This window comes from Modicisalibacter sp. MOD 31.J, assembly GCF_020147985.1.
GTDB lineage: Bacteria > Pseudomonadota > Gammaproteobacteria > Pseudomonadales > Halomonadaceae > Modicisalibacter > Modicisalibacter coralii.
Window position 1 is genome coordinate 278,558 of sequence record NZ_JAGXFF010000002.1, and the last position, 55,727, is coordinate 334,284.

Below are 55,727 nucleotides of genomic sequence, written 5' to 3' on the forward strand. Positions count from 1 at the left end.
CGACCAGGTCAGCGACGTCGTGAAGGGACGCTATGACGACGCCATGCGCTTCCTGCGGGCGATCGCCCGGGGCGACGTCAAGCTCGGCGAGGGCGGCGACCCGTCCCCGGCCGAGGCGACCGTCGAGTTCCAGTCGACGCCGGGCGTCTTTCCCGGCGGCGGCTTCTAGGAGAGAGCCATGACCACCAAGAGCAAGACCCGGGCGACCCAGCAGGCCGCCCAGACCGACGACACGGCCTCCCAGGCGCCCGCGCCGCGTGCCGATATCGTGGTCCGCGTGAAGACCCGCCAGCTCGGCCAGCGCCGTGGCTGCTGCGGGGTGATCTTCACCGGCGAATGGAAACGCCTGGTGCTGGACGACAAGGGCAGCGCCTGGAAAGCGATTCAGGCCCATCCCGACCTGGTCGTCGAGCGGTTGGCCGAGACGCCGCCTGCCGACGGCGAGGGCCCGGCCACCGCCGCAAGTGCCGGTGATGCTGAGTCTTGATCCCTGGCTGGAGCGCCTCGAGGCCGCGACCCTGCCGGCGCCGGTGGAACTGGCCGCCAACCTCAAGGCCGCCCAGGAGACCCGGCGCGTCCCCGGTGTGCAGCTGGTGCCGGGCCGCGATCGGGTGACGCATCAGAAGCGCATCCCCAATCCGCGCCACAAGGTCACCACCGAAGTGATTCTGGTGACCGCCGTCGCTCGTTACGGCAGCGCCCGGATGGGGCATGGCAAGGATGCCCTCGCCGAGCTGCGAGAGCCGGTGCTGCGCTCCCTGATCCACTGGATGCCGCCGGGCGCCGAGATCGCCATCCGCTGGAACGGCGGGAACCTGCTGACCCTGAATGACCACGCCCTGTTCTATGCCGACGTACTGGCCACCGACTACTGGTGGAAGGAGATGACACCGTGAGCGATATGCGCACCAACCGCCGGGCCATGCTGTTCGCCCTTGAGAGCGCCTACAACGACGGCACCACAACCCCGGATGCCGCCACCGATGCCTTGTTGATGACATCGATCGACGTCACGCCGCTGGCTGGCTCCGACATCGAACGCAGCTACATCCGGCCCTACTACGGCAACGCCAGCCGGGCCCCCGGCGAGAAGCACGTCCAGGTGGACGTCGAGATGGAGCTGGCCCTCTCGGGCACGCCGGGTACCCCACCCAAGTGGGGCAAGCCCCTGCGCTGCTGCGGCTGGTCGGAAGTGATCGAGGATGGCGTCAGCACCACCTATGCGCCGGTCTCCTCCGACGAAGATTCGGGCGTGTTCTTCTGCCACGTCGACGGGGTGCTCCACAAGGGGCGTGGGGCTCGCGGCACTCCGCGTTTCACCCTCAACTCCGAGTCGATGCCGGTGGTTCGAATGACATTCCACGCCCTGATCAGCCCGGTGACCCAGGCCGAGCTGCCCACCGTGGACCTCAGCGGGTGGCGGGAAGCCCTGGCCATCAACTCGCTCAACACCGAGAAGCTGTCGATCTTCGGGCTCGACGCGCCGTTTAGCCAGTTCAGCCTCGACATGTCGGCCAACGTGCGTCACCGCACCGTGGTCGGCGCCAACGACGTGGCGATCACCGGCCGCGCGCCCTCCGGCTCGGTGACCATCGACGACATGGGCATCGGCACCGTCAACCTCTTCGACAAGCACAAGAAGGCCGAGACCGGGCTGATCAAGCTCACTCACGGCCAGACCGCCGGCGAGATCCTCGAGATCAGCATGCCCCGCTGCGGTATCGAGTCGCCGACCTACGCCGATGACAGCGGCGTGCAGATGCTCTCGATGAACTATCGCCCCGAGCCGATCGCCGGCAACGACGAAGTCACCATCGTCTGCAAGTGACCGGCCGTCTGGCCGGTCGTTACCACCCTTTTAACCCGTTCTGAATCGAGGTATCCAACGTGTTCACACTCAACACCCAGCGCACCTACCGCCAGCCCGTCAACTTGACCGTCTACGACGAGCGCGGCAAGGAGAAGACCGGCTCGTTCACCGCCACTTTCAAGGTGATGCCCCACGATCAGCTGCGCGAGCAGCCGGACGGCGTGACGTTGCTCGACGCCGTGCTGGTCAGTGTCAGCGACATCGAGGTCCCCGGGCCGGACGGCAAGGCGCTCGAAGGCGAGGAGCTGCTCGAGGCCGTCAAGAACGACCCGGCCGCCTCGGTCGCCCTGGTCACCGCTTACCAGAACAGCATCGCAAAAAAGAACCGGCCCAGGAGCTGATGGAGATCGGGCGCTTCTGGGCCAGTGACGGAAAAGACACCTTGAGCGACGACCTGGAAGCCCTGGGCATCCAGGTCCCCAACTCGCTGAGGCGTCCCGTCACGTTCCCTGTCTTGCCCGAAAACTGGGAAGCGCTGCAGATCTTCCTGGCCTGCCAGAGCCAGTGGCGCGTTTCCCCGATGGGGGTTCTCACCGGGATCGATTACGGCTCGGTGAGCGCAGTCATGCAGATGCGCCAAGTGCCGCCCACGGAGCAGGCCAAGCGCCTCGACGAAGTCCAGCGTATCGAGCGCGGGGCGCTGCTCGAGAAGCGCGGGGAATTCGACGCTGAGATGCGTCGGCAAGAGAGACGCCATCAACAGATGATGGCCCGGTATGACGAACTCGAGGCCCAGTTGGACGCTTTGAATGGCTGACGATCTCACGCTCAAGGTAACGCTCACCGGTGACGGCCGGCGCCTCTCCGGCACCCTGCGTGACGCTTCCGGTGAGGTGCGTCAGTTCGGTGATACGACCGAGACCCAGGGGGACCGGGCGACCGAATCGCTCGATCGGGTCAACCGTGCCGCCGACGCGGTGCGTGGGACCCTGCTGGCGATCGGCGGCGCGCTGAGCGTCCGCGAGGTAATCGCGTATTCCGATGCCTGGACCAACACCACCAACCAGATTCGCACGGTCTCGGACAGCAACGAGCGTCTGATCGCGAGTCAGCAACGGCTGATGGAGATCGCCAACGACACACGCACCTCTTATGAGTCCACGGCCAATCTCTATGCCCGCCTGAGCCGCGCAACTTCTGGCCTCAATCTCGGCTACGAGCGTACCTATCGCCTCGTCGAGACGATCAACAAATCGTTCGCGGTCAGTGGTGCCACGGCAGAGGAAGCGTCGGCGGCGATCGTGCAGCTTTCCCAGGGCTTGGCCGCTGGCGCCCTTCGTGGCGATGAGTTCAATTCAGTCTCGGAGCAAGCCCCGGCGATCATGTACGCGATCGCCGATTCGCTCGACATGACGCTGGGTGAGCTGCGTGAGTTCGCAGCCTCGGGCGGTATCACGGCGGAGATCGTCGTCAACGCCCTGGAGAAAGCGAGCACCACCATCGATCAAACGTTCGGTGGTGCGATCGCGTCGTTCGGCCAGAAGATGACCGTTGCACGCAACGAGATGATCGAGTGGGTGGGTACCAGCCAGCAGGTCAGCAGCGCTGTGGACCTTACCGGGGACGCGATCCTCGGGCTGACTGGCCACCTGGACGAGCTTGTCACGCTGGGTACTGTCCTTGCCACCCTCTACGCCGGGCGCCTGGCCGGCAGCATCGCCACCGCGACCACCCAGATTGCCGCCCGCACCGCCGCCAGCATCACCGACGCCAAGGCCGAAGCCGCCGCCGCGACGGCCGTCACCCGGCGGACCGCCGCCGAGGCCCAGGCCGCCAAGGCACTTTTGAGCACGGCGCGACTCGAGGCCAATGCGACCCGCGGGACCAGCGCTCATACGTTCGCGCTACAGCAGTTGAGCGTTGCCCGCGTGCGCGCCGCCGAGGCCGCCGGTGCGCATGCCTCGGCGACGGCTGCGGCAACCGCCGCCATGTCGCGGGCCAGCGTCGCGGCTCGTGGGCTGCGAGGGGCGCTAGCGTTGCTGGGTGGCCCAATGGGTGTCGCGCTGATCGCGGTGGGCGCGCTGTATGCTTTCCGCGAGGAGCTGGGTCTGGTGCAGACCTATGCCAAAGATGCCGCTGACGAAGTGGATCTGCTCACGGGGAGCATCGAAGGGCTCAGCCAGGCGCAGCTCGAGAACAAGAAGGTCGGCATCGTCGCCAACCTGGTCCAGGCGCAGATCGAAGCCGCGACCCTGCAGAAACAGATCGACGATCTCCAGGAGAAAGCCCACTCGGAGTCGATCCAGTTCCAGGGTCGGCCCGGGGCTGCGGCGGCCCAGCTCTCCGGCGTCGGCGGCAGCGGCGGGCTCACCGAGGAGCTGAAAAAGCGCCAGGCCGCCATCGACGCCAACGTCGAGGCACTCGACCAGGTCAATCAGGCAATCGCTGCATTCGGTGAAGCCTCCGATGCGGCCACGCCGCCCGCGAACCGGCTCAACACCGAGTTCGACGACGGTGCCAAGGCCGCCGGGGAATACGAAAAACGGCTATCCAGCCTGCTCGATCAGCTGTATCCGCTGCAGAAAAGTCAGCGCGACTACGCCGAGCAAAAAGCCATCCTCACCGAATACTCGCTTCGCGAGAACAAGTCGGTAGCGTGGCTCGAGGACGCCTATGCGCGCCTCGACAAGCAGTATCAGAACACCGGGAGTGCCGCCGAGGAATATGGCCTGACGGCCGAGAAAGCCAACAAAGCCATCGCCGAGTCGATCGACCCCGCCGTCGTCGCCGTCGAGCGCGGCATCCAGCGGCTCGACGATAGCTTCGTCGATTTCTGGGAGAACCTGCTGAGCGGGGCCGAGAACACCTTCGACTCGTTCAAGAACGTCGCGATCAGTACGCTCGCGGAGATCATCCACGCCTATACGACCCGCCAGATCACCGCTTCCCTGGGGCTCGCCATCGGCGGCGATGCCACCGGCTCGGGAACTGGTGGCGGCATGGGTACCGGGTCTTTGTCGGATCTCGGTTCCAAGGCACTGTCGCTCTACAACGGGGGCGGTCAGATCGCCGGCAATGCCTACCGAGCGTTCATGGGTACCGGCTCGACCTATTCCGGGATGTTCGGCAGCGAGCTGGTGGCCACCGGTAATGGGGGCGTGGTGTCCGGTCTCAACTCCGTCGCCAACGCCGGCATGTTCACCAACGCCGCGTTGGGCATCGGTGGAGGCTTGATCGGTGGCTACGCCGGCACCGAGATCGGCTCTGCACTGACCGGTAAACAGGCCAATTCCAACTATGGTGCGACGCTCGGCGCAGCGGCCGGTCAAATGCTCATTCCCATCCCCGGGCTCGGCGCATTCGTCGGCGGTACTGTCGGCGGCATCCTCGACTCGGCATTTGGCTCGAGCCCGCCCGAACTCGACCTCTCCATGCGCCGCCGCCCGGCCGAGGCCTACGACGACCGACCGAATTGGGACGAGGGCGTTAGAGCAGTCGGCGCATTTGGCACCGTCGGGTTGGACGAGGATGGCACGCACGACATGAACTCGCTCTGGGACCCGAAAGAGGCCCAGAAAGTGTTCGACGCCATCGCCCAGATGGACACGCTGCTCGCGTCACTGGCAAAAGACGAGGGCCAGGTATCGGCCATGCGGGATGCGGTGATGGCACCGGACCGTCATGGCATGCAGGGCCACTACGGCGAGACCAGCCATCCGGAAAATCTCATCCCGCGCCTGACCAGCCGCTACAAGGACGCCCTTGCCGTGCTGGAGAGCCCGTTCCAGGACACCATCCAGGCATTCGAAGGGTCGGCCCAGGACCTGGTCGGCCTGGCCTTGAATCTGGATTCCGTCACGACGGCGGTGGGCGATAACGCCTCGGCCATGGCCGAGGCGCAGCAACGTCTGGCCGATTCCGACGACCTCGTCACCACGGCCGCCGAGCTGGCCACTCAGGCCCAGGCGATGGTGGCGATCCAACCGGCTATCGAGCGGCTGCATCTACAGTTCGACGCCACGGGTGACGGCGCCCTGAAAGCCGCCGGCAACCTCGTCGAACTCGCCGGCGGCTTCGACCAACTCGTTTCGATCCAGCAGGGCTACTATCAAGCCGTTTACTCGGATAACGAGATCCTCGGCAACACCGTCAGCGACATGCTCGAGCAGTTCGAGCAACTCGGCGTCAACGCGCCGGCGTCGACCGAGGCGCTGCGTAAGATGGTCGAGGCCCAGGACCTGAACACCCAAGCGGGCCGCGAGCTACAGCTCCAGCTGATGCAGCTCGCACCGAGCTTCGCCAACACCGTCGATTCAATCTCCGACGCGATCAGTCAGCAGTATCGCGACCTCGGCGAGACGCCCGCCAGTGACGATCTCGATCGGTATGTCGAGCAGGTCACCAGCGGCTCGATCACGCTCAACGAGGCACTCGAGCGCATTGCCGATGCCGTTGCCGAGACCGCCTCGGCGACGGAAGAAGCCGCGCGCGAAGCGGCCGAGGCGGCGGCCGCCGCACGGTCGTCATTGCTCGCCCATGTCTCGTTGTACAGCAACGGCGTGGTCGACTCGGTCAATGAGGCGCTGGAGAGCTACAACCGTCAGTCAGACGCCGTCAGCGACCTGCAGCAGAGTCGCGAGGCGCAGCTCGAGGACGAGAAGCGGGCCATCGCGTCGCTCGGCGACATGCTCGACGCGATGCGCCTGTCCGATCAATCGATCCTGAGTCCCGCCGAACGCCTCGCCGAGTCACGCCGTCAGTTCGCCGCGCTGCAGGTGCGCGCGGAAGCCGGCGACACCGGGGCCGTCGATCAGCTCGGCCGGGCCAAGGACGACTATCTCTCCGCCGCCGGCGACTACTACGGCCAGGCCTCCGCGCCCTATGCGGCGATCTACACCGAGGTCGAGTCCGCGCTATCCGGGCTCAAGGATCAGTACGGCGATTCGCTCGAGGCCCAGGGCTCGCTCGAGGACGTCCAGCGCCAGGTGCTCGAGGAGCAACGCCAGGCGCGCAACACGCTGCTCTCGTCGCTCGAGCAGCAGGTCCAGCAGTCAACTCAGCTCGAATCCATCGCCGATCTGCTGTCGCTGCTGCCGCCGTCGCTGGCCGACTCGCTCTCGGCGATCTTCCCGGAGTACGCCACCGACGTCGGGTCGTCGTTCAATGCCGCCGCGTACCTGACCAACAAGACCGCCCAGGTCAACGCCAAGCGACAGGACGGCCGTGACGACTGGACCCTGGGTGAGGTCTATGACCGGATCATCCAAGATTACGGCTCGCTGGAAGCCCACTATCAGCAGATCGGCCGGGACGAGGGCGTGTCGCCCACCTACCAGTCCGGCGAGGACACCGTCGGCCAGCAAACCCAACGCTTCGACGAAGACACCTACGTCGCCAACCAGGTCGCGTATCTCAACGACCGCGATCGCGGGGAACGCACCTGGTCGGGCCTGCAGTTCTACATGGCGCTGGACGACGCCAACCTCAGTGCCTACGAGCACTGGCTGCGCTATGGCCGCGCCGAAGGCGTCGCCGCGTATGCCCAGGGTGGCGCCTTCACTAACGGGGTCGTCCAGGAGCCGACCTATTTCGACACGGGGCTGATGGGCGAGGCCGGCCCCGAAGCGATCATGCCGCTGACGCGTACCGCCGACGGCTCGCTCGGCGTGCGATCGCTGCCGTCACGGCCGATGCCGTTCATCGACGCCGGCCTGTCGACGAACGTCGACCTGGGGCCGGTCGTCGCCGAGCTGAAAGCACTGCGTCAGGACAACGTCGAGCTGCGCGCGCGGCTCGATGCGCTGGTCGAGACAAGCAGCGACACCGCCGTACACACCCGTGCCACGGCCGCTCACAGCAAGCGCACGGCCGAGAACGTCGCCGAGGGTAACCGTCATTCACGGACGCGACAGAGGATGCCGGTATGAACGATCAGCAGTACCGGCAGTGGCTGGATCAGCCCAACGAGCAGCGCGTCATGCTGCTGGAACTGCAGCATGCCGGCGGCGTCGTCCAGGTCGCCGATCAGCCGTACATCGCGCCGATCGCCGACCACCTCGACGATCCGGTTTACGAGGACGTGCTGATCGAGGCCGTGGGCATATCGACCCGCATCGATGGGCTGATCGAATTCGGTGATATCCGCCTGCGCGACGATGGCGGGATCACCCACTGGCTCGGCTATCAGTTCCGGGGCTACCCGGTGCGCGCCTACCTGGGCGGCATGCACTGGTCGCGGGCGGACTTCCGACTGATCGCTGTGGCCACCAACGAAGGCATCCGTTCCTGGGAGCGCGGCGAGCTGGTCTGCTCGATCATGGACGCCAGCAGCAAGCTGGACGAACCGATCGACACCGGCACCCTCGAACTCGGCGGCAACCCGGTCCCGTTCGTGCTCGGTCGCTGCTTCAACGTGCCGGCCTATCGCATCTCGACGCAGGCCGACACCTATCGCGTCAGCTATCTGCCGCTGGCGAGCGTACAGCCCCGGGACAACGGCAACGCCGTGCCCCATGCCAAGGATCTCGCCAACGGCGCGGTCACGCTGGATAACCACCCGGGCAACGCCAGCACCATCACGGCGGCGGCCCACGAGTCCCACGACACTCCGATGGCCATGGTCGCGTGGATCGCCGCCCATTACGGGATCGAGGTCTCGCCGGCCACCGCGCTGCCCGACGTCACCGTGGGCATCCAGTCCTCGAGCGCGATCAGCGGCGCGCAGATCCTCGAGCAGCTCCGCGACACCCTCGGTGCCGGCTGGATGATCGATGCCCTCGACCGGCTCGACGTGCGTGTGCTGACGGCGCCCACCGGCGAGCCCGACATCACCCTGGCGCCCGACGACATCGTCGATGGCACCCTCGAACTCGATACCGTCGAGCCGCCCTGGTCGGCACTGACCCTGCGCTGGGGCCGCAACGACGCCGAGCTGCGTGGGGTCGCCGCCACCATCGACGATACCGACCCGGCACTCGCCGCGCGCTACCAGCGGGCCTGGAGCGAGTCGACCGACTCCCAGGCCCTGGACGGTCACCCGCTGGCGACGCCGGTCACGCGCGACACGCTGCTGCAGGTCGAGAACGACGTCGCCGCCGAGCGGGATCGGCGCCTGGCGTATCACGCCGAGCGCCGCGAACGCTGGCGGGTCACCACCTACGTGCCCACCGTCACCGTCTATCAGTCGATCCGCGTCGGCCTGGCGCCCATTGCCGAGCGCGTCGGCCGGGTGACCGCCGTGCGGCCGCAGGTGGGCGGCAAGGCCGAACTGGAGATTCTGCTATGAGTCGCGCGTTACGCCTGGTGCTCGACAACATCCATGATCGCGCCGCATTGAGCGCAACCAGCGAGGCTCAGGGGCTGTCGATCGGCAACACGCAGCGCAACGAGCGTAACCGCGTCTGGCGCAGTACCGGCACCAGTACCCAGGTCATCACGGGGACGCTCGCCGCCGGTGCCTACGTCGACGACATCGTCATCCTCGGTCACAACCTGACCTCGGCCGGCACCCTGCGCGTCGAGCTGCTCAGCGGCTCGAACGTCATCCGCGACAGCGGCGAGGTTTCAACCGGCGAGATCATCCCGGCGGGGATCTGGCGGGCCGGCATCGACCCGTACATGGCCACCTACAACGACAAGCTCAAGGTGCCCACCAAGCGGCTTACCGTCACCCCGGCGGCGATCACCGGTTACCGCCTCACCCTCAATGATCCGAGCAACCCGGCCGGTGCGCTTGAGATCGCGCGGATCGTGCTCGGCCTGGCCTTCGAGCCCACCACCAACATGAGCTACGGCGTCCAGACGACCTGGGTCGATCCCGCGACCCACGAGCGCAGCGCCGGACAGACCCTGCGCACTATCGGCGGTGGCCATCCGCGCAAGCAGGTCCGCTTCAGCCTCGACTGGCTCGAACCAGGGGACCGCGAGCGCCTGATCGAGGAGATCGCCGAGATCGGCATGATCCGCGACGTCTTCGTCGATCTCTACCCCGACAGCACCGGCCTGGAACGGCTGTCCGGCCAGTTCGTGGGGCGCCTGACCGCGGGCTACGGCGACACCCACGATCACCACCGCAACCACGCCTCGACGATCACTATCACGGAGGTCTGACCGTGCTATTCACACTCTTTAAGCCCGACGAGATCAGTTTCGCTGACCAGCGTATCAAGGCCGGTGACCAGGTCGCGTTCATCGCGAAGTTCGAGTTCACTCAGGACGCTATCGCTCAGTTCGCTGCCGAATGCCGGCAGATGGTCGACTCGATCCAGGCCGGCTACGACGGCATGGTCGCGCAGATGGAAGCAACCCAGGCCGCCGCCGAGCAGGCGGCCGCTGATCGCCAACAGACCGGGCTGGATCGACAGGCCACGGGCGAGGACCGGCAGCAGACGGGACTCGATGCACAGGCCACGGCGGCAGACCGGCAGCAGATCGGCGAGGACCGGGCAGCGGTCGCTGCCGACCGGCAGCAGACCGGCGAGGATCGAGCGGCCACCGCCGCCGATCGGCAGCAGACCGGCGAGGACCGAGCCGCGACGCAGCAGGCCCGCCAGGCCGCCGAGGCGCTGTACAGCGATCTGGATGCGGTCAAAGCCGCGCGCGACCAATCGACCGCCGCCGCGCAGTCCGCGAGCGATGACGCCGACCGGGCCGAAACCGCCGCCGGTCAGGCCACGAACCTGATCGCTAATCACGAGGCCGCGGCGGATCCTCATTCTCAATATGTTCAAAAGAAAGACCAAAACTATGGTGCCCGGATGACTGCCGGACGCCTCATGTTCATGGGAGGGTTTTGAGATGCCAGCAATTACTCAGATTTTTTCTCAGAGAGGAGACTCATACACGGTTCCGGCTGGCATGCGGGCAATAGTAAAGCTGCAAGCATTTGATTTGTCTACAGATAACGGGCGATTGGAGGTGTTGATACAGGGGAAAAGTATTTTTAAAGTCTCAAGCGAGAGCAGTCTAAACGCAGAAATAAGCCTGGTTTTAGCGGCTGGCTCAAATATCAGAATGCAGTTTCTTTTCAACAACTCGATTCTTGAGGGAGTTGTTGTCTTAAGCGGATTCATCGAGGAAGACACATGAAGATCAAAATCACTCAGAAGCTGAGTCCGGCAGAAGCTGCATTACAGCACATCAACGCTGCATCTGAAGCAGCTCTCGCCGACCTGCGCCGTCAGTACCCCCAGTACGAGATCGACACCTGGCCCCAGCAGGAGGCCGAGGCTCGAGCGTGGCAGGCCGACAACAACGCCCCCACGCCGACCCTCGACGGTATCGCCGCACGGCGCGGCATTGCATTCGAGGAGTTGGTGCGGCGCGTGATCGCCAACGCCGAGGCATACCGCCCAATAGTCACCGACGTCATCGGCAAGCGTCAGCGTCTCGAGGACCAGATCAGGGCGGCGGTCGAAGCCGGTGATGCCGAAGCGATCCGAGCAATATCGTGGCCTGAGGAGGTGAGCTGAGTACGTCGTGATGACAGGCTCAGTGTGTCCTCAACCAGGAGAAACCACCATGAGTTACACGACCAGCGACGACATCATCGAGAGCACGATTGCCGCACTCTTCGACTGGGATAACCCCCGTACACAGCAGTCGGCTGAAGCCAGCCTTGATCGTTGGCTGCAACGAGGCGGCCTCACAGGCCAGCAGATCGAGAGCGTCGAAGCCGCCTTGGATAAGTACCGAAACCGATAGAAGAGGAGCGATCACCGGCGGTGGTGCAACACCGGCGGCGATCCCAACCTGCAGCCATAGCCTGCAAGCCGGCAAGGCTCCCCGCCCCTGCAGAGGCGAGGCAAGTCTGGCCGATTTCTAACGCGTTAGAAAGGCTTGTCATGGCATTGAAAGAGATCCGCTGCGGCGGTTGCAACAGGATGCTGGCCCGTGCCAGCCAGTTCGACACCCTAGAGATCAAGTGCCCGCGCTGCGGGCGCCTCAACACTCAGAGAGCCACGAGCTCCATGCCAAACAGGAAGCAAAACCGTGGCTCAACCGATAATCCCGTGGATGGGCGGCAAGCGTCGCCTCGCTGATCGCATCTTCCCGTTGATGCCGGATCACCAATGCTACGTCGAGCCATTTGCCGGCGGCGCGGCGCTCTACTTCCTGCGCCCCGTGCCGGCCGACGTCGAGGTGCTCAACGACGTCAACGGCGACCTGGTCAATCTGTATCGGGTCGTCCAGAACCATCTCGAGGAGTTCGTCAGGCAGTTCAAATGGGCGCTCAGCTCACGCCAGGTGTTCGAGTGGCTCAAGATGACCCGCGTCGAGACGCTCACTGACATCCAGCGCGCCGCCAGGTTCTACTACCTGCAGCAGTCAGCATTTGGTGCCCGTATCGAGGGGCAGACGTTCGGCACTGCCACCACGACGCCACCCGGCCTCAACCTGCTGCGCTTGGAGGAGACGCTGTCAGCCGCCCACCTGCGGCTGGCCAGCACCTACATCGAGCATCTGCCGTGGCAGGAGTGCATCACCCGCTACGACCGCGCCCACACCCTGTTCTACATGGACCCGCCGTACTGGCAGACTGAGGGCTACGGCGTGCCGTTTGGCATCGAAGAGTACGAGCAGATGGCCGAGATCCTCGGTAAGCTCAAGGGCAAGGCGATCATCTCGCTGAACGACCACCCCGACATCCGCCGCGTGTTCACGAGCTACCACATCGAGAGCACCGACATCCGCTACACCGTCGGCGGCGGCAAGGGCCAGGAGGCCCGCGAGGTGCTGATCTTTAGTTGGGACGTCGAAGCCGAGCCGGCGGGGCTTTTTTGATAGGGAGGGAGTCAGTTTGGGCGAGGACACAGTAGCGCAGATACTCGCGCAGCTAGCTGAAATTCAGGCTTCAGTCGATGAGCCGAGCACTGGCTGGTTCACTGTCGGCGCTGCGGTTATCGGCTTCCTGACAGCGATGCTCCCCACAGTCTTGTTGGAATATCTGAGGAGACGCCATGAGACGAGGACCTTGCGTGCCTCACTTTCAGCCGAGATGGCGGGTATTTCAGAGATCATCCGAGCTAGGGACTATGTCACCGAGTTGCGAAAGGGCGCAGAAGATAGACCACCGACGTTCCAGGTGAATATCCCAACCGACTATTTCGTTGTCTACAAAGCGAATACGGCTAAGCTAGGGCTGCTCGAGCCGTCAGAAGCTAAACGCATCATCCGCTTCTACCATCTCGTCGAGAGCGTCATCCAAGATGTAACCCCAGGAGGCATACTCTACGAGGGTAAGGCGAAACCGGATGCCTTCAAGCAGGATGCCGACTTCCTAGAGAGTGCCCTCCGATTGGCTGATGAGATCACATCAGAGCCTGATGCCAATCAGGGCGCGAAATAGTAGCAGCGACGCTGTGTGGCCCTGGTGCCAAATCCTGCGCGCAGCTATGCCAAATGCAGCGCGCGGTTACACAGGCAAGAGGGCGCCGGAGTCATCCCGGCAGGAGATGACGCCCTCTGGAAACAGGTCAACCCCATAGCGTTTTGACAATTTTTTGACAAAATCTTGACGGCAACGAAAAACCGCCGCTTCGGTTGACCCGTAAGCGGCGGTTTTCTTTAATCTTTCTGGTCGGAGCGACTGGATTCGAACCAGCGACCTCTGCAACCCCATTGCAGCGCGCTACCAAGCTGCGCCACGCTCCGACAATGCCGCGACTTCATCAGCATTCGCTGAAGTGTTCGCCGCAGGACGAGGCATATACTAACGATTCCTCGATCAAATGCAAGTGGAAATTACGCTTGGCATTCAATCGCTTGTCGCTGATGGACGTGGCAGTGGGTCGGCCTCGGCTCGAGATGTGCGACTTTCGTAGTATCATGCTGGCCGCAAGCGTTGCCAGAAGGGGAGAGAGATGCCGTTGATCGTCGGTATGAGCGTACTGCTGGGTTGTCAGTTCATCGGTGAGTTGCTGGTCAGGGCATTGTCGCTGCCGGTGCCCGGGCCGGTGATGGGGATGGTCGTGCTGCTGGTGGCCCTGATGGTCAACGGTCGGGTGCCCAGCGCCCTGCGAACGGCCGGTGAGGGCTTGCTGCGTTATCTGACCCTGCTGTTCGTGCCCGCCGGGGTGGGGATCATGTCGCATTTCGGGTTGATCGGCGAGGATCTGGGCATACTCGCCGTGACCCTGGTGGTATCCACCGGGCTGACCCTGGCGGTGACCGCCAAGGTGCTCGACGTGCTGGCGAAGCGCCGTTGGGGCGGGGGTGACTCATGACTCTGACGGGGCTCGATCAGCTCTGGGTCTACCTGTCCGGCAACCCCCTGGTATCGCTGCTGGCGACGCTGGTGGCCTTCTATCTGGCCACGCACCTCCATCGCCTGGCGGGGCATTCCACCTTCGCGCATCCGGTTCTGGTGGCCATCGCCCTGTTGATCGGCTTCCTGTTGCTGACCGGCATCGACTACGCGAGCTATTTCGAGGGCGCGCAGTTCATCCACTTTCTGTTGGGGCCGGCCACGGTGGCGCTGGCGATTCCGCTGTTCGACCATCGCGAGCGGGTGCGCCGCATGCTGGTGCCGATCCTGGTTGCCTGTCTCGCGGGTATCGTCACGGCGGTGAGTTCGACACTGGGCATTGCCCTGCTGATGGGGGCGCAGCCCGAAGTGCTACTGTCGCTGGCGCCTCGCTCGGTCACCTCGCCGATCGCCATGGGCATCGCCGAGCAGATCGGTGGCATCCCCTCGCTGGCGGCGGCGCTGGTCCTGCTCACCGGGTCGATCGGTTGCACGCTGGGTCCGTGGATCTTTCGCTGGCTGCGCATCGAGGACCCCAGCGTCAAGGGGTTCACCATGGGGCTGGCCGCTCACGGCTTCGGCACCGCGTACTGCTTTGCCTCGGTCGGGGCGATGGCGGGCGCCTTCGCGGGGCTGGCCATGGGGCTCACCGGCATGCTCACCGCCTTCGTGCTGCCGGCTATCGTCGCGCTGTTCGGAGTGTGAGCCGGCGTCAGAGGGTGTTTACAAAATGCCTGCGCTCGACAATACGGCGTTAAAATCGGCCTCAAAATACTCATTTACTCCGTGTAAACTCCGTTTTTTCGGCCGATTTTGCCTTGTCTTGCCTTCGCTCGCCGACTTTGTAAACACCCTCTCAGATCTCGTCCCAGATACGCTCGCGAAGGTCGTGGCTGAGTTCGCTGACCTTGCTGAAACGCCGGGCCGCGGCATTGGCCACCTCGGAGGCGGCCTGCTGGTAGCAGGAGGAGAGCGCCGAGGGATCGCGCAGCGCCTCGGGATCCCAGGCGCAGCGGGCGAGCTTTTCACTGGACGTGGCGACAACCTTGAGAAACTCGGCTTCGTGCTGCATGGCCTCGCTCATGGTCTGCAGCCAGGCCAGTTGCATCCGCGTGATCGGCGCCGTGGACTCCAGCCACTGCTGCATCCACCAGGTGGGCAGCGAGTCGCCGTTCAGCAGAGAGGCCAAGGCGTCGTTGCCGGTTCTGGACTTGCGCGTTGCCATACGAACCTCCCGTCGCGTCGAACGTGGGTTGAGTATAGGCGTTGCCGCAGGGTGTGCCTCGGCGTTCTGCCGTCATGTGCCCGAATGCTGATCGAGGTCATGGCTCACCAGAACGTCGTGAGCAGGAAGTAGACCACGCCGGTGACCACCAGGGTGCCGATCAGGTTGAGCACGAAGCCCGCCTGGATCATCGACTGGATTCGCATGTGGCCGGTGGCGAAGACGATGGCATTGGGCGGTGTCGCCACCGGCATCATGAAGGCGCAACTGGCGGCGATGGCGGCGGGCACGGTGATCAGGATCGGCGAGACGTCGAGCGACAGCGCCAGTGCCCCGAGCAGCGGCAGGAAGGCGGCCGAGGTGGCAGTGTTGGAGGTCACTTCGGTGAGGAAGATGATCACCAGCACCACCATGCCCACCAGGCCGATCAGCGGCAGGGCGCCGAACACCGACAGGTGGTTGGCGATCCACTCCGCGAGACCGGAACGCTTGATGACCCCCGCCAGCGCCAGGCCGCCGCCGAACAGCAACAGCACGCCCCAGGGCAGGTCACGCGCCTGTTCCCAGCTCAGCAGCCGGTGGCCTCTCTGGCCGCTGGGCAGAATGAACAGCAGCAGACCGGCGGCGATGGCGATACCGGTATCCGACACCCACCCGAGGCCGGCATCGTTGATCAACGGCCTCGTGACCCAGGCCAGGGCGGCGAGCAGGAAGATCGCCCCGACGCGACGTTCCGCCGTCGACAGGCCGCCCAGCTCGGCCAGCTGGTCGTGCACCAACTGCGCGCTGTCCTCGCCGGAACCCAGCGAGAAGCCGCCGCGGGTCAGCCATAGCCAGGCGGCGACCATCATGATCACGCTGACCGGGATGCCCACGATCATCCATTGCGCAAAGCCGATCTCGATGCCCCGGTCGCTGGCGAGGTAACCGGCGAGCAGCGCGTTGGGCGGTGTGCCGATCAGTGTCGCGATCCCGCCGATGCTGGCGGCATAGGCGATCGCCAGCAGCAGCGACGTGGCGTAGCGGTTGAGTTCCTGCGGGTCACGGTCGTCGAGCAGACTGATCACCGACATGCCGATCGGCAGCATCATGATGCTGGTGGCGGTATTGGAGACCCACATGCTGAGGAAGCCGGTGGCGATCATGAAGCCGGCGATCTGGCGGCGCGGTTGATGACCGACGATCTGCAGGACCTTGAGGGCGATGCGCCGGTGCAGATCCCAGCGCTGCATGCCGAGCCCCAGCAGGAAGCCGCCCAGGAACAGGAAGACGATCGGGTCGGCGTAGCTGGCGGCCGTGGGATCGATGTCGCCAATTCCCAGGGCCGGTACCAGCACCAGGGGGAGCAGGGCGGTGGCCGGGATGGGAATCGCTTCCGTCGACCACCAGGTCGCCATCAGCAGGGCCATGCCCGCACAGTGCCAGGCCGCGGGCGACATCCCCGCCGGTGCCGGAACGAGCAGGACCATGACGACCCAGGCAGGGCCCAGCCAGAAGCCGATACGTGCGGCGAGCGAGGGCGGCGCCGCTTGTTGCCGGGTGTCGTTATCGTTCGCCATGAGGTGCCTCCTTGCATGTTCCGTCATCGCTGGCGGGCGTCGAATCCGCCGCATTCCTGTCCGGCCGGGCCCGCCATCGGGCATGGTCGGGGCCCCGAGGATTTGTCCGAAAAGCCGACGAGCGCAGGCAGTTTTCGTGCCGAGCCTAGAGGATAGCCAATCAACGCGCTACGAGCCGAGTCAAGCGCTTCGCTACGCCACGTTCGTCGCCCGATCGCGACGCTTGGGTCCATGACGGTGCCCGCGTATACTGCGCGCACTCGCAAGTGAACCGCATGAGGCGCGCATGACAGAAACGACGGCCTGGCTGCTGCTGCTGGTCGGCCTGATCCTGATCGCCGGGCTCGCCGGCTATGCCTATTCGCTGTGGCGGGAAGTCGGCCGCCGCAAGCGCTTCCGCGAGGAAGAGGTCCAGCGCGCCAATCACAACTGCCTGGAGAGCCTCGATGGCCTCGCCCGGGCGATGCTGGCCGAACAGGTCGACCTGACCGAAGGCTCCCTGCGTTGCAAGGTGCTTCTCGAGATCATCGACCCCGGGCTGGTCGAACGCGACGCCTTTCGGGTCTTTGCCGAGGTCCATCGGCGCACCTCGCATCTGCATACGCACTCCGCGCGCGCGGCGCTGACCCCGCGCGAGCGGATGGGCGAGGATCGCGAGCGTCTGGCGGTCGAGTCCGACCTGCGTCGCGAGGTACTTGCCGCGGCTCAGGCGGTACTCGATTTCAAGCAGCGCTGGCCGGCCAGCCTCCATTGATCGTCCGTTCGGGAGCCTCGTGATGTCGTTGTCGTTGCTGGACACCCCCCTCGCCGAGATTCGCCATGCGCTGCATGCCGCTCCGGAGCTCTCCGGCGACGAGTCGCGAACCGCCACGCGGGTGGCCGACTGGCTCGAGCAGGCCGGTGCCGACCGTGTCCTGCGGGGGCTGGGGGGGCACGGCGTGGCCGGTGTCTTTCGCGGCGCCGAGCCCGGCCCCCGGGTGATGCTGCGCGCCGAGCTCGACGGCCTGCCGATCCGCGAGGCGGCCGGCACGGCCTGGCGCTCGCGTCACGACGCCGTTGCCCACAGCTGTGGCCACGATGGCCACATGAGCGCCCTGCTGGGCGTTGCTCAGCGTCTGGCGCGGCAGCGTCCCCGGAGCGGCGAAGTGGTGCTGCTGTTCCAGCCGGCCGAGGAAACCGGCGACGGCGCCGGGCGGATCGTCGATGCGGCGGCCTTTGCCGAGATTCGTCCCGATTTCGTCTACGCCATGCACAACCTGCCCGGGCGGCCGCTGGGCGAGGTCTCGGTACGCCCCGGGGCGTTCAGCTGTGCCTCCCGCGGCCTCACCGTGCGCCTCAACGGGCTGTGCGCGCACGCCGCGCATCCCGAGCAGGGACGCAGTCCGGCGATGGCGATGTGCCGCATTCTCCAGGGGCTGAAGCGTCTTCCCCAGCAGTTGCCGGACGACCTGGGGCTGGTGATGATCACCCTGATTCACGCCCGGCTGGGCGAGGTGGCATTCGGTACCTCGCCGGGCCAGGCCGAGGTCATGGCCACCCTGCGCACGGCCAGCGACGACATGATGCGGGCCCTCGCCGAGGCCTCGGTATCGCTGGTGCGTGCCGAGGCCGAGGAGGAGCAACTGGGGGTCGAGATCGACTGGAGCGACGTCTTCTCGGCGACCGTCAACGCCCCGGCGGCCGTCGAGGTCATCGAAAGCGTCGCCGGCTCGCTCGACATGCCCGTGCACCGGCTGGACGAGGCGCATCGCTGGTCCGAGGATTTCGGGGTATTGCTGGCTTGCGGCGAAGGGGCGATGTTCACCCTCGGCAGTGGCGAGCAGTGCCGTCCCTTGCATCATCCGGCCTACGATTTTCCCGACGAACTGCTCGAACGGGCTGTGGACCTGTTTCACGGGCTCGTCGAGCATCATCTGGGACGAGCGAGCGCCTGAAGTGTTGTACAAGACTGGTACAGTAAGCGTCATTTGCATCGTTTCATGCATTGCGTCACGATTGTAACTGCTATGATGTAATGCGATTGTCGTTGATGACCGCGGCAAAGAAGGATGGAGAGCACTGGCCGACGGGCGTCGGATGTGCTTTCTTTTCCGGGGAGTGTATGAGAGGACTCATCGCCCCCGAATTATTGGGTTCTAGGCTGTTTTGAACCCGCTGAGTAACGACACGTTACGACGAGCGCTGTGTTAAGAAGGAGTCTTACATGAAGAAATCAACGACTGGCTTGCTGCTTGGTTCCGCTTTCGTGATTGGCCTGTCGGGCTGTGCCAGCTCCGGCACTCAGTCCATGGGCGATACCCAGCAGGATGCTTGGTACCAGTCACCCTTCGTCTGCGGTCTGGCCGGCGGCCTGATCGGCGGCGGCATCGGCTATGCCTCGAGCGGCGATGCCGACGAGGACGATGGCGCAGCCATCGGTAGCGTGGCGGGTGCGACGGCGGGTGCCCTGCTGTGCGCCGACTACGGCAGCAAGGTGGGCGACAGCGACGGTGACGGCGTCCCGGACGATCGTGACCAGTGCCCGAACACCCCGGCGGGTGTCGCGGTGGATGCCGACGGCTGCCCGCTGGACACCGACGGTGACGGCGTACCCGATTACATGGACGAGTGCCCGGGAACCCCGGCCGGTGTCGAGGTGAACGCCTCCGGTTGCCCGCTGGACTCCGACGGTGACGGCGTACCCGACTACATGGACCAGTGCCCGGACACCCCGGCTGGTGCCGAGGTCAACGCGCTGGGCTGTGAAGCCGACGTGGTCCTGCACGACGTCAACTTCGAGTTCGACTCCGCCAAGCTGACCTCTCAGGCCGAGAGCATCCTCGACGGCGTGGCCGACAAGCTGTCAGCCAACGGTCAGGTCCGCGTCCGTGTTGAAGGCTATACCGACTCCATCGGTACCGAAGCCTACAACAAGGACCTGTCTCAGCGTCGCGCCGAGTCCGTCAAGGACTACCTGAACGCTCAGGGCATCGCCTCTGATCGCATGAAGGCCATCGGTTACGGCGAGAGCGATCCGATCGCCACCAACGAGACGGCGGCAGGTCGTGCTCAGAACCGTCGTGTCGAACTGGGTGAGTGGACTCAGTAAGACATCGGCGAGACGACGGCCGGCCAGTCCGGTCGTCGGTTGCGAAGGGGGCGCCAGCGGCGCCCCTTTTTCATGGGTGCGCCGGGCCGGTGCTGCTGGACGTCGCGCCCCGGCAACTGCTAATGTCTGACCTCTCGCGAGCGCCGACGTCCGCCACCGTCTCACGCCGCTGCACGGTCCGACGCCGAGCGGTGGGTGTGTTGGCCGGATGACGATGCTCGCCTCGCCCCAGCCATACACCCTGATTCCGCGACATGTGATCCCTGGTATGGATCACCACTGCGCACGAGGATACCCATGCCCATCGTGACTCTCCCGGACGGCAGTCAGCGCACGTTCGATGCCCCGCTCAGTATCATGCAACTCGCCGAATCGATCGGTCCCGGTCTGGCCAAGGCCTGCGTGGCCGGCAAGATCGACGGCGTGCCGGTCGATGCCGCCGATGTCATCGACCATGATGCCGAGGTGGCCATCATCACCGCGCGTGACCCGGAAGGCCTCGAGATCATTCGTCACTCCTGCGCCCACCTGATCGGGCACGCGGTCAAGCAGCTGTACCCCGATGCCAAGATGGCGATCGGTCCGGTGATCGAGGACGGCTTCTACTACGACATCGACTTCGGTCGTTCGGTGACCCCCGAGGACCTCGAGGCCATCGAGCAGCGCATGAAGGCGCTGATCGACAAGGGCTACGATGTGGTGCGCGAGTACGTCGATCGCGATCAGGCGATGTTGACCTTCCTGCATCGCGACGAGCCCTACAAGCAGGAGATCGTCCGCGAGATTCCCGAAGGCGAGACCATCCGCCTCTATCATCACGAAGAATACACGGACATGTGCCGCGGTCCGCACGTGCCCAACAGCAGCCACCTCAAGGCCTTCAAGCTCACCAAGCTGGCCGGTGCCTACTGGCGCGGCGACGCCGAGAAACCGATGCTGACGCGCATCTACGGCACCGCCTGGGGCGACAAGAAACAGCTCAAGGCCTATCTCAAGCGGCTCGAGGAAGCGGAGAAGCGCGACCACCGCAAGCTGGCGCGCAAGCTCGACCTCTTCCACATGCAGGAAGAGGCGCCGGGCATGATCTTCTGGCACCCGCGGGGCTGGACGCTGTGGCAGGTGGTCGAGCAATACATGCGCAACGTCTATCGCGAGAGCGGTTACCAGGAAGTACGCTGCCCGCAGATCATGGACGTGTCGCTGTGGAAGAAGTCCGGCCACTGGGACAACTACGCCGAGAACATGTTCTTCACCGAGTCGGAGAAGCGCGAGTACGCGCTCAAGCCGATGAACTGCCCGGGGCACGTTCAGGTCTTCAACTCGGGACTGCGCAGCTACCGGGAACTGCCGGTACGCTACGGCGAGTTCGGTGGCTGTCACCGCAACGAACCCTCGGGTGCGCTGCACGGCATCATGCGCGTGCGGGCGTTCACCCAGGACGACGGTCACGTGTTCTGCACCGAGGAGCAGGTCGAAGCCGAGGTCACGGCCTTCCACCGCCAGGCGCTGAAGGTGTATCGCGATTTCGGTTTCGATGACATCGCCGTCAAGATCGCCCTGCGTCCCGACAAGCGGATCGGCGATGACGCCGTCTGGGACCGCGCCGAGTCCGCCCTGCGTTCGGCGCTGTCGGCCTGCGAGGTCGAGTGGCAGGAGCTGCCCGGCGAGGGCGCCTTCTACGGACCCAAGATCGAATACCACATGAAGGACTGCCTGGGTCGCCAGTGGCAGGTCGGTACCATGCAGGTCGACTTCATGATGCCCGAGCGTCTGGGCGCCCAGTACGTCGCCGAGGACGGTGCGCGGCGCACGCCGGTCATGCTGCACCGGGCCATCGTCGGGTCGATGGAGCGCTTCATCGGCATCCTGATCGAGCACTACGCCGGCGCCATGCCGCTCTGGCTGTCGCCTCAGCAGGCGGTGGTGCTGACCATCACCGATGCCCAGCGCGATTATGCCCTTGCCGTCGAGCAACGCCTGCAGAAAATCGGCCTGCGCGTCAAGGCGGACTTGAGGAACGAGAAGATCGGCTTTAAAATCCGTGAACATACGTTGCAGAAGGTCCCGTACCTGTTGGTGGTAGGGGACAAGGAAGTCGAAGCGGATTCAGTCGCCGTTCGTACCCGGAGTGGCGAGGACCTGGGCACCATCACGGTCGATGACCTGATCGCCCGCCTCGAGGCTGAGCGGGGCTGACACGACAACGTTAACCAGAACGGAGACGTAACGATCAAGCGTAATACTCAGCGCGGACGTCCTCAGGACAAGCGCCCTCCCATGAACGACCGCATCCGTGAAGACGAGGTGCGGTTGATCGACAGCGACGGTGAACAGGTCGGCGTCGTGCCCACCAGCGAAGCGCTGGAGCGGGCCGAGGCGGCGGGAATGGATCTCGTGCAGATCTCCAACGCCGACCCCATCGTCTGCAAGATCATGGATTACGGTAAATTCCTCTTCGAGCAGAAGAAGCAGAAAGCGGCTCAGAAGAAGAAGACCAAGCAGATCCAGGTCAAGGAAGTCAAGTTCCGGCCTGGCACCGACGAGGGGGACTATCAGGTCAAGCTCAAGAACCTGACGCGCTTCCTCGAAGGTGGTGACAAGGGCAAGGTCACGCTGCGTTTCAGAGGTCGTGAAATGGCGCACCAGGATATCGGCCGCAAGCTGATGGAACGGATCGCCGCCGATCTCGAGGAACTGGCCAATGTGGAATCCTTCCCCAAGATGGAAGGGCGCCAGATGGTCATGATCCTTGCCCCCAAGAAGAAGTGATCCGACGGCAGTCGAACGGATAGCCGCCAGGGGGCGGCTATCGGCCACGGATTTTCTAAAGAAACCCGAGCGGAGACTCTCTCCATGCCGAAAATCAAGAGTAACAGCGGCGCTGCCAAGCGCTTCAAGAAGACGGCCAACGGCTTCAAGCACAAGCAGTCGTTTCGCAGTCACATCCTGACCAAGAAATCCACCAAGCGTAAGCGTCAGCTGCGCGGCATGAAACAGATCCACGACGCCGACAAGCCGTTGATCCGTCGCATGCTGCCCAACCTGTAACGCCTTGGTCGAATTCATCTAACGTCAGGAGATTGCCATGACTCGCGTCAAGCGTGGTGTGGTCGCACGCCGCCGTCACAAGAAAATCATGAAGCAGGCCAAGGGTTACTACGGTGCCCGGTCTCGTGTGTTCCGCGTCGCCAAGCAGGCGGTCATCAAGGCGGGCCAGTATGCCTACCGCGACCGTCGTCAGCGCAAGCGTCAGTTCCGCGCCCTGTGGATCTCGCGCATCAACGCGGCGGCCCGTCAGAACGGCCTGTCCTACAGCCGCTTCATCGCCGGTCTCAAGAAGTCCGGTATCGAGATCGACCGCAAGGTCCTGGCCGATCTCGCGGTTCACGAAAAGGCTGCCTTTGCCGCTATCGTCGAGAAGGCCAAGGCTGCCCAGTAAATGATGACACCGGCGAGGCCGCTATGGCTTGCCGATGGTTCATCGTGAACGTCGCAGGGGAAGAGCAGCCGCTCTTCCCCTGTTTTTTTGGGGCCTTCGGGCTCCACGACCCAGAATCGGAGCGTAACGGATGGAGCATCTATCCACTCTGGTCAACGAGGCGCGTCAGGCCATTCAGGCCGCCGATACGGTCGCGTCGCTGGACGAGGTCCGGGTTCGCTATCTCGGCAAGAAGGGCGAGATCACCGCGCTGCTCAAGTCGCTGGGCCAGTTGCCGGCCGAGGAACGTCCGCAGGCCGGGGAGCGTATCAATCAGGCCAAGCAGGCGCTCAACGGCGATATCGAGGCGCGTCGGCGCGCGCTCGAACAGGCCGCGCTCGAGGCGCGCCTGGCCGCCGAGCGTGTCGACGTGACCCTGCCGGGTCGCGACCGGGTCGCGGGCGGGCTGCATCCGGTGACCCGCACCCTCGAGCGGATCGAGGGGCTGTTCGCCCATATCGGTTTCGATGTCGCCGTGGGCCCCGAGATCGAGGACGACTACCACAACTTCGAGGCGCTCAACATCCCGGCGCATCACCCGGCGCGGGGCATGGCCGACACCTTCTATTTCGATGCCACCCGGCTGCTGCGTACCCATACCTCGCCGGTTCAGGTGCGCACCATGGAAACCCAGGCACCGCCGATCCGCATCGTCTGCCCGGGGCGGGTCTATCGCAGCGACTCCGACCTGACCCACACGCCGATGTTTCATCAGATCGAAGGGCTGCTGGTCGACGAGGGGGTCAGCTTCGCCGACCTCAAGGGCACCATCGAGGACTTCCTCCACGCCTTCTTCGAGCGCGACGATCTGTCGGTGCGTTTCCGGCCGTCCTACTTCCCGTTCACCGAACCCTCCGCCGAGGTCGACATCCAGTGCGTGATGTGCAGCGGTGACGGCTGCCGCGTCTGCTCGCACAGCGGCTGGATCGAGATCATGGGCTGCGGCATGGTGCATCCCGAGGTCTTCCGCCATTCGGGCATCGATGCCGAGCGCTACACCGGGTTCGCCTTCGGCATGGGGGCGGAGCGTCTGGCCATGCTGCGTTACGGGGTCAATGACCTGCGTCTGTTCTTCGAGAACGATCTGCGCTTTCTGCGTCAGTTCGCCTGAGCGACTCAAGGAGACGGGATCTCAAGATGAAATTTTCCGAACAATGGCTGCGTGAGTGGGTCTCGCCGAGCCTGTCGACGCAGGCCCTGGCCGAGCAGGTCACCATGGCGGGTCTGGAGGTCGACGCCGTGGCCGACGTGGCGGCCGAGTTCTCCGGCGTGGTTGTCGCCGAGGTGATCAGTCGCGAGGCGCACCCCGACGCCGACAAGCTCAGCCTGTGCCGGGTCGACGACGGCTCCGGCGAGCCGGTCCAGGTGGTCTGCGGCGCGCCCAACGTCGCCGCCGGCCAGAAGGTGGCCTTCGCCCGGGTCGGTGCCGTGCTGCCCGGCGACTTCACGATCAAGAAGGCCAAGCTGCGCGGTGCGGAGTCGCGGGGCATGATCTGCTCGGCCTCCGAGCTGGGGCTGGAAGAGGAGACCTCACCGGGCATTCTCGAATTGCCGACCAGTGCGCCGGTGGGCGAGGACTTCCGCGCCTGGATGGGCCTCGACGACCGGACCATCGAGGTCGACCTGACGCCCAACCGTGGCGACTGCCTGAGCGTCAAGGGCATGGCCCGCGAAGTGGGGGCGCTCAATCGCCTGGCCGTTCGCCCGCCCGAGCTGGTCGAGCAGCCGGCGACCCACGAGGTCGTCTTTCCGGTCGCGGTCAGCGCGCCCGAGGCCTGTCCTCGCTACGTGGGGCGGGTGGTGCGCGGCATCGACGTCAGCGCCGAGACGCCGTTGTGGATGGTCGAACGCCTGCGCCGCAGCGGCGTGCGCCCGATCAATGCCGTCGTCGACATCACCAACTACGTGATGCTCGAACTCGGCCAGCCGATGCATGCCTTCGACCTGGCCAACCTCGCGCAGGCCATCGACGTGCGCCACGCCCGTGACGGCGAAACCCTGGTACTGCTCGATGGCCAGGAAGTGACCCTGCGCGCTGACACCCTGCTGATCGCCGATGCCGAGAAGCCGCTGGCGATCGCCGGCGTGATGGGTGGCGAGCATTCCGGGGTCAGCGACACCACCCGTGACGTCTTCCTCGAATCGGCGTTCTTCGCGCCATTGGCGGTGGCCGGCCAGGGGCGGACCTACGGCCTGCACACCGACGCCTCGCACCGTTTCGAGCGCGGCGTCGACCCCGACCTGACCCTGCCGGCGATCGAGCGCGCCACGGCGCTGCTGCTGGCGATCGCCGGCGGCGAGGCCGGGCCGATCAGCGAGACGGTGAGCCCCGATCATCTACCCGCGGCGCGTCGGGTGTCCCTCCGGGCCGCGCGGGTTCAGCAGTGTCTGGACATGGCGATTCCCGACGCGGACGTGGTCGATATCCTCGAGCGACTGGGCATGCGGGTCGTGGACGCTGACGCCGGCGTCTGGCAGGTCGAGGTGCCCAGTTGGCGCTTCGACGTGGCGATCGAGGAGGACCTGATCGAGGAACTGGCGCGCATCTACGGTTACAACCGACTTCCGGTGCGTCGCCCCGCGGCCCGCCTGGCGTTGAGCGCCGATGACGAGGCGCGTCGCCCCCTGGCGCAGCTACGTCGCCAGTTCGTGGCTCGCGGCTACCAGGAGGCGATCAGCTACAGCTTCGTCGCGCCGGACCTGCAGGCGCTGTTGACCCCCGATGCGGTCGCGCCGCGCCTGGCCAACCCCATCTCCAGCGACATGTCGGTGATGCGGGCCAGCCTGTTTCCCGGGCTGGTGAAGGCGCTGATGCACAACCTCAATCGTCAGCAGAACCGGGTGCGGCTGTTCGAGACCGGCCTGGTGTTCCGCGGCGAACTCGATGCCCTGGAGCAGACCGCCATGGTCGGTGCCCTGGTCTGCGGGTCGCGCGATCCCGAAGGCTGGACGGCGGGGCGCGATACGGTCGACTTCTTCGATCTCAAGGGCGACCTGGAAAGCATCCTGGCGATGAGCGGTCAAGGGGCCAACTGGCGCTTCGAGGCACAGCCTCATCCGGCGCTGCATCCCGGTCAGTCGGCGCGGGTCCTGCGCGACGGCGTGCCGGTCGGCTGGATCGGTGCGCTGCACCCGGCGGTGCGCAGCGAGCTGGGGCTCAAGGTCGATGCCTTCGTCTTCGAGGTCGAGCAGGAGGCGCTGGTCGCAGGGCAACTGCCGCGTTTCGTGCCGCTTTCCCGCTACCCGGAAGTGCGTCGTGATCTGGCGCTGGTGGTGGCCGAGGACGTGCCGGTCCAGGCGCTGCTGGATACGCTGCGCGAGCAGGCCGGCGAATGGCTGGCCGATCTGGCCCTGTTCGACGTCTACCAGGGGGCGGGGGTCGCCGAGGGCAACAAGAGCCTTGCGCTGGGCTTGACCTGGCAGCATCCTTCGCGCACGCTGAATGATGAGGAAATCAATCAGTTAGTCGATGCTATCGTTGCCGAGTCCAAGCGTCGTTTCGGCGCCGAGTTGCGAGGCTGATGCCGTCATCCAGCACGAGGGAGTGATCATGGGTGCGTTGACCAAAGCGGAGCTGGCCGAACATCTGCATACCGAGCTGGGCGTATCCAAGCGCGAAGCCAAGTCGATGGTGGAAGCGTTCTTCGAGGAGATTCGCGGCTGTCTGCGCGAGAACGAACAGGTGAAGCTGTCCGGATTCGGCAACTTCGATCTGCGCGACAAGCGCGAACGGCCGGGACGCAACCCCAAGACCGGCGAGGAGATTCCGATTTCGGCGCGCCGCGTCGTGACCTTCCGCCCCGGCCAGAAGCTCAAGGCCCGGGTCGAGGATTACGACGGTCAGCACCCCTGATGCCAGGCTTCCGCACGCATGACGACGAGGGCCCCGCCAAATCGGCGGGGCCCTCGTCGTTGCGGGAAGCGGTAGCGGGGTTCAGGGAAACAGCTGTGACAGCTTGGTCGCCAGCATGACGTTGCCGCTGGCCTTGAGGCGCCCCGACATGAAGGCCTGCATGCCGTTCAATTCGCCCTTGAGGACACCCTTGAGCGTGGCGCTGTCGGTGCTCAGCGTGACCGAGGGATCGTCGTGTTCGCCTTGCTGGATGTCCAGCGTGCCATCCTCGATCTGGAGGTAATAGTCGTCGGCGTCACTGATCAGGAACTGGAAGGTCTCGTTCATGCCCTTGGCGGCCTGGGGATCGAAACGTGCCTTGAGGGTGTCGATGACGCTGGGGGTGTTGCTCATTGCGGCTTCCTGCTATGGGCGATGGTATCGGGGAGCATATTTAAGACACTCGTTTGAAGCAAGCGGGGCGCCGGTAGAGGCCCTTGTCGTTGCTTCGAGCGAGAGTATTCGCAACGCGTAGCCGGAACAAGGAGTCGAGCGTGAACGAATGGTTGTCGGACTATGGGCTGTTTCTCGCGGAAGCGGTGACCCTGGCGGTGGTGGCGGTCGCGGTGATCGCCGTCGCCGCGAAGGGGCGGGGTAGCGGTCAGGCGCGCAGCCGCCTGAGAATCGAGGAACTCAATGGCCGCTATCGGGCCAGGCAGCGGCGCCTGAAACTCGCCACGCTGGACAAGAAGCGACGCAAGCTCGCGCAGAAGGCCTTCAAGCGCGACGACAAGCACAGCGACCGCCAGCGGGGCGGCGAGCGCCGTGCCACGGTCTGGGTCATCGATTTCCATGGCGACATCAAGGCGTCCGGGACCGCCCGTCTGGCGGAGGAGGTCTCGTTGTTGATCGAGGCCTCGGAGCCGGGCGACGAGGTGGTGGTGCGGCTCGAATCGGCGGGCGGGCTGGTCCATGCCTACGGCCTGGCGGCGGCGCAACTCGACCGGCTGCGTCAGGCCGGGGTCTCGACCACGGTGTGCGTCGACAAGGTGGCGGCCAGTGGCGGCTACATGATGGCCTGCTGCGCCGATCGCGTGCAGGCCGCGCCGTTCGCGGTACTCGGGTCGATCGGGGTGGTCGCGCAGCTGCCCAACCTGCATCGGCTGCTCAAGCGTCACGACGTCGATGTCGAACTGCTGACCGCGGGACGCTACAAGCGGACTCTGACGGTCTTCGGCGAAAATACCGAGGAGGGGCGCGAGAAGTTCGTCGATGAGCTCGAGAACACCCACGCGCTGTTCAAGCGTTTCGTCGGCGAGCGGCGACCGGGGCTCGACATCGAGGCCATCGCCACCGGCGAGACCTGGTACGGCAGCGAGGCCGTGGAAAAGGGGCTGATCGATGCCGTGGGCACCAGCGAAGCCTATCTGCTCGAGCGGATGGCCCGTGCCCGGGTGCTGAGTGTCGCCCTGGAGAAGCGCCGCGGGATGGCCGAACGGGTCGGGCTGGCGGCCTCGGTCGGCATCGAGCGAAGCCTCCGGCGGCTCTACGAGACCCTGGAGGCCAGTGGCTGGCAGCGGCGCTGACGCCTGCGGTCAGCCGCTGTTGTAGAGGCCGGCGAGGGTGTCGAGCAGGGTGCGCGCCTGGTCGCCCTGCAGCGAGTAGTAGATCGTCTGCGAGGCACGCCGGGTGGTGACCAGTCCTTCCCGGCGCAGGATTGCCAGATGTTGCGAGAGGGCCGACTGACTCAGTGCCAGGCGGGCATTGAGCTCGGAAACCGACAGTTCGCCATCGTCGAGCAGGCAGAGGATGCGCAGACGGTTCTCGTTGGCCATGGCCTTGAGCAGATTGGTGGCTTGGTTGATCGCCGTACCGCTTCCTTCGAGCAGGATCGCGGTGGGCTGGCGGGTAGTCATTGGCGCCTCCTGGGGTGACGGCCCAGCGGGAGAGGGGCCGGTGCCGCGTCGGTGTTCTTGTCGTGTCTCGTACGCGGTGATCGCGCGGCCGGAAACCGTTAGGCGACTCGCTAATCGTGATCCTGAGCCTATCGGGTCTACCTTCATTACTGATTTAGTGAAACTTCATTCACCGCGCAATCGGGGCGCTGGGGTGGATTTCACGATAAATCAGCGGAGCGTTTGCCGTCATGACGGTCCTTGCGTCTCTTTGTCGACAATTTTGTCACGCGGCTTGTCGCAGATCACGAAGACTCGCTCGCTGTGGCGGTTTTAGGCCATGGTATGAAGGCAAAAGTTCACCCCTGACCTAGAGTGTCAACAATCGTTGTGGCGGCGTCGACCACACGGCTGACAACAACCATCATCAAAGGTCAGGATTTCCATGAGCGCCTATCAGACCGAATACCGACTCGCGATCCAGCAACCCGCTGCCTTCTGGGCGGAGCAGGCTGAGCGCATTCCCTGGTTCAGTCCGCCCGGGACCATTCTCGCGTATGACGAACAGGGTCATGCGCGCTGGTACGGCGACGGCGTGCTGAATACCTGCCACGTGGCGCTCGACCATCACGTCGAGACTGGGCGCGGCGATCAGCCGGCCATTCATTGGGACTCGCCGGTCACCCGGAGCAAGCGGACCCTGAGCTATCGGCAACTGCGCGACGAGGTGGCGCGATTCGCCGGTGCGTTGCGGGAACTGGGCGTGACCAAGGGCGACCGCGTGGTCATCTACATGTCGATGGTCCCCGAGGCGCTGGTCGCGATGTACGCCTGTGCCCGGCTGGGTGCCGTGCACTCGGTGGTGTTCGGCGGTTTCGCGGCGCACGAACTGGCGGTACGCATCGACGACGCCGAGCCGCGGGTGGTGATCGCCGCCTCCTGCGGGGTCGAGGTCGACCGGGTGATTCCCTACAAGCCGATTCTCGACGCCGCGCTGGCGCAGAGTACCCACCGCCCCGAGGCCTGCGTGATCCTGCAGCGGGAAGCGCTGACGGCCGAACTCGGCGATCGCGATCATGACTGGCGCACGGTGATCGAGGCGGCCGAGCCGGCGGCGTGCGTCCCGGTGGCGGCGACCGACCCGCTCTACATTCTTTACACGTCGGGGACTACCGGCAAGCCGAAGGGGGTGGTCCGCGACCATGGCGGTCATGCCGTGGCACTGCACTATTCCATGGAGCGTGTCTACGGCATGTCGCCCGGCGAGGTGTTCTTCTCGGCCTCCGACGTGGGCTGGGTGGTGGGGCATTCCTATATCGTCTATGCCCCCCTGATCTACGGCTGCACCACCCTGGTCTACGAGGGCAAGCCCGTGCGCACGCCGGATGCCGGGGCGTTCTGGCGGCTCATCGAGGAATACCGGGTTCGCGCCTTCTTCACCGCCCCCACGGCGTTCCGGGCGATCAAGAAGGAGGATCCCGACGGCCACTGGCTGGAGAAGCACGACATCGGCTGTCTGCGCACCCTGTTCCTGGCCGGCGAGCGGCTCGATCCGCCGACGTTCTACTGGCTCGAGGACCTGCTGAAGATTCCGGTGATCGACCACTGGTGGCAGACCGAGACCGGCTGGCCGATCGCCGCCAACCTGCAGGGCCTGGAGCCCATGCCGACCAAGGCCGGTTCGGCCACCATGCCGGTGCCGGGGTACGCCGTCGAGGTGCTCGACCCGCACGGCGACAGGGCCGCGGCCGGCGCCCAGGGTAGCGTGGTGATTCGCGAACCCCTGCCGCCGGGCTGTCTGGCCGGCATCTGGCGCGATCCAGGGCGTTTCCAGCGCGCCTATCTGGCCGCCTATCCGGGGTATTACCTGACCGGCGACGGTGGCTATTTCGACGAGGAGGGGTATCTGTTCGTCATGGGGCGCACCGACGACGTGATCAACGTGGCGGGGCACCGGCTATCCACGGGCGAGATGGAAGAGGTCGTGGGCGCGCATCCGGCGGTGGCCGAGTGCGCGGTGATCGGCATCCAGGACGCGCTGAAAGGGCAGGTGCCGATCGCGCTGGTGATTCCCAAGGACGGCTTCGACGGCGATGACGAGGCGCTCGAGCGCGCCCTGGTCGCCCTGGTGCGCGAGCGGATCGGCGGCATCGCCTGCCTCCATCAGGTGCTGGTGGTACCCCGCCTGCCCAAGACCCGCTCGGGCAAGATCCTGCGCAAGCTGCTGCGCAATATCGCCGACGGCGAGGCGTATGGCATGCCGTCGACCATCGACGATCCGGCCAGCCTGCAGGACGTCCACGAGAGCATGATCGAACGCCGAATCGGTGCCGCCGGGCAGGCCCGGCCGGCGGAGTGACGTGCAGCGGCCCTGGCCCTAGAGACCGCCGCCGCTCTCCATCAGATACGTGATCACCACCTTGATCACGAAGGCGAGCAGGCCGGCACCCAGCACCATGAACAGCATCACGCTACCGAAACGGCCCGCGCGCGACTGGCGCGCCAGGTCCCAGATGATGAAGCCCATGAACAGGATCAGTCCGCCGATCATCAGCGGCGTGGCCCAGGTCTCGAAGGTCTGATCCATGCGCTGCGTGCCCCCGGCAAAGCGACGAGTATAGCCGGCCTGCGCCACCGAGGCAGCCCGCCTGCGGCGCTGCCTCGGTGACGTTTCCGTGGTAATATCCGAGCAAATTCCTCAAGCAAGTCCGATACATGCCTACCTTGAAGATCTTCGTCGGTACCGTCTACGGCGGTGCCCTGGATGTCGCCGAGCAGGTCAAGCCGCTGTTCGAAGAGGCCGGCTACGAGGTCGACATCCTCGAGCAGCCCACCCTCGAGGACCTCGTCGATCCGTTGCCCGATCTGGCGCTGTTCTGCACCTCGACCACCGGCAGCGGTGACGTGCCCGGCAATCTGACGCCGTTCGTGCGGGCGCTCAAGGAACGCCCGCCGACCCTGACAGCGCTGCGCTACGGGCTGATCGCGCTGGGCGACAGCTCCTATGTCGATAGCTTCTGCGGCGGAGGGCGCAGTCTCGACGCCCTGCTCGAGGATCTCGGCGCACAGCGGCTCGGCGAACGCCTCGAGATCGATGCCATGGAAACCTTCATGGCCGACGACGAGGCCGTTCCCTGGGCGGAGCGCTGGATCGCCGAGCAGCAGCTTCATCAGGCCTGAAGGAGGTGACGTGGTAAGACCCAACCTGATGACGCCCGAGCGGGTCAGCGTGATGGTGGGCGTGGCGATCGCCCTGCTGGCGACCCTGCCGCGCTATCTGCACGCCGCCGGCCAGTCGGATCGCCTGTGGCTGCTGACGGGGGCGCTGGTCGTGGTGCTCGTCGGGGCACTGCTCTCGTGGCGAGTGCTCGAGGCGCCGGCAAGACGCCGACTGCCGGGGCTGTTGACCAGTCTGGCGCTCAGGCTGGTGCTGGGCCTGGCGCTGGTGGCGATCTGGCAGTGGAGCCAGGGCGGGGTCGATCGCCTGATGGTGCTTTCCCACGGCACGGCCCTGGGTCTGCTGGGGCATGCCCTGCTGGTGGGGTGGCGGCGCCGCGGCGCCTGACGGCAAGTCCCTCGACGCCGCCCCGGCCCAGCGACCGGGGCGGTGCATGGCGGCCCGGAGCATTCCGGGTTGTGATTCATTTCAAGGTATAGCAGGGCACGTACTCGCGTCCCGGCAGCTTCATGCGGCCCTGGGTGACGAAGGAGCCGAGCAGGGCGTCGAGGCGTTCCATCAGTTCGGCTTCGGCATGCAGGCGGAAGGGGCCGCGGGCCTCGATCGCGCGGATGCCGGGCTCCTTGACGTTGCCGGCGACGATGCCGGAAAAGGCACGCCGCAGGTTGGCGGCCAGTTCGTGGACCGGCAGCTCACGATGCAGCTCGAGCCCGGCCATCGCCTCGTGGGTGGGCTCGAAGGGCTGCTGGAAGGCCGGCTGCACGTTGAGGCGCCAGTTGAAGTAGAAGGCATCGTTGTGAGCGCGCCGGAATTCGGCGACTTCGTCGATCCCCTCGCGCATGGCGCGGGCCACGCCGATCGGGTCGTCGATGATGATGCGATAGCGCTGGCGTACCGACTCGCCGAGGGTATAGGCGAGGAATTCATCGATGCGCTTGAAGTACTCGGCGGCGCTCGACGGCCCGGTGAGGATCACCGGGAAGGGCGTGTCGGCGTTCGACGGGTGCAGCAGGATGCCCAGCAGGTAGAGGATCTCTTCGGCGGTGCCCACGCCGCCGGGGAAGACGATGATCCCGTGGCCGACCCGGATGAACGCCTCGAGGCGCTTCTCGATGTCGGGCATCACCACCAGCTCGTTGACGATCGGGTTGGGCGATTCGGCGGCGATGATGCCGGGCTCCGAAATGCCCAGATAGCGCCCGTGCTTGCGCCGCTGCTTGGCGTGGGCGACGTTGGCGCCCTTCATCGGCCCCTTCATGGCGCCCGGGCCACAGCCGGTGCAGATGTCCATGTCGCGCAGGCCCAGATGGTAGCCGACGTCCTTGGTGTAGTCGTACTCCTCGCGGGTGATCGAGTGACCGCCCCAGCAGACCACCAGGCTGGGTTCGCGCGAGGATTTCAGGGTGCCGGCGTTGCGCAGGATATGGAACACCGCGTTGGTGGTGCCCTCGCCGGTGGAGAGGTCGAAGCGCGGCTGCTGCTGGATTTCGTTGAAGACGTAGACGATGTCGCGCAGCACCGCCGACAGGTGCTCGCGAATGCCGCGGATCATGCGCCCGTCGACGAAGGCTTCGTCCGGGGCGTTGGTGAGCTTGAGGCGAATGCCGCGGTCCTGCTGCAGCACCTCGATGTCGAAGTCGTGGAAGGCTTCCATCACGGCCAGGCCGTCGTCGGTGGGCGAGCCGCAATTGAGGACCGCCAGCGCGCAACGCCGCAGCAGGTCGTGAAGGCCGTTGGCCGAGGTGTCTCGCAGGCGGTTGACCTCCTGCTGGGAGAGGACCTCGAGGCTGCCTTCCGGGGAAATCGTCGTGGATATCGTTTCGGGCATCTAGGGTTCCTTGTCATGCCGCCCCCGGCGAGGGCGAATCCCTGGCAAGCGTTCGTCAGGCCGATTCTGCCACTCGCCGACAGTGATCTGTCGGGTCCGGGGAAGTGTCTTCGTCGATGCTAACACGCCGCTCTCGTCCCCGCAGCGCTGCGGGGCGCGGGCATTTTTGTTAAGCTTGTGGCGGTGTCCTGATCGGCCTGGGCATGGCCAGCCGTGTCGCCGACCCGGGGGCGTCGCTTGTGCCGCGCCACCAATGACTTCCAGCGAGTGGACCCCTCGATCCATGTTCAACGCCCAGTACTTTCGTACCTTCATCACGCTGGTAGAGACCGGCAGCTTCACGCACACCGCACGCCGTCTGGACATGACCCAGCCGGGGGTCAGTCAGCACATCCGCAAGCTGGAAAAGTATCTCGGCAAGCCGCTGCTCAACCGCCATGGACGACGCTTCACGCTCACCGAGGCGGGGCGGCGTGCCTACGACTACGCCATTCGACTGTTCGCCGAGCACGAACATTTCCGGCATTCATTGGACAACGAGTCCCTGCACTCCGGCGAGTGTCGTGTCGCCTCGCCGGGCAGCATCGGGCTGATGTTCTACCCGTTCATTCTCGGCTATCAGCAGATGCACCCGGGGCTGACGGTGAATTACAGCTTCGCCTTCAACCACGAGATCCTGCAGGACGTGCTGGCCGGGCGCCACGACCTGGGCATCGTCACCGAGCGGGTGCGGCATCCCGAGCTGCACTTCGAGCCGTGGCATCAGGAGCCGCTGTGCCTGGTGGTCCCGGCCGATTTCACCGGGACCTCGCTGCAGGAATTGATGGCGCTGGGCTTCATCAACTATTCGGATGGGCTCAATCACGCCGGTCAGTTGCTGCGCGCCAACTTCGCCGGCGAATTCCGCTCGATGAGCCATTTTCCCCGCCAGGGTTTCACCAACGAGGTCGCCATGGTGCTCGACGCCGTGGCCCGCGGGTTGGGCTTCACGGTGATCTCGCGACTGGTGCTCGAGACCTCGCCCTGGCAGCGTCAGGTCAAGGCGCTGACCCTGCCCAATCAGGTCTACGAATCCCTCTACATCGTCACGCAATCGGGCAGCGATCTGCCGCGCCGTTATCAGCAACTGCTCGACGATTTCCGCGACGAACGGCGCAATACCCTCTACGGCCTGGTCGAGGAGCCCGGTTTCGATATCTGACGTCGAGGCCGGCTGCAACAGAACGCGAACGGCCCCGCATGAGCGGGGCCGTTGCTTTATCTGCCGTGGTCTGGCGTGCCTCGACGCTCAGTCGCGGTAGGCATCGATGCTCGGGCAGGAGCAGATCAGGTTGCGATCGCCGAACACGTTGTCGACCCGGTTGACCGCCGGCCAGATCTTGGCGGCCTTGACGGCCTCCGACGGGAAGGCGGCGAGCTCGCGGGAGTAGGGACGCTCCCAGTCGTCGTCCATCAGATCGGCCATGGTGTGCGGGGCGTTGACCAGCGGGTTGTCGTCGAGCGGCCATTCGCCCTGCTCGACGCGCCGGATCTCCTCGCGGATCGCGATCATGGCATCGCAGAAGCGGTCGATCTCGTAGCGCGATTCCGACTCGGTGGGTTCGATCATCAGCGTGCCCGGTACCGGGAACGACATGGTCGGGGCGTGGAAGCCGTAGTCCATCAGGCGCTTGGCGATGTCCTCCTCGCTGATCCCCGAAGCGTTCTTGAGCGGGCGGATGTCGATGATGCATTCATGGGCCACGGTGCCGTTGATGCCGCGATAGAGCACCTGATAGTGCGATTCCAGGCGGTGGGCGATGTAGTTGGCGTTGAGAATCGCCAGCTCGGTGGCCTCGCGGAGTCCGCGCGCGCCCATCATCTTGATGTAGGCCCAGGAGATCGGCAGGATCGAGGCGCTGCCGAAGGCCGCCGCCGCGACCGCGCCGCTGTCCTCGCGGACCCCGTTGAGGGGGGTGACCACGTGATTGGCGACGAAGGGCGCCAGATGGGCCTTGACGCCGATCGGCCCCATGCCCGGGCCGCCGCCACCGTGGGGGATGCAGAAGGTCTTGTGCAGGTTGAGGTGCGAGACGTCGCCGCCGAAGTCCCCCGGCCGGGCGAGTCCCACCTGGGCGTTCATGTTGGCGCCGTCGATGTAGACCTGGCCGCCATGCCGGTGAACGATCTCGCACACCTCGCGCACCGTCTCCTCGAACACCCCGTGGGTGGAAGGGTAGGTGATCATGATCGCCGACAGAGCCTCGCTGTGCTGCTCGGCCTTGCTGCGCAGGTCGTCGATGTCGATGTTGCCGGTGTCGTCGCACTCGACCACCACGACCTTCATCTGTGCCATGGCCGCCGAGGCCGGATTGGTGCCGTGGGCCGAGCTTGGAATCAGGCAGATGTTGCGGTGCCCCTGGCCCTGGTCGGCCTGATAGCGGCGGATCGCCACCAGGCCGGCGTATTCGCCCTGGGCGCCGGAGTTGGGCTGCATCGAGATGTGATCGTAGCCGGTGATCTCGACCAGAAAGGCGCTGAGCTCGTCGATCATCTGCTTGTAACCCACCGCCTGATCGCCGGGCGCGAAGGGGTGGATCTGGGCGAATTCCGGCCAGGTGATCGGAATCATCTCGCTGGTCGCATTGAGCTTCATGGTGCACGAGCCCAGCGGGATCATCGCGTGGGTCAGCGACAGGTCGCGGTTCTCCAGGCGCTTGAGGTAGCGCAGCATCTCGGTCTCGCTGCGGTAGCGCGTGAAGTTGGGATGGTCGAGAAAGCCCGTCTCGCGGGCACGATCCGCGGGGATGCCGGTGAGGCCGTCCGCGATCACCGCTTCGTCCAGTGCGCTGACCGACAGGTCGTGCTCCTCGCCGAGCAGCACGTCGAACAGCCGCGCCACGTCGGCCGGCGAGGTGGTCTCGTCGAGACTCACGCCGACCCGGCCGTCGCCGTGGAGGCGCAGATTGACCTCGTGGGTCAGGGCGCGCCCATGGATCTTGCCGGCGTCGACCCCGGTCAGGGTCAGGGTGTCGAACCAGCTGTCGTGGGCCAGCGCGACACCGTGGCGGCGCAGCCCCTCGGCGAGGATGGTGGTCAGGCGATGGATGCGCGAGGCGATGGTTCGCAGCCCCTCGGCGCCGTGGTAGACCGCATAGAAACCGGCGATGTTGGCCAGCAGCGCCTGGGCGGTACAGATGTTGGAGGTCGCCTTCTCGCGGCGGATGTGCTGTTCGCGGGTCTGCATCGCCATGCGCAGCGCGGTGTTGCCGCGGCTGTCGCGGGAAACGCCGATGATCCGCCCGGGGATCGAGCGCTTGTGCTTGTCGGTGGTGGCGAAGAAGGCGGCATGCGGGCCGCCATAGCCCATCGGCACGCCGAAGCGCTGCGAGTTGCCGAGGACGATGTCCGCGCCCAGCGCGCCGGGCTCCTTGAGCAGCACCAGGCTCATCAGGTCGGTGGCCACGCAGGCCAGCGCCCGGTTCTCCTTGGCCTGGCCGATCAGCGCGCCCAGATCGGCGATGCGCCCGCCGTCGCCGGGGTACTGGAACAGCGCGCCGAACACCTCGTGCGCGGCGACGTTCTCGGCCCGGTCGACCACCAGTTCGATGTCCAGGTAGGCGGCGCGGGTGCGCAGCACGTCGAGGGTCTGCGGGAAGACGTCGTCGGCGACGAAGAAGCGGTCGCTCTTGACCGCCTTGTTGGCGCGCCGGCACAGCGCCATGGCCTCGGCGGCGGCGGTGGCCTCGTCGAGCAGCGAGGCATTGGCCAGGTCCATGCCGGTCAGGTCCATGACCATCTGCTGGAAATTGAGCAGTCCTTCCAGACGGCCCTGGGCGATCTCCGGCTGATAGGGCGTGTAGGCGGTGTACCAGCCCGGATTCTCGAGCACGTTGCGCACGATCACCGCCGGTGTGTGGGTGCCGTAGTAGCCCTGGCCGATGTAGGTCTTGAAGACCTTGTTCTGGCGCGCCAGGCGTTTCAGGTAATCCAGCGCCTCCGCCTCGCCGCGCGGCGGGTCCAGGTCGAGCTCGCGTCCCAGACGAATGCCGGCGGGCACGGTCTTCTCGATCAAGGCGTTCATGTCGGCGACGTCGAGCGTCTCGAGCATGGCCTTCGCGTCGGCGGCGTCGGGGCCGTTATGGCGATGAACGAAAGCGTCATGACTGACCAGGTCGGCCAGACGGCGGTTATCTGTAGACATGGAGCACCCTGAGTGTGACGGGGCGGTCAGGCCCGGATTGAGAAACGGAAGGGGCACGCTCGAACGCGGCGGGCGATCTCGCCCGCCGTCGTTCAGGCGTCGGTGTCGGCGATCGCGGCGTAGGCGTCGGCATCGAGCAGGTCGTCGAGGGCGGCGCTGTCGCTGGGCTTGACCCGGGCGATCCAGCCATCTTCGTACGGCGACTCGTTGACGGTTTCCGGCGCATCCTCGAGCGCCTCGTTGACGGCGACGATCTCGCCGGCCAGCGGGGCGTAGAGGTCGGAGGCCGCCTTGACCGATTCGATCACGCCGAACTCCTCGCCGGCATCGAGCTCGCGGCCGACGTCGGGCAGTTCGACGAAGACCACGTCGCCGAGGGCTTCCTGGGCATGATCGGTGATCCCGATGGTGACCGTGCCGTCGCCGTTGTCGAGGATCCACTCGTGACTGTCGGTGTAACGCAGGTTCGCGGGGATGTTGCTCATAATTTTTCCTATACGAAAAATGGTTTTCTTTTTAGGGAATCGTATCGCGATTTTGCCTGAATGACGACTCTCTTGTCAGGGTCGGCGACACGGCGGCGATACGAACGCGAGCATTGGTGCCTGACCGTGGGGTAAGGGTGGCCAGATTTGGCGTCTCCGTCCAGTCCTGGAGCGCCATCCCCGGAGTAACGCGCACGCCCCGTCCGGCGACGTGGGCGGCAGGGGCCGCGGGTCCGGGCTATGCTACCACCGGGGATGGCGGATCGGGCGACGTGCTTGCGCCGAGGCGGGTGGCTGGGTAAGGTGGCGATGTTTCCTAAAAGAAAAAAGTTTCTCTTTCCTCTGTCAGGAGACTCGTCCGGTAGTGGCGGCGTTCACCATGAGCTTTGTTCTGACCGGAAAAGAAAGTGCAGTTTTTTCTAAGGTCGAGTGGAGTCGGGGCGGCGGGTTCCGCTATCGTTACGCCGGTTCGTTTCAACCGTCCTGCCGGTCACCATCACGGCGGTCGGCAGGACGGCGCGACACCGTGCACTTGCGTGCCTAACAACAAACTGTCACTGGGAGTAATGACGTGGAAACGTTGACGAATCTACTGAGCGCTATCGAGGGCGTCGTTTGGGGCCCCTTGATGCTGGTGCTGCTGCTCGGCGTGGGGCTCTACCTGCAGGCCGGCTTGAAGGTCATGCCGATCCGCAAGCTGGGGACCGGTTTCAAGCTGCTCTGGCAGGGGCGGACCACCGCCGAGGGCGACGAGAAGGAGGGCGAGGTCTCGCCGTTCAACGCGCTGATGACCTCGCTGTCGGCGACCATCGGCACCGGCAACATCGCCGGTGTGGCCACCGCCATCTTCCTGGGCGGCCCGGGGGCGGTGTTCTGGATGTGGATCACGGCGCTGGTGGGCATGGCCACCAAGTTCTCGGAGGCGGTGCTGGCGGTGCGCTACCGCGAGGTCGACGAAGCCGGGGATCACGTCGGCGGCCCGATGTACTACATCCGTAACGGCCTGGGGCGCAAGTGGGCGTGGATGGGCGGTCTGTTCGCCTTCTTCGGCGCCGTGGCGGCCTTCGGCATCGGCAACACCGTGCAATCCAATTCCGTGGCCGACGGCCTGGGCGAGTCGTTGAACCTGCCGCACTGGCTGACCGGCATCGTGATCATGCTGCTCGCCGGCGCGGTGATCCTGGGCGGCATCAAGCGTATCGCCAAGGTCGCCGGCAAGCTGGTGCCGATCATGGCGATCGCCTACTTCGCCTGCGGTGTCCTGATCCTCGTCATCAATGCCGACCAGATCGGTGCGGCGCTCGGCTTGATCTTCGGGCATGCCTTCTCGCCGGCCTCTGCGGCGGGTGGCTTCACCGGCGCGGCGGTGGCCAAGGCGATCCAGTTCGGTGTCGCGCGCGGCGTCTTCTCCAACGAGGCCGGCCTGGGCAGCGCGCCGATCGCTCACGCCGCGGCACAGACCAAGAACCCGGTTCGTCAGGGGCTGGTGGCGATGCTCGGTACCTTCATCGACACCATCGTGGTGTGCTCGATCACCGCGCTGGCGATCCTCACCACCCAGGACTGGACCTCGGGCGAGACCGGTGCCGCGCTGACGACCATGGCCTTCGACAACACCCTGCCCGGCGTGGGCCAGTACGTGGTGTCGTTCGCCCTGGCGGTCTTCGCCTTCACCACCATCCTCGGCTGGGCCTTCTACGGTGAGAAGTGCTTCGAGTATCTGTTCGGCGTGCGCTCGATCAAGCTGTATCGCGTCGTCTACATCCTCGCCATCCTGGCGGGTGCCGTGGCGCCGCTCGACTTCGTCTGGCTGATGGCCAGTGTCTTCAATGCCTTGATGGCGATCCCCAACCTGATCGCGCTGGCCCTGTTGTCCCCGGTGGTCTTCAAGCTGACCAAGGACTACTTTGCCGGCAAGACGGTGTTGCCGGGTGAAGACCTGAATCGCTGAAGCCCGTTCATTCACGCTCACTCAGGGTGGAGCAACCCGATGACCGATCTCAACCGTACCCCGCTGCACGACCTGCATGTCGAACTGGGCGGCAAGATGGTGGAATTCGCCGGCTACCACATGCCCGTCCAGTATCCCATGGGGGTCAAGAAGGAGCATGAGCATACGCGTACTGCCTGTGGCCTGTTCGATGTCTCGCACATGGGCCAGGTCGTGCTGCGCGGTCCGGAGCCGGCCCGGGCGCTGGAGTCGCTGGTCTGTGCCGACATCGTCGGCCTCGCCGAGGGCGCGCAGCGTTATGCGCTGTTCACCGGCACCGAGGGCGGGATCCTCGATGACCTGATGGTGGTCAACGCCGGCGATCATCTCTATCTGGTGGTCAACGCGGCGTGCAAGGCCCAGGATATCGCCCACCTGCGTACCGGCCTTGGCGGCGAGTATTCGGTCGAGGAACTGGATCGAGGTCTGCTCGCCCTGCAGGGGCCGAAGGCGGCCGAGGTCATGGAGCGGCTGTGTCCGGCGGCCTGCCGCCTGGTCTTCATGCAGCACGGCCGATTCGAGATCGCGGGCATGGAAGTCTGGGTCAGCCGCAGTGGCTATACCGGCGAGGACGGCTTCGAGATCTCGGTCGCCGCCGAGGAGGCCGAGCGCCTCGCCCGGTGTCTGCTCGCCGAGAGCGAGGTCGAACCGATCGGGCTGGGTGCGCGGGACTCGCTGCGACTCGAAGCCGGCCTCTGCCTGTATGGTCACGACATCGATCAGTCGACGACGCCGATCGAGGCCAGCCTGATCTGGGCGATCGGCAAGCCGCGGCGCATCGGTGGCGAGCGCGAGGCCGGCTTCCCGGGGGCCGACGTCATCCTCCACCAGTTGCAGGCCCGTGATCATCGTCGCAAGCGTGTCGGCCTGCTCGGCGAGGGGCGCGCCCCGGTGCGCGAAGGCGCCGAGCTGTTCAATGCCGACGATCGTTCGATCGGCTCGGTGACCTCCGGCAGTTTCGGGCCCTCCGTCGGCCAGCCGGTGGCGATGGGCTACGTGGCGATCGACGAGGCCGAGATCGGCAACGTGGTCTATGCCGAAGTGCGCGGCAAGCGCCTGCCGATGACCGTCAGCAAGCTGCCCTTCGTGGCGCCGGGCTACCACCGAGGGTAACGTTTTATACCGTTATCTTCTATGTGACGCCTACCGGGCCGCCTCGATCGAGGCGGCCTTTTCGTTTGGGAGACGGCGCCTTGTCGTCGCCGGGGCTCAGCCCGGCATGACGCGACGAAACGTCAGGCTGATCCGCAGGCCGGGAATGGCGCGCGGCAGCAGCGCATGCTGCAGGCATTCCTGGACGCCCGCCCCCATGACCAGCAGGCTGGCGTGGGGCAGCCAGACGTTGAAGGGGTCGCGCGGCGGCTGGCGCCGGCGGAATCGCAAGGGCCGCTCGGCGCCCAGGCTGAGCGCGGCGACCACCGGTTCATGACCCAGTTCCGGCTCGTCGTCGGCATGCCAGCCCATGCGCTCGTCGCCGTCGCGGTAGCGGTTGAGCAGCACGCTGTTGAAGTCGGACGTCACGCCCAGCTGGTCGATCAGCGCCCGGGCCCGCTCGCCGAGTTCCTTCACCGCGGGATGCCAGGGCCGGGGCGCGAAGTCCTGGCCGGAATAGCGGTAGCGGGCCTCGGCGTCGCCCATCCAGCACTGCGAGCGCGGGATCGGGTGGCGGCGACCGTACAGGGTCAGGGTCGGTGTCTCCCAGGGAATCTCGCGGTCGAGCCGCTCGAGCAGATGCCACCCCGCCTCGACCGTGACGGCACCGTCGAGCCGCCAGAGCGGGGGCGAGTCGAGTAGTCGCTGCCAGTTGGGAGGGTTCGGTTCGGTCATGCCGGCAGGTTGGCATGTCGACGCCGACCTGGCCAGGCCCGGACCCGTTTACCCCGGCAACGGGTACAGCCAGACACTGGCGCTGGCCAGCAGGTAGCCGAGCAGGGCGCCGGCGGCGACATCGCTGAGGTAATGCAGACCCAGCACCACCCGCGACAGGGCGATCAACAGCGCCAGCGGCGCGATCCAGGGGATCAGCGCCGGGGCCAGGGCGATCGTCAGGGTACAGAAGCTCACCGCGTGCAGGGTGTGCCCGCTGGGGAAGCTGTAGCGGTCCAGCGGTGGCATGGTGCAGGGGATCTGCTTGAAGGTGATGTAGGGGCGCTCGCGGCACAGCCGGGTCTTGAGCAGCCGGTAGACCAGCGCGCCGACGGCCGCGGTGGCGGCGAACTGCAAGCCGGTACGCCAGCCCTGGGTGTCGTCGGAGAGGCTCACCACGAGTGTCAGAAGCACCCAGGCGGGCCAGTCGCCGACCCGGCTGGCGAAGCGGAACAGCCAGAGGATCATTCGATAGCGGCTGTAACAGGCCAGACGGTGGCAGGCCTGCCATTCCAGGGTATCGAGTCGTTCAAACGCCGGAAGGTTGCGGTGTGTCATGAGGCGTCTCCTGAACGTGACGTAGCGTGGCCAGGAAGTCGTCGGCGATCGACGACCAGCCCTGGGGCTCGACGCGCAGGCGGGCCGCGCGCCCCAGACGGGCGGCGAGGCCCGGGTTGCGACACAGCGCGAGGGCCGCGTCGATGAAGCCCTGGTCGTCGTCGAGCGCGACCGTGAAGCCGTGATGCCCCGTCTCGATCATCGCGGCCGCCGCGGCGTAATCGAAGGCGACGATGCCCAGCTCGCTGGCCATCGCCTCGAGGACCACGTTGCCGTAGGTTTCCGAACGCGAGGGGAACACGAACAGATCGGCGCTGGCATAGTGGCGCGCCAGCGAATCGCTATCGACGAAGCCGGTGTAGATGGCCTCGGGGAGGCGGCGTTCGAGTTCGCCGCGCAGCGGCCCGTCGCCGACGATCACCAGCTGCAGGGCGGGGCTCGTGGCGCGCATCGCGCGATAGCTCTCGATCAGCAGATCGAGGTTCTTTTCCTGGGCGAGGCGGCCGACATGCAGCAGTACCGGCTGCTGTGGGTCCACGCCCCACTCCCGACGCAGGGCCGGGTCCCGGCGATGCGGGCCGAAGTGGCGGGTATCGATGCCGCGGGCCATGACGCGGACGCCGCGGAAGCCGCAACGCGCCAGCTCGTCGGCGCGTTGCCGGGTGGGTACCAGGGTGGCCCGGGTCCGGTTGTGGAAATGGCGCAGCACGGCGCGCACCGGCCAGGCCAGCCAGCGCCAGCCGTAATCCCCCGCGTAGTGATCGAAGTTGGTGTGAAAGCCGCTGACCACCGGGATACCGAGGCGTCGGGCGGCATTCAGCGCCGACCAGCCCAGCGGGCCTTCGGTGGCGACGTAGATGGCATCGGGGCGCTGCTCGCGCCACAGGGCGAGCAGCCGGCGGCGAGTGGGCAGGCCCAGTTGCACGTCGGGGTAGCCCGGCGCGCGAAATCCGCGGACCTGGAGTTCGCTGGCGACGTGCTCGGCGCGTCCCGGCTCCCGGGGCGCCGGGCGTACCAGTTGAATCGACACCCCGCGTCGATGCAGTTCGCGACTCAACTGGCCGAGGGTGTGCGCCACCCCGTTGATGTCCGGTGCCCAGGTCTCGCTGACCATGGCGATGCGCATGCGCGTGTCTCCCGCGTCGAATGAGCGACGGGGTCAGCATCGCCGCCGGGGATGACAGCGACACGACAGCGCGGTGAACAGTGTGTGACGCCGCCGGCCTCAGCGCAGCACCTTGCGCGGGTCGATGGGCTTGCCGCCGTGACGGACGTCGAAGAGCAGGTCGTAGCGGTGGGTGACGTTGCTGTAGCCGACCGTGCAGACCGGCGTGCCGGCGGCGATCGTCTGTCCCTCGCGAACCTCGAGCTTGTCGCACAGCGCGTAGACGGTCTGCAGGTTGCCGTCGTGGTGGACGATCACCACATGCCCCAGTTGCCGCATGGTGCTGGCGAAGCGGACGTCGCCATCGGCCACGGCATGGGCGACGTCGCCGCGCTTGGCGGCGAGCAGCATCGGCTGCAGGGCGCCGCGCTTGTCGCGGCCGAAGGCCCGCACCACGCGGTAGTCGTCGAGCGGCCAGGGCCAGGCCCGCTGCTTGGGCAGCGGGCCCGGATCGGGCAGGCTAACGGCCCGGGTCGACTTGGGTTTGGGCTTGCGCTGGGCCGGCGTCGACTGGCGCGTGCTGCGCGTGGCAACGGCGGTGCGGGTGCCGCCGGACAGGGGGACGCGAACCAGTTGGCCGACGTCGAGATCGGCGGGGTCGAGGCCGGGATTGGCGGCACGGATGCGCCCCGCGGTGGTGCCGAAGCGACGCGCGACGGCCGTGTAGGTGTCACCGGGGCGGATCTGGTAGCGATACGGGCCGCCGGAGGGGGCGCGCTCGCGGCGGCTGGGCACCAGAATGCGCTGGCCGATGCGCAGATGGCGGGCATCGACCCCGGGATTGAAGCGCTGCAGGCGGACCAGCGGGACACCGGCGCGCCGGGCGATTTCGCCCAGGGTGTCGCCGGAACGAATGGTCACCCAGTTGCCGGCCAGCACCGAGGTGTAGCCGGAGGAGATCCGGGGCGAGTTGGCGCAGCCGCTCAGCAACAGCAGGAGCAGTATCAGCGCGCCGACACGGTAGCGGCCGAGCCCGTCGCGGAGGCGAGCCGGCGATCCTTTTCCTGCCACAGCGCGTTGAGCCATTGCTGAAAGCGTTCCTTGTACTCCGGGTCCTGATGATAATCGCCCTCGAGCATCCACTCGGGCACGGCGATGCGCCGCGCCTGCAGGCTGACCGGCCCTTCGCGTCCGCACAGGAAGTCCCAGAAATTCGGGCATTCCCGCGCGTAGGCGAGGGTGACATCGAGGATGCCGCTCAATTGACGGCCCAGCAGGCCGATGACCTGGGCACTGCCGCCGGCCTTGGGGCGCAGCAGGTGGCGGTAGGGGCTGGCCTGCTCGCGTTGCTTGGCCGGGGTGAAGCGGGTGCCTTCGACGAAGTTGTAGATCGCCATGGGCGTCTGGCGGGCCTGATCGCAGAGCCGCTGGGTCGCCTCGCGGTCGCGGCGGGCCAATGCCGGATTGCGGGCCAGCGCCTCGCGCTTGTAGCGGCGCATGAAGGGAAACTCCAGGGCCCACCAGGCCAGCCCGATCACCGGCACCCAGATCAGCTCGCGCTTGAGGAAGAAGCGCGGCATGGGAATGCGCCGGTGCAGGGCCATCTGCAGCAGGAAGATGTCGGTCCAGCTGCGATGGTTGGCGATCACCAGCCACCACTGGTGGGGCGACAGCCCTTCGGGCAGATGAATGTCCAGTACCGGACGCAGCCAGCGCCGCATCCACCACAGGTTGGTGCCGATCCAGGCCAGGGCGATGCGGTTGAGGCCGCCCAGCACACGCAGGCGCCAGCGGCGGGTCGGGGTGACCAGCTTGGCCAGCGTCAGCGCATACAGCGGGACCGCCCAGAACAGGGTGCTGACCGTCAGCAGCAGCACGCTGACGAGCCCCTTGAAGATCGACATGCCATTCTCCGTCAATGACTTGCCGACCATGCTACTGCAAGCGTGTCGGGCTGCCCAGCGTCCCGGCTCACTCCTGGCTCATGACGCCGCTGACCGTCACGCCTGCAGTTCGGGCAGATTCTCGTAGAGTTCGAGGGCTTCCGGGTTGGCCAGCGCGTCCCGGTTCTCGACCGGCCGGCCGTGGACCACGTTGCGTACCGCCAGTTCGACGATCTTGCCCGACAGGGTGCGCGGGATGTCGCTGACCTGGACGATGCGCGCCGGCACGTGGCGCGGCGTGGTGTTGTCACGGATGGTCCGGCGGATGGTGTCGCGCAGCGCGTCATCCAGGGTCAGCCCGTCGCGCAGGCGCACGAACAGCACCACGCGCACGTCGTCCTGCCATTCCTGGCCGATGCACAGCGACTCCAGCACCTCCTCGACCTTCTCCACCTGACGGTAGATCTCGGCGGTACCGATGCGCACGCCACCGGGGTTGAGCACGGCGTCCGAGCGGCCGTGGATGATCAGGCCGTCCTCGGGGGTGATCTCGGCGTAGTCGCCGTGGGCCCAGAGGCCGGGAAAGGCCGCGAAATAGGCCTCGTGATAGCGCTCGCCACCGGGGTCGTTCCAGAAGCCGATGGGCATCGACGGGAAGGGTCTCGTGCAGACCAGTTCGCCCTTCTCGCTGCGTACCGGGTGGCCGGCGTCGTCGACCACCTCGACCGCCATGCCCAGGCCACGGCACTGCAACTGGCCGCGATAGACGGGGCGGATCGGGCAACCCAGGGCAAAGCAGGAGACGATGTCGGTGCCCCCCGAGATCGAGGCCAGCAGCAGGTCTGCCTTGATCTCGCCGTAGACGTAGTCGAACGACTCGTGGGTCAGTGCCGAGCCGGTGGAGAGGATCGCCCGCAGCGCCGAAAGGTCGTGCTCGCGACCCGGCGCCAGGCCTTGCTTCTCGCAGGCGGCGAGGTACTTGGCGCTGGTGCCGAACACGCTGATGCGCTCCTCGGCGGCCATCCGCCACAGCGACCGTGCGTCGGGGGCGAAGGGCGAGCCGTCGTAGAGCACCAGCGTGGCCTCGCAGGCCAGCCCCGAGACCAGCCAGTTCCACATCATCCAGCCGCAGGTGGTGTAGTAGAACAGCACGTCGTCGGCGGCGAGATCGGTGTGCAGGCGGTGTTCCTTGAGGTGCTGCAACAGTGTGCCGCCGGCCGAGTGGACGATGCACTTGGGCGCCCCGGTGGTGCCCGACGAGAACAGGATGTACAGCGGATGGTCGAAGGGCTGCGGCTCGAACTCGAGGGGCTCGGCCGCGTCGTCGAGGTAGTCGTGCCAGCCGACCGCCTTGTCGATGCCGCCGATATCCGGCGTGTCGCGGAGAAAGGGGAAGACCACCACCCGGTCGAGCGAATCGATCGCCCGGCCGATCTCGGCGACGCGCTGGCGAGTGTCGATCGCCTTGCCGTTCCAGGTGTAGCCGTCGGTGGCGATCAGTACCTTGGGCTGGATCTGGCCGAAGCGGTCGAGCACGCCGTGAAAGCCGAAGTCCGGCGAGCAGGAGGACCAGACCGCGCCCAGGCTGGCGGTGGCGAGCATGCCGATCACCGCGTGCTCGCTGTTGGGCACGAAGCCGACGACCCGGTCGCCGGGGGTCACGCCGTTGTCGCGCAGGGCGTGAGCCAGACGCGCCACCTGGGCGTGGAGGTCGGCGTAGCTCAACTCGCGGCGACGGCCGCGCTCGTCGCGGCACACCAGCGCTGGCTTGGCGTCGCGGCGGCGCAGCAGGTTCTCGGCGACGTTGAGCCGGGCCTCGGGGAACCAGCGGGCTCCGGGCATGGCGTCGGGACGGGTCAGCACGGCCTCGCCGCGTCGTTCGGCGATCACCCCGCCCAGCTCCCAGACATAGGGCCAGAAGGCCTCGAGGTTCTCGACGCTCCAGGCGTGCAAGTCGGCGTAGTCGGCCAGGGCCAGGCCCCGGTCGCGATTGATGCGCTGCATCAAGGCGTACATCTGGGTGGCCTCGATCGTTTCCCGTGACGGCTGCCAGAGTGGCGTGGACATGCTGACCCTCCTTTTCCGCGTCAGGCTGGTGATGAGCGGCGCTCGCAAGCTCGACCTTGTGGTCAGTCTGGCTCCGAATGCCGCCGCTGACCAAGGGCGTGATACGCCCGGGCCTGGGTGGCGATACCGGGCTCGACAGCCGGTTTCGCGGGTGTGTCACCCGGCGGCGATTTTTTGAGCGCGGCGGCGGGGGCGGCTCGGTCTCTACGTCGGCGGGGCTTGTTCAGCCGCCACTCACAACCTTATGCACAGTTTCTGTGTATAACTCCCCGACCGGACGAGGTTTGGTCCGACTGGGGTTAAGCGGCTAGACTCTACCCACTTTTGCGATGCCCATCTCCGCCGGCCTTATTTCGGGCCGGCGGTCTCGTTTCGTCGATCACGCATCTTGGAGGAGGCCCGACTTGCGCGGATTACCGGCGACGCTGCCGATTCTCTTCGTCTGTGAAATCAGTTTTCTGCTCGGCCACGGGTTGATCATGACCCTGCTCGGGGTGCGCATGTCCCTCGAGGGTTTTCCCTCCCAGATGGCCGGCCTGCTGATGTCGAGCTTCTCGCTGGGCTTCGTGCTGGGCAGCTATTTCCTCGAGAAGCGCATCCGCTCGGTGGGGCACATCCGGGTCTTCGCCGCCTGCGCGGCGATGCTGGCGGTCACCGCGATGCTCCACGGGCTGTGGGTCAACCCCTGGGCATGGCTGGTCTGGCGTGTCGCCGGTGGCGCCTCCACGGCGGGCCTGTTGATGGTCATGGAATCGTGGGTCTCCGGGGAATCGAGCAACGACAACCGCGGCAAGGTGCTGGGCTGGTATCTGGTCATCTCGACGTTGTCGCTGGCCGGCGGCCAGTGGATGCTCAACATCGCCGACCCGGCGACGATGGTGCTGTTCTCGGTCTCGGGGATGCTGTTCGCCCTGTCGCTGGTGCCGCTGTCGATCCATCGTATTCACGGCCCCTCGCAGTCGAGCCACGACGTCGCCCACAAGATCAAGCTCAAGGAACTCTACAAGCGTGCGCCGGTGGGCCTGGTCGGTGCCTTCACAGCCGGGCTGATGGTTCAGGCCTTCTTCGCCATGACCCCGTTCTTCGGTCAGGAGATCGGCCTGTCGACCGGCCAGACGGCCCAGTTCATGGCCACGACCACGCTGGTCGCGCTGATCGCCCAGTGGTCGCTGGGGCGTATCTCCGACCGGCTCGACCGGCGCAAGGTGATCCTGTGCATGGCGGCGATCATGGCGGTCACCGGCGTCTTCATCTCGGCCGCCGCGGCCTACAGCTACCTCATGCTGCTGGTCGTCGCCTGCTTGCATACCGCCATGCTGCACACGCTCTATTCGCTGAGCCTGGCACACACCAACGACTGGCTGGAGCCCAGCGAGATCATCGCCGCCAACGCCAAGCTGATGATCTGGTACGGCATCGGCTCGATCATCGGGCCCTTCAGTGCCTCGCTGGTGATGCAGGTGGTTGGCCCCGAGGGGTTGTGGCTGTTCCTGGGCGCGGCGGCGCTGGCGCTGGCGATGTTCGTCATGGTGCGCCTGCACGGAACCCGCACGACGACGCGGCCGGAAATCGCGCAGGAGCCCTACGCGCCGATGCCGATGATGGAGACCCCGCACTATCACAGCGAACTCGACACCCGCCACGATCCCCAGCAACTGGAGTTCGACTTCGAGTACTACGAATACGAGGAAGAAGCGGCGCTAGCCGCGGAAGACCCGCGAGAACCCGCCATGGAGGACTCGCGCGACAGCGCGGAAGAGGTCGAGGACGATGAGCAGGACCCGTCGCGGGGGCGACGCCCGGATCCGCAGCCTCGCGCGACCTCGCTGTCCTTCGATCGGCCCGATTGAGTGAGCCGCTGGGGTGACTGTCAGGCGACCTCGCAACGAGTGTGGCGGGGTAGCAGCAGTTCGGCGGCGCGCTCGCGCTCGCCGTTGATACAGCGCTGGACGATGGCCAGCCCGCCCAGGGCAACCCGGTGTTCATCGCCGTCGGCGAAGGCGATGCGCCGTGTGCAGGCCGGATAGTAACGGTAGTCGAGCAGGGGCGAGATCGGGAAGATACCGTGGCGGCGGTCGGCATTGCCGACCAGCCCGGCCTGGCGCAAGTCGTGATCGACCTGCGCCAGGGAGCCCCCGAGGCGTTCGCAATCGAAGCCGACATGATGCAGGCGTGGCCCCAGCGCCGCCAGCCAGGCGGCGAGCGGGTGGGCCTGGTGGAGCATCCGGTAGGTCGCCCAGTCGGGCATCGGCCACGGACGCCCGCGACAGAGCAGGTTCTGCCCCTTGCAGTCGGCGGGATGGGCATCGCCCACCAGGCTCTCGAGACGGCGGCGCGGTTCGCGGGTCAGGGTCCCGGGCTGAAGTTCGACCAGCAACAGCCAGGCGCCGTTGTCGGCGGGGGACAGGCAGGTCACCAGCACGCCGCGGTCGGCCATGGCGTACTGTCCGGCCCGTCGATAGCCGAAATGGCCGAGCGTGGGCAACAGTGTCTCGGTGCTGAAGGGCCCCTGGTTGAGGGTCACCAGGGCGAGGTACTCCGCGGCGGGCGCATCGACCCACAGGTCGAGCGCCCCGAGGTCGGGGTGCAGGTGGACATAGTCCAGCCACAATTGCTGCAGGAACTCGTCGCGTTGCATCGGTGGTGCTCTCCCAGGCGGTGCCTTGACCAGTATAGGTGCTGGGAGTCGCAGCGCTTTCAACGCCCGCGAGGCTGTCCCGGGCTCAGCATGAGGCGGCCGACCCGGTGTCGAGGCAGTCGATCGTTGAACGCTGAATTTCGGCTTCCTCGTCGGCCGCCATGATGGCGACCGCCGGTCCGCTGCCGCGGTCGAGGCGTTCGGCATGACGGGCATTGGCCGCTTCGTCGATATCCACGCCCAGCCAGCCCAGGCCCGCGCAGATCGCCTGGCGGATCGGCGCGGCATGCTCGCCGACACCGGCGGTGAACACCAGCGCATCCAGTCCGCCGAGCAGGGCGACGAGCGCTCCCGTCTCGCGAATCACGCGCTGCACGAACAACTCGATCGCTTCTCTCGCCGGCGGTGCCGGGCTCTCGAGCAGGTCGCGCATGTCGTCGGAGATCCCCGAGACGCCGTAGAGCCCGCTGTCGTGATAGAGCATGTGCTCGACCTCGGCGGCGCTCCAGCCCCGGGATTGCATCAGGTAGAGGATGACCCCCGGGTCGAGACTGCCGGCGCGTCGGCCCATCACCAGCCCATCCAGGGCGGTGAAGCCCATCGAGGTCGCCTGACTTCGGCCGTCGCGCAGGGCGCACAGGCTGCAGCCATGGCCCAGGTGAGCGACGATCACCCGCCCGCGGCCGCGCTCGCCGAGCCGTTCGGGAAGCCGGCGCGCGGTGTGGGCGTAGGAGAGCCCGTGAAAGCCGTAACGCAGGATGCCCTCGTCGGTCAGCCGTCGCGGCAGGGCAAAGCATTGATTGACCCAGGGCTGGGTACGATGGAAGGCGGTGTCGAAACAGGCCACCTGGGGCAGTGTCGGCCAGCGTTCGTGCAACTGCTCGATGATCGTCAGGGCGTGGGGTTGATGCAGGGGGGCCAGCGGAATCAACGCCTTGAGCCGTTCGATCACCTCGCGATCGATGCGCCGGGGCGCGGCGAAGTCGCGCCCGCCATGCACGACGCGATGGCCGACCGCCGTGAGCGGCGTGCCTTCGAGCACCGCGTTGACCCAGTCGAGCAGCGGGGCGACGACTGCCTCGTGCCCGCGGCCCTCGACGCGGAACGCGTGCGCGCTGGCTTCACCGGTATCGAGCGTGAGTCGAGGCGCGTCGTTGATGCGTTCGATCTGGCCCCGGGCCAGCGCCGCGTCGGCGTCGAACAGGGCGAACTTGAGCGATGACGAGCCGGCGTTGATGACCAGGATCGGGGAGCGGCTCATGGCGACGCCTCATGGTGAACGACCAGGCAGGCCAGCGCCGCGGAAGCCAGGCGGGCGGCGATGTCATCGCTGCGGCTGGTAAGCATGATCGGCACCCGGGCGCCCATCACCAGTCCGGCGGCCTGGGCGTCGGCCAGGTGGATGAGCAGCTTGGCGATCATGTTGGCGGCCTCGAGATCGGGCGCCACCAGGATGTCGGCCTGGCCGGCGACGTCCGATGTCAGCCCCTTGGTGCGCGCGGCCTCGACCGACACGGCGTTGTCGATGGCCAGCGGGCCGTCGAGATCGCCGCCGCTGATCTGGCCGCGCTGGCTCATCTTGCACAATGCCGCGGCCTCCACGGTCGAGGGGATGCGGGGGTTGACGGTCTCCACCGCCGAGAGGATCGCCACGCGCGGGCGGGCGAGCCCCAGGGCGTGGGCGAGCTCGATGGCGTTCTGGATGATGTCGCGCTTGGCGGCGAGGTCGGGCTGGATATGCAGGGCGCCGTCGGTGATCAGCAACGGGCGCGGGTAGCTGGCGACGTCGAGGGCGTAGATGTGGCTCATCTGGCGCTCGGTACGCAGACCGGCCTCGTGGGCGAGGACGGCACTCATCAGTTCATCGGTGTGCAGCGCGCCCTTCATCAGCGCGCGGGCGTCGTCCTTGGCGGCCAGCGCCACGGCCGTCTCCGCCGAGGCATGGCTGTGCGGCGTGTCGACGATGGTCAGGCCCGCCAGCGACTCGCCGAGGGCCTCGGCGGTGCTCTCGATTCGCGTGCGCGGGCCGACCAGCAGCGGTTCGATCAGGCCCTGGTGCCAGGCGGCCAGGGCGCCGCCCAGCGAGGGGGCGTCGCAGGGGTGGACCACCGCGGTGCGGATGGCCGGATAACCGCGGGTCGCCTCGATCAACTGGCGGTGGCGATCGGCGACGCCGGCAGGGCTCGGGGGCGTTTCGGGTGCCATGGGCTGGCCTCCTGGCAAGACGAGGATCATCCGACTTTAGGCCGGGGCCGGAACCGGCGCCAGCGGCATTGCGAGACCCTTGATCTGCATCAGCCCGTGGGTGCCAACGCAGACGCCGGCCCTGGGGGCCGGCGTTGCGGTATTGCCGATGGCGGTCAGTTGACCGGCGATTCGGGCATCAACTGGTTGTCGCGAACGTATTGGTCGAACTCGGTGAAGCCGCCGATGTGGGTCTGGTCGACGAAGATCTGCGGCACGGTTTCCACCGGCTTGCCGATGGTCTTCTCCATGTCGGCCTTGGTGATGCCTTCCTCGTGGATGTCGATGTACTTGTAGCTGAAGTCGTCGCGCAGGTTGCTCAGCTGGTCGGCGAGCTCCTTGGCGCGAACGCAGAACGGGCAACCGGGACGTCCGAAGATGACGGTAAGCATGCAATCTCCTGTCGGTGAAACCTGAATTCGTTGGCGGTCAACGGCGACGTTGCGCCCATTGTTCCGCAATCCGACCCTGGGCGCCAATAGCGTCTGGCTACGCGGGCCATTGCGGGCTGCTATAGGATGTGGCTCAGCGCGTGGCGGCCTGCGGGTCCTCGTCGGCACGCTGCAGCAGCTTGCGTAGCGCGACGTAGATGTCCGGGGCGGCCGCGACGATGTGTTCGCCGTAGAGCTCCTCCGGGATGCCGGTCGGGCAGGGGTAGACGTGCCCGGTGCGGGCGCCGCTCTCGCGAGCGATCAGCAACCCGGCGGCGAAGTCCCACGGCGAGACGCTCTCGTAGTAGGCGTCGATCCGGCCGCTTGCCACGTTGCACAGGTCGAGCGCGGCGGAGCCGCAGCGGCGCGCGTCCTGACACTGTTGCATGACCGCCGCGAACCGGCGCAGCAGCGGCGTGCGGCCATCGAGGCGATAGGGAAAGCCGGTGGCGATCACGCTGCGCTCGAGCTTGCTGGCCAGGCTGGCGCGGATGCGCTGTCCGTTGCGCTGGGCCCCGTCGCCGCGGATCGCCGTGAAGGTCTCGTCGAGAAAGGGCGCATGGACGACGCCGATCTGGACCTTGCCGTCGAGCGCCCAGGCGATCGACACCGCGACATGCGGCAGGCCACGGGCGAAGTTGACCGTGCCGTCGATCGGGTCGACGACCCACAGCGGGCCGCCCTGGCCGAGCGTCTCGCGGTCGGGGGCGAGCTCCTCGCTGAGCCGCGTCTCGCCGGGAAAGTGTGCCTCGAGGCGTTCACCGATCAGGCGGTCGACGGCGACGTCGGCATCGGTCACCAGCTCGCTGCCTTTCTTGTAGCGCTGCTCGAAGTTCTGACGCTCGCGGGCCTGGCGGATCTCTTGCCCGGCCTCTTCGGCGATCCGTGTCGCGATGGCGAGCCGCTCGGCAAGCTGCATTGGGCCTCCTGGATGCAGAGTGGGGTAGCGTGAAGGCCTCTCAGTCTAGCATCGCCGCGCCGCTGGCCCCAGCCGGTGCGGGCGGCGATCAGCGCCTTACCGGGCGCTTCTGCAGCTTGCGTTGCAGGGTCCGGCGGTGCATGCCCAGCGCCCGGGCGGTGGCGGAGATGTTGCCGTCGTGCTCCTGCAGGACCTTCTGGATGTGCTCCCAGGTCACGCGGTTGATCGACGGCGGGTTGTCGGCGATATCGATGTCGGGGTCGCCGCCGTCGCGATCGAAGGCGGCGAGCACCTCGTCGGCGTCGACCGGCTTGCACAGATAGTTGACCGCGCCGAGCTTGATCGCCTCCACGGCGGTGGCGATGCTCGAATAGCCGGTCAGGACCACCACGCGGCAGTCCGGCACGATCGCCAGCAGGTCGGGCAGCAGCTTGAGTCCCGAGGAGTGCTCCAGCTTGAGGTCCAGCGTCGCCAGGTCGGGTGGCGAGCGACGCGCCAGGGCGAGGGCCTGTTCCTCGTCCGCGGCGATGAGCACCTCGTAGCCGCGGCGGCTCAGCGCGCGCTCCATGACATGGCAGAACATCTCGTCGTCGTCGACGATCAGCAGGCGTTCCGGTGTGGGCATAGCGTCTTCCCCTCGTGGATGGTCGATGGCCGCGTCATTCGCCGGCGATCAGCCGGGGCAGCTTGACTTCGGTCAGGGTGCCGCCCTCTTCGTGATTGTAAAGGCTCACGCCGCCGCCGAAACGGTTGATGGTGGCGTGGGTCAGGAACAGGCCGATGCCCATGCCCTTGCTCTTGGTCGAAATGAAGGTCTCGCCGAGCTGGTCGGCGATCGACATCGCCACGCCGGGGCCGTGGTCGCGGATGTCGATGATCACCTCGTCGTTGTTCCAGTCGAGGCTGATGACGATGCCCTCGGGGTTGGCGTCAGCGGCGTTGTTGAGCAGGTTCATCAGCGCCTGCTCGAGGGTGGAGTCGACCGCCAGCATCGGCGTGCCGCGCTTGCCGAGGATCTCGATCTGATGGGTGACGTCCGGGCGCAGCACCAGCCAGCGCTGGATCACCCCCTCGAGCCAGGCCTGGGCGGGGCGCGAGCTGGGCTCGGCGAGACGCCGCCGGTCGGCATTGGCGACCAGGTTCTGCAGGCGCGACTTGCAGGTATCGACCTGCTGGCGCAGCAGGTCGATGTCGGCCTCGAGGGTCGGCTGGCCGGCCACA

57 protein-coding genes and 1 tRNA gene (2 of these 58 running past the window's edge) are annotated in these 55,727 nt (G+C 66.3%); 36 read left to right on the forward strand and 22 right to left on the reverse strand.

Translation table 11 applies throughout. The features are described 5' to 3' along the window. The 16 genes from KGR00_RS06835 to KGR00_RS06910 all read left to right on the forward strand — a co-directional run. Positions 1-169, forward strand: the 3' portion of a protein-coding gene (locus KGR00_RS06835; RefSeq protein ID WP_224424207.1) for a DUF1320 domain-containing protein. 236 nt of this gene lie to the left of the window's left edge; 169 of the gene's 405 nt are visible here — the last part of the coding sequence; the start codon falls outside the window, past its left edge; it ends in the stop codon at positions 167-169. Positions 170-178: 9 nt separating this feature from the next. After that, complete coding sequence (locus tag KGR00_RS06840; protein WP_224424208.1) at positions 179-487, forward strand: hypothetical protein; 309 nt, start codon at positions 179-181, stop codon at positions 485-487. Next, positions 474-896 carry a hypothetical protein gene (locus tag KGR00_RS06845; RefSeq protein ID WP_224424209.1) on the forward strand — a complete coding sequence of 141 codons (423 nt, stop codon included), beginning with the start codon at positions 474-476 and terminating at the stop codon, positions 894-896. The genes KGR00_RS06840 and KGR00_RS06845 overlap by 14 nt, the downstream gene beginning before the upstream one ends. A gap of 5 nt (positions 897-901) precedes the next feature. Beyond that, a complete protein-coding gene (locus KGR00_RS06850) occupies positions 902-1,828 on the forward strand; it encodes a phage tail tube protein (RefSeq protein ID WP_343232828.1) in 927 nt (308 codons plus the stop codon). Positions 1,829-1,887: 59 nt separating this feature from the next. Further along, the gene (locus tag KGR00_RS06855) at positions 1,888-2,211 is read left to right on the forward strand and encodes a hypothetical protein (RefSeq protein WP_224424211.1); all 324 of its coding nucleotides are present in this window, start codon (positions 1,888-1,890) and stop codon (positions 2,209-2,211) included. Next, positions 2,211-2,627: a DUF1799 domain-containing protein gene (locus KGR00_RS06860; protein ID WP_224424212.1), complete on the forward strand. Its 417-nt coding sequence runs from the start codon at positions 2,211-2,213 to the stop codon at positions 2,625-2,627. The genes KGR00_RS06855 and KGR00_RS06860 overlap by 1 nt, the downstream gene beginning before the upstream one ends. Next, on the forward strand, positions 2,620-7,737 hold the full coding sequence (locus tag KGR00_RS06865) for a tape measure protein (RefSeq protein WP_224424213.1): 5,118 nt from the start codon (positions 2,620-2,622) through the stop codon (positions 7,735-7,737). The genes KGR00_RS06860 and KGR00_RS06865 overlap by 8 nt, the downstream gene beginning before the upstream one ends. After that, a complete protein-coding gene (locus tag KGR00_RS06870) occupies positions 7,734-9,095 on the forward strand; it encodes a hypothetical protein (protein WP_224424214.1) in 1,362 nt (453 codons plus the stop codon). The genes KGR00_RS06865 and KGR00_RS06870 overlap by 4 nt, the downstream gene beginning before the upstream one ends. After that, positions 9,092-9,919 carry a hypothetical protein gene (locus KGR00_RS06875; protein WP_224424215.1) on the forward strand — a complete coding sequence of 276 codons (828 nt, stop codon included), beginning with the start codon at positions 9,092-9,094 and terminating at the stop codon, positions 9,917-9,919. Before KGR00_RS06870 ends, KGR00_RS06875 begins: the two co-directional genes overlap by 4 nt. Before the next feature lie 2 nt (positions 9,920-9,921). Further along, on the forward strand, positions 9,922-10,605 hold the full coding sequence (locus tag KGR00_RS06880) for a hypothetical protein (protein WP_224424216.1): 684 nt from the start codon (positions 9,922-9,924) through the stop codon (positions 10,603-10,605). A gap of 1 nt (position 10,606) precedes the next feature. Then, positions 10,607-10,897: a hypothetical protein gene (locus KGR00_RS06885; protein ID WP_224424217.1), complete on the forward strand. Its 291-nt coding sequence runs from the start codon at positions 10,607-10,609 to the stop codon at positions 10,895-10,897. Further along, complete coding sequence (locus KGR00_RS06890; RefSeq protein ID WP_224424218.1) at positions 10,894-11,280, forward strand: hypothetical protein; 387 nt, start codon at positions 10,894-10,896, stop codon at positions 11,278-11,280. Before KGR00_RS06885 ends, KGR00_RS06890 begins: the two co-directional genes overlap by 4 nt. 49 nt (positions 11,281-11,329) lie before the next feature. Further along, positions 11,330-11,512 (forward strand): hypothetical protein, encoded by a 183-nt coding sequence (locus tag KGR00_RS06895; protein ID WP_224424219.1) that lies wholly within the window; start codon positions 11,330-11,332, stop codon positions 11,510-11,512. 140 nt (positions 11,513-11,652) lie between these two features. After that, entirely contained in the window at positions 11,653-11,850 is a 198-nt protein-coding gene (locus KGR00_RS06900; protein ID WP_224424220.1) for a Com family DNA-binding transcriptional regulator, read from the forward strand. Further along, entirely contained in the window at positions 11,801-12,592 is a 792-nt protein-coding gene (locus KGR00_RS06905) for a DNA adenine methylase (RefSeq protein WP_224424221.1), read from the forward strand. The genes KGR00_RS06900 and KGR00_RS06905 overlap by 50 nt, the downstream gene beginning before the upstream one ends. 16 nt (positions 12,593-12,608) lie before the next feature. Beyond that, entirely contained in the window at positions 12,609-13,157 is a 549-nt protein-coding gene (locus KGR00_RS06910; RefSeq protein WP_224424222.1) for a hypothetical protein, read from the forward strand. Positions 13,158-13,385: 228 nt separating this feature from the next. On the opposite strand, the gene KGR00_RS06915 is transcribed toward KGR00_RS06910, so the two are convergent. Further along, positions 13,386-13,462 (reverse strand) — tRNA-Pro (locus KGR00_RS06915). A gap of 209 nt (positions 13,463-13,671) precedes the next feature. Here KGR00_RS06915 and KGR00_RS06920 point away from each other — a divergent pair. After that, positions 13,672-14,034, forward strand: coding sequence for a CidA/LrgA family protein (locus KGR00_RS06920; protein ID WP_129138408.1), 363 nt, complete (start codon positions 13,672-13,674; stop codon positions 14,032-14,034). After that, positions 14,031-14,759 (forward strand): LrgB family protein, encoded by a 729-nt coding sequence (locus tag KGR00_RS06925; RefSeq protein WP_224417224.1) that lies wholly within the window; start codon positions 14,031-14,033, stop codon positions 14,757-14,759. The genes KGR00_RS06920 and KGR00_RS06925 overlap by 4 nt, the downstream gene beginning before the upstream one ends. 151 nt (positions 14,760-14,910) lie before the next feature. On the opposite strand, the gene KGR00_RS06930 is transcribed toward KGR00_RS06925, so the two are convergent. Then, entirely contained in the window at positions 14,911-15,279 is a 369-nt protein-coding gene (locus KGR00_RS06930; protein ID WP_224417223.1) for a hypothetical protein, read from the reverse strand. 104 nt (positions 15,280-15,383) lie between these two features. Continuing rightward, positions 15,384-16,838, reverse strand: a complete 1,455-nt coding sequence (locus KGR00_RS06935; RefSeq protein WP_224417222.1) for a DASS family sodium-coupled anion symporter — start codon at positions 16,836-16,838, stop codon at positions 15,384-15,386. A 286-nt stretch (positions 16,839-17,124) separates the two neighbouring features. Between KGR00_RS06935 and KGR00_RS06940 the strand changes: the two genes are divergently transcribed. From KGR00_RS06940 to ihfA, 10 genes are all read left to right on the forward strand, one after another. Further along, a complete protein-coding gene (locus KGR00_RS06940) occupies positions 17,125-17,592 on the forward strand; it encodes a DUF2489 domain-containing protein (RefSeq protein WP_224417221.1) in 468 nt (155 codons plus the stop codon). A gap of 22 nt (positions 17,593-17,614) precedes the next feature. Beyond that, positions 17,615-18,772 carry an amidohydrolase gene (locus KGR00_RS06945; RefSeq protein WP_129138403.1) on the forward strand — a complete coding sequence of 386 codons (1,158 nt, stop codon included), beginning with the start codon at positions 17,615-17,617 and terminating at the stop codon, positions 18,770-18,772. Positions 18,773-19,041: 269 nt separating this feature from the next. Continuing rightward, positions 19,042-19,926, forward strand: a complete 885-nt coding sequence (locus KGR00_RS06950; protein ID WP_129138402.1) for an OmpA family protein — start codon at positions 19,042-19,044, stop codon at positions 19,924-19,926. A gap of 297 nt (positions 19,927-20,223) precedes the next feature. Then, positions 20,224-22,122, forward strand: a complete 1,899-nt coding sequence (thrS, locus tag KGR00_RS06955; protein WP_224417220.1) for a threonine--tRNA ligase — start codon at positions 20,224-20,226, stop codon at positions 22,120-22,122. A gap of 33 nt (positions 22,123-22,155) precedes the next feature. Beyond that, the gene (gene infC / locus KGR00_RS06960) at positions 22,156-22,695 is read left to right on the forward strand and encodes a translation initiation factor IF-3 (protein WP_267899200.1); all 540 of its coding nucleotides are present in this window, start codon (positions 22,156-22,158) and stop codon (positions 22,693-22,695) included. Positions 22,696-22,779: 84 nt separating this feature from the next. Next, complete coding sequence (gene rpmI, locus KGR00_RS06965; RefSeq protein ID WP_129138399.1) at positions 22,780-22,974, forward strand: 50S ribosomal protein L35; 195 nt, start codon at positions 22,780-22,782, stop codon at positions 22,972-22,974. 37 nt (positions 22,975-23,011) lie between these two features. Continuing rightward, the gene (gene rplT, locus KGR00_RS06970) at positions 23,012-23,365 is read left to right on the forward strand and encodes a 50S ribosomal protein L20 (protein ID WP_129138398.1); all 354 of its coding nucleotides are present in this window, start codon (positions 23,012-23,014) and stop codon (positions 23,363-23,365) included. A 130-nt stretch (positions 23,366-23,495) separates the two neighbouring features. Then, positions 23,496-24,515, forward strand: a complete 1,020-nt coding sequence (pheS, locus tag KGR00_RS06975; protein ID WP_224417219.1) for a phenylalanine--tRNA ligase subunit alpha — start codon at positions 23,496-23,498, stop codon at positions 24,513-24,515. Between the two features lie 26 nt (positions 24,516-24,541). Next, positions 24,542-26,926, forward strand: a complete 2,385-nt coding sequence (gene pheT / locus KGR00_RS06980) for a phenylalanine--tRNA ligase subunit beta (protein WP_224417218.1) — start codon at positions 24,542-24,544, stop codon at positions 26,924-26,926. Positions 26,927-26,954: 28 nt separating this feature from the next. Beyond that, entirely contained in the window at positions 26,955-27,257 is a 303-nt protein-coding gene (gene ihfA / locus KGR00_RS06985; protein ID WP_129138395.1) for an integration host factor subunit alpha, read from the forward strand. A gap of 81 nt (positions 27,258-27,338) precedes the next feature. Here ihfA and KGR00_RS06990 read toward each other — a convergent pair whose 3' ends face one another. Beyond that, a complete protein-coding gene (locus KGR00_RS06990; protein WP_129138394.1) occupies positions 27,339-27,650 on the reverse strand; it encodes an SCP2 sterol-binding domain-containing protein in 312 nt (103 codons plus the stop codon). A 140-nt stretch (positions 27,651-27,790) separates the two neighbouring features. Here KGR00_RS06990 and sohB point away from each other — a divergent pair, with 140 nt between their 5' ends. Then, complete coding sequence (sohB, locus tag KGR00_RS06995; RefSeq protein ID WP_224417217.1) at positions 27,791-28,822, forward strand: protease SohB; 1,032 nt, start codon at positions 27,791-27,793, stop codon at positions 28,820-28,822. A gap of 9 nt (positions 28,823-28,831) precedes the next feature. Here the strand turns inward: sohB and KGR00_RS07000 are convergent, their stop codons facing one another. Further along, positions 28,832-29,152 carry a metalloregulator ArsR/SmtB family transcription factor gene (locus tag KGR00_RS07000; protein ID WP_224417216.1) on the reverse strand — a complete coding sequence of 107 codons (321 nt, stop codon included), beginning with the start codon at positions 29,150-29,152 and terminating at the stop codon, positions 28,832-28,834. A 424-nt stretch (positions 29,153-29,576) separates the two neighbouring features. On the opposite strand from KGR00_RS07000, the gene KGR00_RS07005 reads away from it, so the two are divergent. Further along, a complete protein-coding gene (locus KGR00_RS07005) occupies positions 29,577-31,490 on the forward strand; it encodes a propionyl-CoA synthetase (protein ID WP_224417215.1) in 1,914 nt (637 codons plus the stop codon). 18 nt (positions 31,491-31,508) lie between these two features. On the opposite strand, the gene KGR00_RS07010 is transcribed toward KGR00_RS07005, so the two are convergent. After that, positions 31,509-31,718, reverse strand: coding sequence for a DUF2788 domain-containing protein (locus KGR00_RS07010; protein ID WP_129138390.1), 210 nt, complete (start codon positions 31,716-31,718; stop codon positions 31,509-31,511). 128 nt (positions 31,719-31,846) lie between these two features. Between KGR00_RS07010 and KGR00_RS07015 the strand changes: the two genes are divergently transcribed. Together KGR00_RS07015 and KGR00_RS07020 are read left to right on the forward strand one after the other, a co-directional pair. Further along, complete coding sequence (locus KGR00_RS07015) at positions 31,847-32,311, forward strand: flavodoxin (RefSeq protein WP_224417214.1); 465 nt, start codon at positions 31,847-31,849, stop codon at positions 32,309-32,311. 10 nt (positions 32,312-32,321) lie between these two features. Further along, on the forward strand, positions 32,322-32,696 hold the full coding sequence (locus tag KGR00_RS07020; RefSeq protein WP_224417213.1) for a hypothetical protein: 375 nt from the start codon (positions 32,322-32,324) through the stop codon (positions 32,694-32,696). 76 nt (positions 32,697-32,772) lie between these two features. On the opposite strand, the gene ppnN is transcribed toward KGR00_RS07020, so the two are convergent. Next, positions 32,773-34,137 carry a nucleotide 5'-monophosphate nucleosidase PpnN gene (gene ppnN, locus KGR00_RS07025; RefSeq protein ID WP_239031346.1) on the reverse strand — a complete coding sequence of 455 codons (1,365 nt, stop codon included), beginning with the start codon at positions 34,135-34,137 and terminating at the stop codon, positions 32,773-32,775. A gap of 283 nt (positions 34,138-34,420) precedes the next feature. Between ppnN and KGR00_RS07030 the strand changes: the two genes are divergently transcribed. Continuing rightward, positions 34,421-35,338 carry a LysR family transcriptional regulator gene (locus KGR00_RS07030; RefSeq protein WP_224417212.1) on the forward strand — a complete coding sequence of 306 codons (918 nt, stop codon included), beginning with the start codon at positions 34,421-34,423 and terminating at the stop codon, positions 35,336-35,338. 87 nt (positions 35,339-35,425) lie between these two features. On the opposite strand, the gene gcvP is transcribed toward KGR00_RS07030, so the two are convergent. Together gcvP and gcvH are read right to left on the reverse strand one after the other, a co-directional pair. Beyond that, a complete protein-coding gene (gene gcvP, locus KGR00_RS07035) occupies positions 35,426-38,320 on the reverse strand; it encodes an aminomethyl-transferring glycine dehydrogenase (protein WP_224417211.1) in 2,895 nt (964 codons plus the stop codon). Positions 38,321-38,412: 92 nt separating this feature from the next. After that, positions 38,413-38,805, reverse strand: coding sequence for a glycine cleavage system protein GcvH (gene gcvH / locus KGR00_RS07040; protein ID WP_224417210.1), 393 nt, complete (start codon positions 38,803-38,805; stop codon positions 38,413-38,415). A gap of 571 nt (positions 38,806-39,376) precedes the next feature. Here gcvH and KGR00_RS07045 point away from each other — a divergent pair. Continuing rightward, positions 39,377-40,756: a sodium:alanine symporter family protein gene (locus tag KGR00_RS07045; protein ID WP_224417209.1), complete on the forward strand. Its 1,380-nt coding sequence runs from the start codon at positions 39,377-39,379 to the stop codon at positions 40,754-40,756. A 39-nt stretch (positions 40,757-40,795) separates the two neighbouring features. Next, positions 40,796-41,908: a glycine cleavage system aminomethyltransferase GcvT gene (gcvT, locus tag KGR00_RS07050; protein ID WP_224417208.1), complete on the forward strand. Its 1,113-nt coding sequence runs from the start codon at positions 40,796-40,798 to the stop codon at positions 41,906-41,908. A gap of 96 nt (positions 41,909-42,004) precedes the next feature. Here the strand turns inward: gcvT and KGR00_RS07055 are convergent, their stop codons facing one another. The 6 genes from KGR00_RS07055 to KGR00_RS07080 all read right to left on the reverse strand — a co-directional run bounded on the left by KGR00_RS07055 (position 42,005) and on the right by KGR00_RS07080 (position 48,274). Beyond that, the gene (locus KGR00_RS07055; protein WP_224417207.1) at positions 42,005-42,622 is read right to left on the reverse strand and encodes an alpha-ketoglutarate-dependent dioxygenase AlkB; all 618 of its coding nucleotides are present in this window, start codon (positions 42,620-42,622) and stop codon (positions 42,005-42,007) included. Positions 42,623-42,670: 48 nt separating this feature from the next. After that, entirely contained in the window at positions 42,671-43,219 is a 549-nt protein-coding gene (locus KGR00_RS07060; protein WP_224417206.1) for a phosphatase PAP2 family protein, read from the reverse strand. Then, on the reverse strand, positions 43,191-44,345 hold the full coding sequence (locus tag KGR00_RS07065; protein ID WP_224417205.1) for a glycosyltransferase family 1 protein: 1,155 nt from the start codon (positions 44,343-44,345) through the stop codon (positions 43,191-43,193). Before KGR00_RS07065 ends, KGR00_RS07060 begins: the two co-directional genes overlap by 29 nt. Before the next feature lie 99 nt (positions 44,346-44,444). Further along, on the reverse strand, positions 44,445-45,410 hold the full coding sequence (locus tag KGR00_RS07070; protein WP_129138379.1) for a M23 family metallopeptidase: 966 nt from the start codon (positions 45,408-45,410) through the stop codon (positions 44,445-44,447). After that, complete coding sequence (locus KGR00_RS07075; protein ID WP_224417204.1) at positions 45,329-46,228, reverse strand: acyltransferase; 900 nt, start codon at positions 46,226-46,228, stop codon at positions 45,329-45,331. Before KGR00_RS07075 ends, KGR00_RS07070 begins: the two co-directional genes overlap by 82 nt. Positions 46,229-46,324: 96 nt before the next feature. Then, the gene (locus KGR00_RS07080) at positions 46,325-48,274 is read right to left on the reverse strand and encodes an acetoacetate--CoA ligase (protein WP_224417203.1); all 1,950 of its coding nucleotides are present in this window, start codon (positions 48,272-48,274) and stop codon (positions 46,325-46,327) included. Between the two features lie 404 nt (positions 48,275-48,678). On the opposite strand from KGR00_RS07080, the gene KGR00_RS07085 reads away from it, so the two are divergent. After that, positions 48,679-50,124 (forward strand): MFS transporter, encoded by a 1,446-nt coding sequence (locus tag KGR00_RS07085; protein WP_224417202.1) that lies wholly within the window; start codon positions 48,679-48,681, stop codon positions 50,122-50,124. A 20-nt stretch (positions 50,125-50,144) separates the two neighbouring features. Here KGR00_RS07085 and KGR00_RS07090 read toward each other — a convergent pair whose 3' ends face one another. The 7 genes from KGR00_RS07090 to KGR00_RS07120 form a co-directional block, all read right to left on the reverse strand. Then, positions 50,145-50,912, reverse strand: coding sequence for a DUF1338 domain-containing protein (locus KGR00_RS07090; protein ID WP_224417201.1), 768 nt, complete (start codon positions 50,910-50,912; stop codon positions 50,145-50,147). An 85-nt stretch (positions 50,913-50,997) separates the two neighbouring features. Then, positions 50,998-52,173, reverse strand: coding sequence for an acetate/propionate family kinase (locus KGR00_RS07095; RefSeq protein ID WP_224417200.1), 1,176 nt, complete (start codon positions 52,171-52,173; stop codon positions 50,998-51,000). Further along, positions 52,170-53,117: a bifunctional enoyl-CoA hydratase/phosphate acetyltransferase gene (locus tag KGR00_RS07100; RefSeq protein ID WP_224417199.1), complete on the reverse strand. Its 948-nt coding sequence runs from the start codon at positions 53,115-53,117 to the stop codon at positions 52,170-52,172. Before KGR00_RS07100 ends, KGR00_RS07095 begins: the two co-directional genes overlap by 4 nt. A gap of 155 nt (positions 53,118-53,272) precedes the next feature. Beyond that, a complete protein-coding gene (locus KGR00_RS07105) occupies positions 53,273-53,548 on the reverse strand; it encodes a GrxA family glutaredoxin (RefSeq protein WP_129138372.1) in 276 nt (91 codons plus the stop codon). 133 nt (positions 53,549-53,681) lie between these two features. Then, a complete protein-coding gene (locus KGR00_RS07110) occupies positions 53,682-54,506 on the reverse strand; it encodes an inositol monophosphatase family protein (RefSeq protein ID WP_129138371.1) in 825 nt (274 codons plus the stop codon). A gap of 88 nt (positions 54,507-54,594) precedes the next feature. Then, a complete protein-coding gene (locus tag KGR00_RS07115) occupies positions 54,595-55,131 on the reverse strand; it encodes a response regulator transcription factor (RefSeq protein ID WP_129138370.1) in 537 nt (178 codons plus the stop codon). Positions 55,132-55,165: 34 nt separating this feature from the next. Then, positions 55,166-55,727 carry the end of an ATP-binding protein gene (locus KGR00_RS07120; RefSeq protein WP_224417198.1) on the reverse strand. Its footprint extends 716 nt past the window's final position, so the window shows 562 of its 1,278 coding nt (coding positions 717-1,278); its start codon lies off the right edge, out of view — the gene reads right to left on this strand; its stop codon occupies positions 55,166-55,168.

Excerpts from the sequence above, each read along its gene's own strand:
- KGR00_RS06950 (WP_129138402.1), top strand. The coding sequence starts at position 19,042 with ATGAAGAAATCAACGACTGGCTTGCTGCTTGGTTCCGCTTTCGTGATT.
- KGR00_RS06925 (WP_224417224.1), top strand. The coding sequence starts at position 14,031 with ATGACTCTGACGGGGCTCGATCAGCTCTGGGTCTACCTGTCCGGCAAC.
- KGR00_RS06865 (WP_224424213.1), top strand. The coding sequence starts at position 2,620 with ATGGCTGACGATCTCACGCTCAAGGTAACGCTCACCGGTGACGGCCGG.
- KGR00_RS06845 (WP_224424209.1), top strand. The coding sequence starts at position 474 with ATGCTGAGTCTTGATCCCTGGCTGGAGCGCCTCGAGGCCGCGACCCTG.
- KGR00_RS07030 (WP_224417212.1), top strand. The coding sequence starts at position 34,421 with ATGTTCAACGCCCAGTACTTTCGTACCTTCATCACGCTGGTAGAGACC.
- KGR00_RS06935 (WP_224417222.1), bottom strand. The coding sequence starts at position 16,838 with ATGGCGAACGATAACGACACCCGGCAACAAGCGGCGCCGCCCTCGCTC.
- KGR00_RS07100 (WP_224417199.1), bottom strand. The coding sequence starts at position 53,117 with ATGGCACCCGAAACGCCCCCGAGCCCTGCCGGCGTCGCCGATCGCCAC.
- KGR00_RS07010 (WP_129138390.1), bottom strand. The coding sequence starts at position 31,718 with ATGGATCAGACCTTCGAGACCTGGGCCACGCCGCTGATGATCGGCGGA.
- KGR00_RS07080 (WP_224417203.1), bottom strand. The coding sequence starts at position 48,274 with ATGTCCACGCCACTCTGGCAGCCGTCACGGGAAACGATCGAGGCCACC.
- KGR00_RS06940 (WP_224417221.1), top strand. The coding sequence starts at position 17,125 with ATGACAGAAACGACGGCCTGGCTGCTGCTGCTGGTCGGCCTGATCCTG.
- KGR00_RS06900 (WP_224424220.1), top strand. The coding sequence starts at position 11,653 with ATGGCATTGAAAGAGATCCGCTGCGGCGGTTGCAACAGGATGCTGGCC.
- KGR00_RS06840 (WP_224424208.1), top strand. The coding sequence starts at position 179 with ATGACCACCAAGAGCAAGACCCGGGCGACCCAGCAGGCCGCCCAGACC.
- gcvT (WP_224417208.1), top strand. The coding sequence starts at position 40,796 with ATGACCGATCTCAACCGTACCCCGCTGCACGACCTGCATGTCGAACTG.
- pheT (WP_224417218.1), top strand. The coding sequence starts at position 24,542 with ATGAAATTTTCCGAACAATGGCTGCGTGAGTGGGTCTCGCCGAGCCTG.
- KGR00_RS07105 (WP_129138372.1), bottom strand. The coding sequence starts at position 53,548 with ATGCTTACCGTCATCTTCGGACGTCCCGGTTGCCCGTTCTGCGTTCGC.
- KGR00_RS07095 (WP_224417200.1), bottom strand. The coding sequence starts at position 52,173 with ATGAGCCGCTCCCCGATCCTGGTCATCAACGCCGGCTCGTCATCGCTC.
- KGR00_RS07090 (WP_224417201.1), bottom strand. The coding sequence starts at position 50,912 with ATGCAACGCGACGAGTTCCTGCAGCAATTGTGGCTGGACTATGTCCAC.
- KGR00_RS07075 (WP_224417204.1), bottom strand. The coding sequence starts at position 46,228 with ATGTCGATCTTCAAGGGGCTCGTCAGCGTGCTGCTGCTGACGGTCAGC.
- ppnN (WP_239031346.1), bottom strand. The coding sequence starts at position 34,137 with ATGCCCGAAACGATATCCACGACGATTTCCCCGGAAGGCAGCCTCGAG.
- KGR00_RS07110 (WP_129138371.1), bottom strand. The coding sequence starts at position 54,506 with ATGCAGCTTGCCGAGCGGCTCGCCATCGCGACACGGATCGCCGAAGAG.
- KGR00_RS07015 (WP_224417214.1), top strand. The coding sequence starts at position 31,847 with ATGCCTACCTTGAAGATCTTCGTCGGTACCGTCTACGGCGGTGCCCTG.
- rpmI (WP_129138399.1), top strand. The coding sequence starts at position 22,780 with ATGCCGAAAATCAAGAGTAACAGCGGCGCTGCCAAGCGCTTCAAGAAG.
- KGR00_RS06895 (WP_224424219.1), top strand. The coding sequence starts at position 11,330 with ATGAGTTACACGACCAGCGACGACATCATCGAGAGCACGATTGCCGCA.
- KGR00_RS06990 (WP_129138394.1), bottom strand. The coding sequence starts at position 27,650 with ATGAGCAACACCCCCAGCGTCATCGACACCCTCAAGGCACGTTTCGAT.
- KGR00_RS06920 (WP_129138408.1), top strand. The coding sequence starts at position 13,672 with ATGCCGTTGATCGTCGGTATGAGCGTACTGCTGGGTTGTCAGTTCATC.
- KGR00_RS06860 (WP_224424212.1), top strand. The coding sequence starts at position 2,211 with ATGGAGATCGGGCGCTTCTGGGCCAGTGACGGAAAAGACACCTTGAGC.
- KGR00_RS06870 (WP_224424214.1), top strand. The coding sequence starts at position 7,734 with ATGAACGATCAGCAGTACCGGCAGTGGCTGGATCAGCCCAACGAGCAG.
- thrS (WP_224417220.1), top strand. The coding sequence starts at position 20,224 with ATGCCCATCGTGACTCTCCCGGACGGCAGTCAGCGCACGTTCGATGCC.
- KGR00_RS06890 (WP_224424218.1), top strand. The coding sequence starts at position 10,894 with ATGAAGATCAAAATCACTCAGAAGCTGAGTCCGGCAGAAGCTGCATTA.
- KGR00_RS07060 (WP_224417206.1), bottom strand. The coding sequence starts at position 43,219 with ATGACACACCGCAACCTTCCGGCGTTTGAACGACTCGATACCCTGGAA.
- KGR00_RS07000 (WP_224417216.1), bottom strand. The coding sequence starts at position 29,152 with ATGACTACCCGCCAGCCCACCGCGATCCTGCTCGAAGGAAGCGGTACG.
- KGR00_RS06885 (WP_224424217.1), top strand. The coding sequence starts at position 10,607 with ATGCCAGCAATTACTCAGATTTTTTCTCAGAGAGGAGACTCATACACG.
- KGR00_RS06875 (WP_224424215.1), top strand. The coding sequence starts at position 9,092 with ATGAGTCGCGCGTTACGCCTGGTGCTCGACAACATCCATGATCGCGCC.
- KGR00_RS07055 (WP_224417207.1), bottom strand. The coding sequence starts at position 42,622 with ATGACCGAACCGAACCCTCCCAACTGGCAGCGACTACTCGACTCGCCC.
- KGR00_RS07070 (WP_129138379.1), bottom strand. The coding sequence starts at position 45,410 with ATGGCTCAACGCGCTGTGGCAGGAAAAGGATCGCCGGCTCGCCTCCGC.
- KGR00_RS07115 (WP_129138370.1), bottom strand. The coding sequence starts at position 55,131 with ATGCCCACACCGGAACGCCTGCTGATCGTCGACGACGACGAGATGTTC.
- ihfA (WP_129138395.1), top strand. The coding sequence starts at position 26,955 with ATGGGTGCGTTGACCAAAGCGGAGCTGGCCGAACATCTGCATACCGAG.
- rplT (WP_129138398.1), top strand. The coding sequence starts at position 23,012 with ATGACTCGCGTCAAGCGTGGTGTGGTCGCACGCCGCCGTCACAAGAAA.
- pheS (WP_224417219.1), top strand. The coding sequence starts at position 23,496 with ATGGAGCATCTATCCACTCTGGTCAACGAGGCGCGTCAGGCCATTCAG.
- KGR00_RS07065 (WP_224417205.1), bottom strand. The coding sequence starts at position 44,345 with ATGCGCATCGCCATGGTCAGCGAGACCTGGGCACCGGACATCAACGGG.
- KGR00_RS06945 (WP_129138403.1), top strand. The coding sequence starts at position 17,615 with ATGTCGTTGTCGTTGCTGGACACCCCCCTCGCCGAGATTCGCCATGCG.
- gcvH (WP_224417210.1), bottom strand. The coding sequence starts at position 38,805 with ATGAGCAACATCCCCGCGAACCTGCGTTACACCGACAGTCACGAGTGG.
- KGR00_RS06930 (WP_224417223.1), bottom strand. The coding sequence starts at position 15,279 with ATGGCAACGCGCAAGTCCAGAACCGGCAACGACGCCTTGGCCTCTCTG.
- KGR00_RS07005 (WP_224417215.1), top strand. The coding sequence starts at position 29,577 with ATGAGCGCCTATCAGACCGAATACCGACTCGCGATCCAGCAACCCGCT.
- gcvP (WP_224417211.1), bottom strand. The coding sequence starts at position 38,320 with ATGTCTACAGATAACCGCCGTCTGGCCGACCTGGTCAGTCATGACGCT.
- KGR00_RS06850 (WP_343232828.1), top strand. The coding sequence starts at position 902 with ATGCGCACCAACCGCCGGGCCATGCTGTTCGCCCTTGAGAGCGCCTAC.